Genomic DNA, 57,329 nt, shown 5'->3' with positions numbered 1-57,329 from the left:
GCGAGCCCGGCGCGATGCCCGGATAGTCGCCGGACTCGAAGGCCTTGAGGCGCAGGCCCTGGCCGGCCAGGAAGTCGCGCAGCGCCTCGCGCTCGAGGTCGCTGGCGTCATCGATCAGCGCGCAGACATCGCGCTCGGAGAGCTGCCCTTCGCGGGCGGCACGCCGCTTGCGTCCGCTGCCCGGGGCGCGTTCGGCACTGCGGTAGCGCAGCAGGTAGGCGACCACTTCGCCCATTTCACTCATGTTCATTTCGGATCATCCTGATCGGAGAGGCGCAGTGACGGGGTCACCGCGCCGCGGACACATCGGCCGTCAGCGAGGGTCAGCTCGAACGGCGTGGCGTCGATGCCCACCGCCAGGCGGTCATCGAGCAGTTGGGTATCGACGAAGGTGTTGAGCAGCTGAGCCAGGCAGTCGCCCTCTTCGAAGCGGTGCCAGCCCTCGGCCAGCGCCGCCGGCAGTGACAGCGGCTCACGCTGGATGCGCTGGCGCAGCGCCGGGCCGCGGGCCTCGAGGAAGCGCGCCAGCAGCGGGTCCTCGGGGGCCGCGTCGTGCTGCTCGTCGAACACCAGGGCGGCGTGGCTGGTCTCGGCTCGGCGTGACTCCAGCAGCGGAATCAGCGGCGCCATGCGCGGCACCGCGACCTGCACGTGCAGCGGCATCAGCCGCGCCACCAGCGCCTGCTGTAGCGCCGCCGCCGGGGCGCTATTGAGCAGTCCGCGGGCCAGATCGGCGAAGTCGACCACGCCCATCGACTGGATACGCCCCTCGGCGATATCGGCGAGCAGCTCGGCGAGACGCCGCGAGAGATTCTCTATGGCGGTCAGTACCCGGCCGATGGCGCTGGACAGCATGCGCAGGTCCCACTCCTCGCCGCTGGCCGCCTGCTCGGCCTCGCGCCACTCGGCGAAGCGCTCCATCAGCCGCGGCGCGGTGAGCTGGGCGCGGGCGTCGAGCAGGGTACGCTGAATGCTCGACAGCGCGTTGTGATAGTGGCGCTGATTGTCGAGCAGTGCCGCCAGCTTGCCTTCGCGGGTGGGATTCTCGCGCACCCGGCGCAGCTCCTGGGTCAGCCCGCGGATCGCCAGCAGGATCTGGTTGGTGATATCCGGCACCCGGGCGAAATCACCGCGGGCCAGCGCCGCCAGCACCTTGGCGGCATCGTATTCGGAGTACAGCAGGTCCTCGACCTGGCTGGCCAGGGTCACCGCCTGGCGGCCGCTGGCAGTCAGCCGCACCTGGCCGGTCTGGCCCTGCTTTTCGATCAGCGCGGTGCGCTTGGTGCTGCGCGAGGCGCGCGCGGCGCTATCCTCGACGCCTAGCTGGCGAAAGTGCAGCTCGCTGGGAGTGGCCAGCAGGTTGATGACGAAGCTGAGGTCGTCGTGGGGCAGGTCCGGGTAGGTCTCGCGCAGCTGCGCCAGGCAGCGGCTCTGCGAGACGAAAGCGCTGTTGGTGGCGAAGTCGACATCGAGCAGGTAGTCGAGCAGCAGGCAGCCGAGGTCCAGCCAGTAGCCGTCGCGCAGCCCGCGGCGGCTCTCCTGGCTGACCTGCACGAACGGCGAGCCGGGCTCGTGGCCGCTGTCGTGCAGGTCGATTAGCCGCGTGGTGGCGACGAGTAGCTTGCTCCAGGCGGTCATGGGTCTTCCCTGAGGGCAAAGCCGCCATTATGCCAAGGAGTGCCCCTCCGGGTCATGGACGATTATGGAAAACCCAAACGGTAGAGGCCGACACGGGGTTCGCCCAGCGCGGGCGCTGCCGCTATTCCCATAAGCAACTACTCCCTGCGACATGAGGGGCGCCGGGGACAGCTCGAAGAGGAGGTGTCGATGCCATGGATGGCATCGGTAGCGCCCAGGGACGGTTTACAGCGCCTCCTCGCAGAGCTGTCGCCGGATCAGCCCCGGGCTGGTCACCACACCCAGTCGAGTTGTGCAAAGCCGAGCGGCGCCCAGCGGTGTAGGATAGTGGCTTTGGCCAGACAGGGAGGCTCGCCATGCCCCGCGATTCACTCGACACCACGCTCAAGCAGGTCTTCGGCTACGACGACTTTCGTCCCGGCCAGCGCCAGGTGGTCGAGGCGCTGGTGGCGGGCCGCTCGGCGGCGGCGATCTTCCCCACCGGCTCCGGCAAGTCGCTGTGCTATCAGCTGCCGGCGCTGCACCTGCCGCACCTGACACTGGTGGTGTCGCCGCTGCTGGCACTGATGCAGGACCAGCTCGACTTCCTGGCCCGCCACGGCATCGCCGCCGCCAGCATCGACTCGCGCCAGAGCCGCGAGGAGGCCAGCGCGGTGATGGAAGGCGTGCGCCGCGGCGAGATTCGCGTGCTGATGATCTCGGTAGAGCGCCTCAAGAACGAGCGCTTCCGCGGTTTCCTGCGCCAGGTGCCGGTGTCGCTGCTGGTGGTCGACGAGGCCCACTGCCTCTCGGAATGGGGCCACAACTTCCGCCCCGACTATCTCAAGCTGCCCGACTACCAGCGCGAGTTCGGCATTCCCCAGGCGCTGCTGCTCACCGCCACCGCCACGCCGCGGGTCATCGAAGACATGCGCAACAGCTTCGCCATCGACGCCGAGGACGTCACCCTGACCGGCTTCTATCGCCCCAATCTCAACCTGCTGGTCGAGCCGGTGGCCGCCGAGCAGCGCGCCCGCGCCCTGCGCGACTGGCTGCGCCCGCGCCTGGAAGGCCCCTCGCCGCAGCCGAGCATCGTCTACGTCACCCTGCAGAAACGCGCCGAGCAGCTCGCCGCCTACCTCAGCAAGGCCGGCATCGACGCCCGCGCCTATCACGCCGGCATGCAGAGCGAGGCCCGCGACGCCCTGCAGCAGGCGTTCATGGCCGGCGAGGTCAACTGCATCGTTGCCACCATCGCCTTCGGCATGGGCATCGACAAGGCCAATATCCGCAACGTGGTGCACGTCGACCTGCCCAAGTCGATCGAGAACTACAGCCAGGAGATCGGTCGCGCCGGGCGCGACGGCCAGCCCTCCGACTGCCTGATGCTGGGCGGTCGCGACGCCCTGGCGGCACTCGAGAACTTCGTCTACGGCGACACCCCGGAGCGCGACGGCATCCTGCGGGTGCTGGAGGTGATTCGCGAGGCGGCGCCCCACGGCCAGTGGGAGCTCACCCTGAATGCCCTCTCGCAGCACAGCAATATCCGCCCGCTGCCGCTCAAGACGCTGCTGGTGCAGCTCGAGCTGCGCGGGGTGATCGCGCCGCGCTACGCCTACTTCGCCGAGTACCGCTTTCAGTACCAACTCGAGCCCGAGGCGCTGATCGAGCGCTTCAACGGCGAGCGGCGCGACTTCGTCGCCGCCATCGTCGAGGCCGCGCCGCGCGCCAAGACCTGGTGCAGCCTGGACCTCGACGCGCTCAACCGGCTGGGCGCCGAGCGCGGCCTGGATGTGGCCCGGCCACGGGTGATCCGCGCGCTGGAGTACTTCAGCGACCAGGGCTGGATCGCGCTGGAGAGCAAGCAGATGACCGAGGTCTATGCGATCACCCAGCCGGATCTCGACGTGCAGGCCCTGGCCGACGCGCTGTTCGACTACTTCCGCGACAAGGAGCGCGCCGAGATCTCCAGGCTCGAGGCGATGCTGGCACTGTTCGAGTCCGAGCAGTGCCTGAGCCGGCGCCTGGCCGAGTACTTCGGCGATGCCCATGCGCCGCCGCAGTGCGGCCACTGCTCGGCCTGCCGCGGCCAGGTCGCACGGCTGCCCGGCGGCGAGGCGCCGGCACCGCTGGACGCCCGGCAGGTCGCCGCGCTTTGCCAGCCGCTGCTGGACAGGGTCGCCAGCAGCGCAGAAGCCCCGGCGCCCAGCGTCGATCTGCTGACGCGGTTTCTGACCGGCCTGACCACACCGCTGCTGACCAAACTCAAGGCGCGCCAGCTCGACGGCTTCGCCGCCCTGGAGGCGTGGCCATACGCCGAGGTACGCGAGGCGTTGAACCGGCAGTTCGAGGGCTGACCCCGATCAGTATCGCCAGCGCTGCCAGCCGATCATCAGCAGGTGTACCGGCAGGTAGACCACCAGCGGCCACAGCAGGGTGAGGAGGAACAGATAGAGCAGCGGGTCGAGGGTCTCCTGGGTCTGGCCGAAGGGGCCGTGGACCCAGTTGATATTGCGCTCGGCCTCGGTGAAGAAATAGGTCAGCGGCACCACGACCCAGGTCAGCAGGGTCTGCCACAGCAGGGCGCGACGCTTATAGCCGAGCTTGGCCACTCCGATACCCGCCACCAGCGGCAGCACCACGTGGTAGAGCGACATGGCGCGGGCCATGGGCGGGTGCTCGGGGTCAAACATGTACTCGGTGCCGCCGATGGGGTGGACGCCGGTAAGCGCCGCCACGGCGACATCGAGGGTCCACAGCCCGCCGACCAGCGACACCGCCAGCCACTGCATCGACATCAGGGTGCGATGCTCGGCCCATAGCGCCACCAGCAGCAGAAAGCTCGCCACGTTGCACAGCCAGAAGAAGTTCTGGGCGCCCAGTAGCACCACGTAGCTCGGCGCCCAGATCAGGATCCATAGCGTAAAGGCCAGCTTGAGCCAGCGCGGCACCACTGCCGGTGGGAAATCGACCATGACCGTCTCCTTGTCGGTGCACTGCCAACACTCTAGCAGCTCAAGGCGACGCGTCGCCGATAGCGTGGCGCTTGAGCTTGTTGGCGATGGTGGTGTGTGACACCCCGAGCCGCTTGCCGAGCTGGCGGCTCGAGGGGTACTGAGGATAGAGGGCGGCGAGCACGCGCTTCTCCACCTCGCCGAGAATCTCGCTCAGCCCGCCGTCGAGGTCGATACCGGCCAGGCCCGGTGCCTGGCCGACGTCGGGCAGGCGCAGGTGCTGAGGCTCGATGGTCGCCTGTTCGCACAGTGACACCGCCTGGAACAGCACGTTCTCGAGCTGACGCACGTTGCCCGGCCAGTGGTAGCTAGACAGCCGGGCCAGCGCCGCCGGCGAGAGCTGCGGCAGCGGGCAGCCGATCTGGCGCGCGGCGCGGTCGAGGAAGTGGCCCGCCAGCTCGTCGATGCCGTCGAGACAGTCACGCAGCGGTGGCACCTGCAGCGACAGCACGTTGAGCCGATGGTAGAGGTCGTGGCGGAACAGACCCGCGGCGCACAGCTCCGGCAGGTCCTGCTGGGTGGCACAGATCACCCGCACGTCGAGATAGGTCTCCTCGTCGCTGCCGACGCGGCGAAAGCCGCCGTCCTGCAGGAAACGCAGCAGCTTGACCTGCAGCCGCGGGCTCATCTCGCCCACCTCGTCGAGGAAGATGGTGCCGCCGGCGGTAAGCTCGAGCAGCCCCAGCTTGCCCTCGGGCCGGGCGCCCTCGAAGGCGCCCGGGGCATAGCCGAACAGCTCGGTCTCGGCCATCGACTCGGGCAGGCCGGCGCAGTTGAGCGCCATGAACGGCGCCTGCCCGCGCGGGCTGGCCAGGTGGCAGGCCCGCGCCAGCAGCTCCTTGCCGGTACCGGTTTCGCCCTCGATCAGCAGCGGCGCGTCCAGCGGCGCCATGCGCCGCGCCTCGCGAATCAGCTCGGCGAGCCTGGGGCTGGCCTGGAAGATCGCCTCGAAGCCGCGCAGCTCCTGGCGCTGTACCTGGTAGATGCGCTCGCCGATGCGATCGGCGCGATGCAGGGTCACCACGGCACCGGCCAGCGACGCTACGTCATCGTCGTTCTCGCTGTGCAGCGGCGCGATATCGGCCAGGTAGGTAGCCTCCTTGAGCTTGAGGCGCAGGCCGTTGACACGGGCGTTGTTGCGGCGGATCAGCTCGGGCAGGTCGAAGTCCGGCAGGTAGCGGTCCAGCGACAGCCCCGGCACTTCGTCGACACGCACCCCGAGCATCTGCCCCGCGGCGCGGTTGGCGGCGACGATGCGCCCCTCCATGTCGATCGACATCACCGGATCGGAGAGCGACGACAGCAGCGCATCGAGCTCCAGGTGGCGCCGCTCGCTGGGCATCAGGTTGACGCGCTTGACGCTGAATACCCCGGGAATGGTCTCCAGGGTCGGCCTGAGGGTGGCCAGCTGGGCATTGAGCAGCCGCGGCAGGAACAGATAGATGGTATTGCCGTGATCGCCGCCCACCTCGCCGCGCGCCACGTTGACGCCATAGTCGGCGAAGTGGGCGACGATATCGCGCAGGATACCGATGCGGTTCTGGCAGTGAATCTTGAGACGCATGCGAGCTCCTCGAAGGCTATCGCGGGATGCCGCTGACGTCAGCGTCAAGCGGCCGTGACTCTACTGTCAACCTAGCGTGACAGCCAGGCTCGCCTCAAGCCGCCAAGGGGGGCAATCCCGGCTTGCTCGCCGAGCCAATGCGCTTTCATGTAACGTTTATTTTACACGTGGCGCCACACGCCCTTTGCCCTCACCCGCGTATTCCCCTACCCGCGCCCCGCGCCGGCGTCGACACTGAAGCGGATTCCCATGCTCGACAATAACCACAAGCTTCAGGGAGAGCCTGCCCATGACCGAACACAAGACCGCCAAGGCGAGCAAGTACCAGGCCCGCATGCCCGATGAGCGCGGCCATATCCGCTACAGCGACCAGGATCATGCCACCTGGCAGACCCTGATCGAGCGCCAGACGGCGATCATCGACGGCCGCGTCTGCCAGGCCTACCTCGACGGCCTCGAGCGCCTGGCGCTGCCGCATGATCACATCCCCCAGCTGGCCGAAGTGGACCGGGTGCTGGAAGCCGCCACCGGTTGGCGCACCGCCCAGGTGCCGGCGCTGATCCCCTTCGACACCTTCTTCGAGCTGCTGGCCAGCCGCCGCTTTCCGGTGGCGACCTTCATCCGCTCGCCGGAGGAACTCGACTACCTGCAGGAGCCGGATATCTTCCACGAGATCTTCGGCCACTGCCCGATGCTCACCAATCCCGACTTCGCCGAGTTCACCGCCACCTATGGCAAGCTGGGCCTGGCCGCCACGCCCAAGCAGCGGGTCTACCTGGCGCGGCTCTACTGGCTGACCGTGGAGTTCGGCCTGGTCGATACGCCCCAGGGGCGGCGCATCTACGGCGGCGGTATCATCTCTTCGCCCAAGGAGACCTTCCACGCCCTCTCCGAGGCCCCCGAGCACCACCCCTTCGATCCAGTGGATGCGCTGCGCACGCCCTACCGCATCGATATCCTGCAGCCGCTCTACTACGTGCTTGACGATCTGCACACCCTGCACGACCTTTCACGGCAGGACATCATGGCCATGGTCGAGCAGGCCATGGCGCTCGGCCTGTTCGAGCCCAAGTTTCCGCCCAAGGCGGCCTGAGGCGCACGGCGCGCCGCGCGAGACATTTTCCGACCGTTACGGTCCCATCTATTACCGTTCCGTCAATCAGGAGACCCCATGAGCGATCTATCACAACAGCAGTGCGAAGCCTGCAGCTGGGACGCCCCCCACGTCACCGAGGCCGAGATCAGCGAGTATCGCCAGGCCATTCCCGAGTGGCAGATCGTGGAGCGCGATGGCATCATGCAGTTGGAGCGCGTGTTCACGTTCCGCAACTTCAAGCAGGCCCTGGCGTTCACCAATCGCGTGGGCGAGATCGCCGAGGAAGCCGGCCACCACCCGGCACTCCTGACCGAGTGGGGCAAGGTCACAGTGACCTGGTGGTCGCATGAGATGAAGGGCCTGCACAAGAACGATTTCATTCTTGCCGCCAGAACCGACGAGGTAGCCGAGTAAATGTTCGAGCCGATTCAGCGGGTCCCCGGGGATGCCATCCTCGGGTTGATCGAGGCCTTCAACCAGGACACCAACCCCAACAAGGTCGACCTCGGGGTGGGTGTCTACCGTGATGCCCAGGGCAACACGCCGGTGATGCGGGCCGTCAAGCAAGCCGAGGCGCTGCTGCTCGACAACCAGACCACCAAGACCTACATCGGCTCCCACGGTGATCCGCGCTACGGCCAGGTGATCCAGCCGCTGATCTTCGGCGCCGACTCCCCGGTGCTCGAGGCGCGCCGCGCCAGCGTCACCCAGTCGCCGGGCGGCACCGGCGCACTGCGCCTGGCCGCCGACTTCATCCATACCCAACTGCCCGGCAAGGGCATCTGGGTGAGCGACCCGACCTGGCCCAACCACCTGGGCATCTTCCAGGCCGCCGGCCTCAAGCTCAGCAAGTATCCCTATGTGGATGCTGAAAACCGCCTCGATTTCGACGGCATGCTGGCGGCGATCAAGCAGATCCCGGTGGGCGACGTAGTGGTGCTGCACGCCTGCTGCCACAACCCGTCCGGCTTCGATCTCTCCCAGGCCCAGTGGCGCGAGGTCCTCGAGGTGGTCAAGGAGCGCGAGCTGCTGCCGCTGATCGACTTCGCCTACCAGGGCTTTGGCGACGGCCTCGACGAGGACGCCTTCGGCGTGCGGCTGTTTGCCGAGAACCTCGACGAGCTGCTGATCACCAGTTCCTGCTCGAAGAACTTCGGCATCTACAGCGAGCGTACCGGGGCGCTGATCGCGGTGGCCAAGAACACCGAGCAGATGGAGAACGTGCGCTCGCAGATGGCCATCGTGGCCCGCGAGAACTACTCCAATCCGCCCTCCCACGGCGGTGCGGTTGTCACCGAGATTCTCGAGTCTGCGGAGCTCGCCGCCGTCTGGCGCGAGGAGCTCACCGAGATGCGCAACCGTATCAACGGCCTGCGTCAGGACTTCGTCGCCGCGCTCAAGCCTTACGGCCTCGACGCCAAGTACGCCTGCATCGCCGAGCAGCGCGGCATGTTCTCCTACACCGGCCTGACCCCCACCCAGGTCGACCGCCTGCGCGACGAGTTCGGCATCTACATGGTGCGCTCCGGGCGTGCCAACGTGGCCGGCTTCTCCACCGAGAACCTCGACTACCTGGCCAAGGCGATCGCCGCGGTCAACTGAGTCAGCCCCTCGCCACCGCTCCATCCAGCGCCCGGGTTCTCCCCGGGCGCTTTGCCGTGTGGCCCCTGCGTTGACGGCACCACTTGACCATTCAGTCAGGCAGAGCGACACTGCCGTCAGCCTTGTATACAAATTGAACAACCCGTGAGGCACCATCATGGCCACCACCGCTGTGCACTACCCCTGGTACAAGAAGGAGGACACCGACGCCTTCTTCGCACTGTTCCAGAACAACATCGCCAACTTCGTGATCATCGCCCTGACCATGCTCGGCATGGGCTTTCCTGCCAGCATCGTGTTCGGCCAGGTCCTGCCCGGCGCCGCGGTGGCGGTGATGGTGGGCAACTTCTATTACGCCTGGAGCGCGGCACGCCTAGCGCGCAAGGAGAACCGCGCCGATGTCACCGCGCTCTCCTACGGCATCTCCACGCCGGTGATGTTCGTATTCCTGTTCGGCGTGCTGCTGCCCGCCATACAGCTCACCGGCGACGCCGACTTGGCCTGGAAGATCGCCGTGGCGGCCTGCTTCATCAGCGGCGCCATCGAGGCGCTGGTCAGCCTGATCGGCCGCTGGGTGCAGCATCATCTGCCGCGGGCGGCCATGCTCGGCGCAGTGGCCGGCGTGGCGCTGACCTTCATCGCCGGCGAGATGCTGTTCAAGACCCTGGAGATCCCGGTGATAGGCCTGCTGGTGATGGCGATCATCATCGTCGGCCTGATCGGCCGGATCAGCATGCCGTTTCGGATTCCCACCTCGCTGTTCGCCATCGTCATCGGCACCGCGCTTGCCTACCTGATCGGCGCCACCGAAGACGGCCAGTTCAGCGACGCCTTCACGCATCTCGGCTTCTACCCGCTGCTGCCGACCCTGGCCTGGTTCGAGGGCCTGGGGCTGCTGTTCACCAGCATGCTGGCGGTACTCACCGTGGTACTGCCGATCACCCTCTACAACGCCATCGAGACCATGAACAACGTCGAGGCCATGGAAGCCGCCGGCGACAAGTACGACGTCCGCGAGTGCCAGGCGGTGGACGGCGCCGGCACCATGATCGGCGCGCTGTTCGGCGGGGTCTTCCCGACCACGGTGTATATCGCCACCGTCGGCGCCAAGTGGATGGGCGCCGGCCGCGGCTACAGCATCCTCAATGGTGCGGTCTACGCCGTGGCCACCATGTTCGGCCTGATCGCCATGCTGGCGGCGATCATTCCGGTCTCGGTGGTGGCACCGATCCTGGTATTCGTCGGCATGTCGATGATTGCCACCGCCTTCCAGACCAACGACACCCGCTACTACCCGGCGGTGGCGCTGGCGATGCTGCCCTACTTCGCCAACTATGTGATGACCCGCTTCAACAACGCCGCTGGCGAAGTGGTCACCGATATCTCCACCGCCATCGTGGCACTGGGCCAGGGGGCGATGTTCACCGCCATCCTGCTCGGCGCCATGACCGTATCGGTGATCGACCAGCAGTTCCGGCGCGCCGCCGTGTTCGCGCTGTTCGCCGCCGGTTTCTCCTATATCGGCCTGATGCACGCCCCGCGCCTGGCCTTCAACGCCGCCCCGGACTTCGCCCTCGGCTACCTGGTCATGGCGCTGTTCTTCGGCTTCTACGCCCTACAGGGCGCACGGCGAGAACGCCCGCTACCGGCCGGCGACTGATACCTTGAAAGCAACGGGCCCCGTCCACTGGACGGGGCCCGTTGGCATTCAGACTGGGCGAGTGATCCGATAGAGCTGCCAGGCCAGCGCACCCGCCAGCAGGTTACCCAGCGCTGCCCCCATCGCCAGTCCCGTCAGGCCACCGGCCAGCATGCCCAGCCACAGGCAGGGCAGATAGCATATGAATAGCCGCGCGGCGGACATCAGCATGGCACGCAGCGGCCAACCCAGGGCATTGCCCGCCGACACCACGATCATGCACAGCCCGAGCAGCGCATAGCTGGGCAGCAGGAAGCGGATCAGCAGGGCCAGGTCGTCGCGAATTTCGGGATTGCCCGACAGCCCCTGTGCCACCCACGGCGCAGCCGCGGCCATGACGAGCCCCAGCAGCAGCTGCCAGGCCACTACTGCCTTGGCGGCAAGCCGCATCAGGCGACGTATCTGTGCCCAGTCGCCGGCGCCGTAGCAGCGCCCCAGCCAGGGCGGCAGCGACATGGTCAGCGCCAGCACCAGCATCAGCGACAGGGTCTCGAGGCGACTCGCGAGCCCCCAGGCCGCCACCGCGGTTTCCCCCAGCTGCGAGACCACCGAGATCGCCAGCATCGCCGCCAGCGGCGGCATCAGTTGACTGACCATGGCGGGGCCGGCGATACCGGCGAACGGCAGCGCCGAACGGCGTGCCTCGAGCAGCAGACCGCTGCGCCCCAGCCAGTCGGCGCGGCGCAGTCGCGGCCATAGAATCAGCCCGCCACTGCCAAAGGCGATCACCGTGGCCCAGGCCGCACCGGGTAGCCCCAGGCCCGCCCAAGGGCCGAGGCCAAAGATCAGCAGGGGGTCGAGCAGCAGGTTGATCAGGCTGGTGATGACCATCAGCTTGCCCGGCAGTCGAGTATCCCCGTGGGCGCGACACAGGCTATAGCCGAAATAGAGCACCGCGCCGAGCCAGGCGGCCAGCAGCTGCGGGCCCCAGTAGTCGCGGATCAGCGCCAGGCTCTCGGGGCCGGCCCCGAGACGGCTGAAGATGGCCTGCTGAGCCAGCCAGAGGGCGATCGCCAGCAGGCCGATCACCAACCCGCCCAGGCCCAGCACCAGGCTACCCAGGCGCCTGGCGCGGCGCGCTTCCCCGGCACCTAGCGCGCGGGAGATCAGCGCGGCGATGGCGATGCCCAGGCCGACCTGGATGCCGATGATCAGGAACGTCAGCGGAAAGGTATAGGACTGGGCGGCCAGCGGCGCGGTGCCCAGGCGGGCGATAAAGGCGCTGTCGACCAGCTGAAAACCCAGCAGCGCCAGCACGCCGATGGCCATCGGCCAGGTCTGGCGCCAGAGTTGAACGGCGAGCGATGGTGAAGAAGAGGTGGCGGCGGACACGGGCACTCCAGTCGATCGGGGCGCCTAGTCTACTCGATCTCGCCAGCGGCTTGGCAGCCGACTTAGCTAACGATGCGCGGCTGGCCGCCGACCAGACCGGTCAGCAGCCGGGTAGTATCGGCGGCACTCATCGGCTTGAAGAAGTAGTAGCCCTGTACCAGGTCACACTTCATCTCGCGTACCAGCTCGAGCTGCTCCTCATTCTCTACGCCCTCGGCGATCACCTCGAGCCCCAGCCGATGACCGATGAACACCGCCGCGGCCATTATCGCGCGGTCGCTGGGATCCTTGGGCGCGTCGCGCACGAAACTGCGGTCGATCTTCAGCGAGGTGACCGGAAACAGCTTCAGGTAGCTGAGCGATGAGTAGCCGGTGCCAAAGTCGTCGATGGCGATCTTCATGCCGCGGTGATAGAGGCCGCGCAGGGTGTTGAGAATGTGCTCCTCGGCCTCGATCAGCACATTCTCGGTCAGCTCGATGCCGATATCCTGGGGCGTCAGGTCGAATTCGGCCATGCAGGCTTCGAGATGCTTGAAGGTGTTGGCCATGGCCAACTGCTTGCCGGAGAGATTGATATCGACCCGCGCACCGCCCAAGCCTCGTCGTTTCCATTCGGCCTGCTGACGGCAGGCCTCGCGGATCACCCACTCGCCGATGCGGTGAATCAGCTGCGAGCGCTCGGCAACCGGAATGAACTCCGCGGGTGAAATGGCCCCGCCCTCCTTGGGGAACCAGCGCAGCAGCGCTTCGAGGTTCTCGATCCGCCCACTCATGGCGCTGACCTGGGGTTGGTAGTGAAGCGCCAGCTCGTTGTCGGCCAACGCCAGCTGCAGCCGCTCCGCAAGGCGATGCTGGTGCAGCAGCTCATCGTGGATTTTCTGGTTGAAGAACCAGCAGCGGTTGGGCGCCGACAGCTTGGCGCGGTTCTTGGCGGCATCCGCGTTGTGAATCAGCTCGCGGGCATTGGCACCGTTATCCGGGAACAGGCTGACCCCCAGGCTGGCGGTGACATGCACTTCACGGCCATCGAGCAGGAAGGGCCGCGTGAAGCTGTCGAGCACCTTCTCCACCAGCTGTAGCACGTCGTTGCCTTCGCGCAGGTGCGGAAAGGCCAGCACGAACTCGTCGCTGCCGAATCGCGACAGCAGATCCGAGCCACGCTGACAGTAGCGCAGGCGCTTGGCCACCATCGACAGCAGCAGGTCGCCCTGCTCATAGCCCTTGGCATCGTTGATCTCGGCGAAGCGGTCAAGATCGACGAACAGCACTGCCAGATATTCGCCGTGGCGCTCTGCCGTGACGATGAACTCTTCCAGCTCGCGCTCGAAGGTATGTCGGTTGGGAAGCTGGGTCAGGGCATCGTAGCGGGTCACGTACTCGAGCTCGCGACGCGCTTCCTTCTGCTCGGAGAGATCGACATCGACGCAGAACATCAGTGGATCATCGCTGTGCTCGGCCAGCATCAGATGCTGGGAGAAGACGGCCACCGGCATGCCCGTCTTGCTCTTGAGCTCGATCTCGGCGGCCGGAATCTCGATGCCCTTTTCGATCCAGGCATGATGCGCAGCGACCATGTCGTCACGCATGAAGTCGGGGATGATCAGGTCTTCCAGCAGCTGCCCTTGCGCCTCTTCTGCGAGATAGCCGTAGAGCTTGGTACTCGCCGCGTTCCAGTAGATCACCCGTCGACGGCTGTCATAGCCCTGTACGGCCACCTTGGGTAGGCTCTCGAGCAGTGCACGAAAGCGCAGTTCGCTTTCATTGTGGCGCTGCTCGGCCAGCGCCAGAGCACTCAGCTCGCCATCGGATACCGCTTGGCCCAGGCCCGCGTGCGCTGTCGCGGCCTCAGCCACCATGGCTCTCGCCTCATGGTGATCGGCCAGGTATTGGCGACGCCACCCGAGCCACCAGCCACCGGCCATCGCCGCGGCCAGCCAAAGGCTCAGCGGCATCAGCAGCCAGACGCCGGATGCCGGACCGATCAGCAACAACACTGCCCCCAGCAACGCCAGTAGCAGCACCAGGCTCAGTAATAGGCTGCTGCGCGATCGTTGTCGCTTGTACAAGATGTGCTCCCCTGCAGCGCCACCCGAATCTCCCACGGGCGAGCGCACCAATTTCATGAGCCAATCTTACATGGATTCGCCTCCTGGCGCAGCGGGCAGCAACCCTGCAGACCCGTCCTCCATCAATGAGTTAGCCCATTACACACCGACTGACTGCCCTAATAGTAGCCACCTATGCGAGATATGACGAAATTTCTACATAGACCACGTTTTGTTGACATTATTTTTCATTTGTTTTCATTCTGTTTCGTGTAGTACCCAGTCCACGCCGAGTCATCCGGATTCGGCCTCGATTCAAAAAGGAAACGACCATGAAACAGGAAAGCCTTAAGCACGGTTACGACGTCACCAGCATGCCTTTCGACTTCGCGCGCAGCTACTGGCAGCCCGAAGTGCACAGCGAGCTGGCCGAGCAGCACTGGAGTGTTACCGACGTTCGCGCGCAGATCGACCTGCCGGCCTGGCAGGGCTATCTCGCCGACTTACCCCGCGACCCCTATGTCAACCAGCGCTGGAAGCGCATGGATTGGCTGATGCTCAACGATCGCGATGAAGTCGAAGTCATGGGCGACTGCCCGATGGCACAGGGCGGGATGTTCAATGATGCGGATAGCATGGCCGACGTGCTGCGCTACTACCCCAACCTGGAAAAGTCCTTCGTCGAACGCAGCGACGTCAAGGCGTTCGTCAAGGCGTGGGCCAAGCTGTGGGGGATCGGCGCCCGTGAACCGATCCTGATGCAGATCACCGGCATGCGCGGCAGCGAACCGCTGGATCCGCTGCAGGGTCAGGGCATCCACTCCGATGGCTGCAAGTACCTGAGCATCATGGTATTGAGCCGCGACAACGTCAGCGGGGCCAACAGCCTGCTGTTCGCCGACAAGGCCGGTACCCAGCCGCTCACCAAGCAGGTCCTGACACCGGGTGACGTGCTGCATATCCGCGACGACAAGCTGTTCCACGGCGCCGACGGCATGACCCAGGATGATCGTGACAAGCCCTATGAGCGCTTCATCATCATCATCAACAGCCGCTTCGTCGATGCCTTCCAGAACAAGATGCTGCGTCGTCACTTCCCGGATGCGGTGCTCAACGAAGGTCACTGACCGCTAACCCGTTAGCCACAAAGTCTCCCCGCGCTTAACCATCCCAAAGCCGGTGCACGCCTCGCGCGTGCACCGGCTTCTTGGTTGGCATCCCGGCGCAAGGCGCCGGGAGCGAAGGTGAATTACCGCGACTAACGGGGAGGAAATTACTGGCGGATGCCTTCGAAGGTGACGTAGAGCTCGAGCTCATGCATCGACTCGGGGAAGTCACTCATATCGATACCGTAGTCTTCCAGGGTCAGCATGGTCGAACCTTCGAAGCCGGCACGATAGGAGCCCCACGGGTCCTCGCCCTCACCCATCAGCGTCACCGGCATCTCGATCTCGCGGGTTTCGCCCTTGAGCGTGAGCTCGCCGGTCAACACGCCTTCACCGTCGTCACCCGGTTCGAAGCCGGTGGTAACGAAGCTCGCCTCGGGGTACTGGTCGGCGTCGAGGAAGTCGTCGCTGAGAATATGCCGATCGCGCTCTGCGTGGTTGGTATCAAGGCTGGTCACATCGACGTCGAGGGAAACGCTCGAGGCCTCGAGATCGTCCGGGTCATAGCTGAACTCACCGCTGAAATCGCGGAACGTGCCGAGGATGTAGGAGTAGCCGAGGTGGTTGATCTTGAACTGCACGAAGGCGTGCTGGCCTTCGATGTCGATCACATAGTCGTCGGCCTGGGCCTGGCTCAGCGGCACCAGGGCGGCGGCGCCGATGGCGGTCAGCAGTGCGGTCTTCTTCAACATTCCAATGTCTCCGTTGCGTCGTTGCCCGCTCACTTGGCGGGAAGCTTGGGTTGACCGGCCCGTGGGCGCAGCATGCGCACCAGGGTATCGCGCCGGTCGATGAAGTGATGCTTGAAGGCAGCCAGAACGTGCCCCGCGGCGAGGATCATCAGTGCCAGCGCGCTGTACCAGTGCACGTTGCCCGCCACGCTTGCCTGGTTGGGCAGGCCGTGCACGATCGCCGGTGCCTCGAACCAACCGAACACGCTGATGCCGCGGCCGTTGGCGGTAGAGATCATGTAGCCACTGATCAGCACCACCAGCAGCAGCACATAGAGCAGGATGTGCCCGGCGTGGGCCGCCATGCGCTCGAGGCGATGGCCCTGGGCATGCGGCGTAGGCTGGGTGAAACGCCAGGCGACTCGCAGCAGCGTTGCCAGCAGCAGCAGCACGCCTAGCGAGCGATGCCACCAAGGGCCCAGGTTATACCAGTCATCAAAATAGCTGAGCCCAGTCATCCACCAGCCCAGGGCGAACAGGCCAATGATGACTGCGGCACTTAGCCAGTGCAGCAGGATGGCCACCAGGCCCCAGCCTTGCGTGGTGTTGCGCCACATAGTTACGTTCCCATGTAATAAACCGGATATTCCTCACGCTAGCCTAGTGGCTTTCCCGCAGTGGCGCAGCGCCAGCGCGGGAAATGCATCGTTCACGTTATAGAAACGGTCGCCTCAGCGGGCTTGCAGCTGCTCCAGCAGCAGCGTCGCGGTGGGGGCGCTCGAGGCGGGATTCTGACCGGTGACCAGCAGGCCGTCATTGACCTGATAGGGGGCAAAATCATCCTCGCTGCGCTGGTAGTCGCCGCCCAACCGCTTGAGCTCGTCCTCGAGCAGGTGCGGCACCACCTCGCTCAGGCCGACGGCATCCTCCTCGCTGTTGGCAAATCCCGTGACCCGCTTGCCCTTGACCAGCGGCTCGCCATTGGCGGCCTTGGCCTTGAGCAGCGCCGTGGGCGCGTGGCATACCGCGCCTACCGGCTTGTCGGCGGCGACGAACGCCTCGATCAACTTCAGCGAATCGGCGTTGTCGGTCAGATCCCACAGCGGGCCATGGCCGCCGGGGTAGAAGATGGCGTCGTAGTCGGTGGCGCTGACCGCATCCAGGCGCAGGGTGCTGGCCAGCTGGGCCTTGGCGTCGTGGTCCGACTCGAAGCGGCGGGTCTCCGCGGTCAGGGCGTCCTCCTGGGTGGAGTTGGGATCTACCGGCGGCTGGCCGCCCTTGGGCGAGGCCAGGGTGACCTCGGCACCGGCGTCCTTGAAGACATAGTAGGGAGCGGCAAACTCCTCGAGCCAGAAGCCGGTCTTGTGACCGGTGTCACCCATGGCATCGTGCGAGGTCAGAACCATCAGAATCTTCATCGTTTCCCTCCTGGAACGGATGTGAACGTGCAAGGTAGATGGCGCCGCACCCACAAGGTTCAACCCCCGGGCCGCTAATCACTCCGCGTATCATGCCGCCTACCATCAGCTTGCTTGCAGCAGCGCCTGGGTCTGCCAGGCGATCATCCGCGCCTCGTCGGTGGCGATTACCCACAGCCCGATACCGCTCCCCGCGCCGGCGATCGAGGTGGCATGTACTCGGTTAGCCGAGGCATCGAGACGCGCTCCAAGCCAGCGGCAGTCGTCGACGATGGCGGCACGCACCGGACTAGCGCGTTCACCGATCCCGGCGGTGAACACCAGGTGGTCGAGCCCACCAAGCGCCGCCGCCAGGCTGCCGATCTCACGTACGATGCGATACACGAACAGCTCGACGGCGAGCTGTGCGGCAGGCTCGCTACTGGCCAGCAGCTGGCGCATATCGGCGCTGATGCCGGAGACACCCAGCAGCCCGGCTTCGCGGTAGAGCAGTCGCTCCACCTCGCCGGCGCTCATGCCGCACTGCTGAATCAAGTGCAGCACCAGGCCTGGGTCGAGACTGCCGCTACGGGTGCCCATCATCAGCCCATCCAGCGCGGTAAACCCCATGCTCGAGGCCACGCTTCGCCCTCGGGCGACAGCACATAGGCTCGCCCCGCTGCCGAGGTGAGCGATGACCACCCGATCCCCGGGCTGTCCGCCGAGCTCCTCGCTGAGCCGGCGGCTGACATAGTCATAGCTGAGTCCGTGGAAGCCGTAGCGGCGCATACCCTCGTCGTGGAACCGCTGCGGCAGCGCAAAGCGCTGGGCCAGCGCCGGCTGCCCGGCGTGAAAAGCGGTATCGAAGCAGGCGACTTGCACCAGGTCGGGACAGCGCTCGGCCAGCGCGCTCACCGGCGCCAGGCAGTAGGGTTGATGCAGCGGCGCCAGTGGCGACAGCGCCTCGAGTGCCGCCAGGGTCCGTGCATCGATGCGGGTCGCCTCACGGTAGTCCACGCCACCGTGCACGATACGGTGCCCCACCGCGGCAAGGCGCTGCCAGCCCACCTCCGCCTCCAGCCAGTCGAGCAGATAGGCCAGGGCCGCTTGCTGCTGGCCGTCATCATCGCCGCCGTCTAGTCTCAGCGCATGCTCCTGGCGCGACCGCCCGGGTCCGGCATCGAGCTGCCAGCGCGGCGCGGCGCCAAGCCCGCTGATCTGCCCGCTCAGCGCGCAGGGCATTGACTCAGGCGCGCTCGCGGCGGCCGCATCGAAGAGCGCGAACTTGAGGCTCGACGAGCCGCTGTTGAGTACCAGCACCAGACTCATGTCGGCTCCGCCTGGCGCTGATGGCGCGCCACCAGCAGTGCCAGGGCACAGGAAGCGAGCCGGGTGATGGCATCGTCGGCGCGGCTGGTCAGCACGATGGGCACCTGGGCGCCCATCACCAGGCCGGCACCGCTGGCATCGGCCAGGTGGGTCAGCTGCTTCATCAGCATGTTGGCGGCCTCCAGGTCGGGGGCTACCAGGATATCGGCACGCCCGGCCACCGCCGAGTCGATGCCCTTGGTCCTGGCGGCGTCTTCCGAGATGGCGTTGTCGAAGGCCAGCGGCCCGTCGAGCTGCCCGCCGCTGATCTGCCCACGCTCGGCCATCTTGCACAGCGCCGCGGCATCCAGGGTCGAAGCCAGGCGTGGATTGATCGTCTCCACCGCCGACAGCAACGCGACCTTGGGCAGCTCGATACCCACCGCGCGGGCCAGCTCGATGGCGTTCTGCACGATGTCGCGCTTGACCTCGAGCCCCGGGGCGATATTGATCGCCGCGTCGGTGATGAACAGCGGCCGCGGATAGGTGGGCACGTCGAAGGCCATCACATGGCTCAGCCGCCGCCCTGTGCGCAGGCCCGAATGGCGCGAGACCACCGCCTGCAGCAGTTCATCGGTGTGCAGGGCGCCCTTCATCAGCGCATTGGCACGCCCATCTCGGACCAGCGCCACGCCCTGCTCGGCGGCGGCGTGGCTGTGCGGGGTGGCAATCAGCTCGAAGCCATCGATATCGACCTCTGCCGCCTCGGCGGCGGCGCGGATGCGCGCTTCCGGGCCAACCAGCAGCGGGATGATGAAGCCCTTGCTGGCGGCCTCCCAGGCCCCCGTGATCGAGACCTCGTCGACCGGATGCACCACCGCCATGGTCAGCGGCTCGGTACGCTCGGCGGCATTCAATAGCTCGTGCAGATGGCCCCGCTCCGCCAGCCGCAGCTGCGGCATCATGGTGCGCCGCCTGCGTACCTTCTCGCGCGGCGCCACCACCTCGGCCTCGCCTTCGATGACACTCTCGCCCTTCTGGTTGGCGCAGCGGCAGTCGAAGGTGATACGCGACCGTCGCGCCTCCTTTTCGCGCACCTTGACGCTGACGGTGAGCACGTCACCCAGCCGCACCGGCGCCAGAAAGCGCAGCGACTGGCCGACATAAATAGTGCCAGGCCCCGGCAGCTCGGTACCCAGTACGGTGGAGATCAGCGCCCCGCCCCACATGCCGTGGGCGATCACCTCCTGGAAACGCGAGCTCTTGGCATAGTCTTCATCGACGTGGGCAGGATTGATGTCGCCGGACATGATGGCGAACAGCTTGATGTCCTCGAGGGTCAGGCGCTTGTGGATGGAGGCGCTATCGCCGACCTGAATCTCGTCGAAGGTGCGATTCTCGATATCGTCGTCGCGGGGTGTTTGCGCGTCGCTCATGGTCATGCCCTGATGTGGTGGCCGGCGTCGACGTAAAGGGTAGTGCCGGTCTGCGCGGCGCCGGCCGCAGACGCAAGGTAGACCACCGACTGACCGACGTCATCGACGCTGGCCAGGCGCCGCAGCGGTGAGCGTGTCTCGCCGTCGTGGACGAGGGCATCGAAATCCTTGAGGCCGGACGCGGCACGGGTACGGATCGCCCCCGGCGACACCGCGTTCACACGAATCCCGGCCGGCCCCAGCTCGGCGGCCAGGTAGCGGGTCGCCGACTCCAGCGCGGCCTTCACCGGCCCCATCAGGTTGTAGTTGTCGACCACCTTGTCGGCGCCGTAGTAGGACATGCAGATCAGGCTGCCGCCGTCGCGCATCAGCGGCTCTGCCAACCGCGCCATGCGGATGAAGGAGTGGCATGAGAGGTCCATGGCCAGCGCAAAGCCGTCGCGGGAGCAGTCCACCACGCGGCCGTGCAGATCTTCCAGCGGCGCATAGGCGATCGAGTGCACCACGAAATCGAGCCGCCCCCAGCGCTCGGCGGCGCGCCTGAACAGCGCCTCCAGTTGGGCATCGTCCTGAACGTCGCAGCAGCGGAGCTCGGGCTCGCCCAGTTCCGCGGCCAGGGGAGCGACGAAGCGCTCCGCCTTGGGCGAGGCGTAGCTGACGATCTGCTCGGCACCCGCCGCATGGCAGGCCAGCGCACAGCCATAGGCAATACTGTCGCGGTTGGCCAGGCCGGTGACGATACCGACCTTGCCCTTCAGGGAAAACGCGTGGCCCATCTCGACCCTCTCCTTGTCAGTGGCAATCCAGTAGCAGCAGGCGAAGTACATTAGCCGCCGCACTGCAGCATAGCCTAGCGTAAGGCATCCCGCTCTGCCCGTTGATGGCCACGGGTGCCAGCGCTTGCCGACTGCCCTATGCTGCACTCAGCTCGTTTCCATGCACCGACCAGGATTCCCATGCCGACTCTCCCCCCCTTCCCCGCCGTTGAGGTTGCGCGACTGCCCGAGATCCACCTGCACGCCCAGGCCATCCAGCGCCTCCCGGCGCTGGTCGAGGGCTTGGGCCGCCGCATACTGCTGATCACCGGCCGCCGTGCGTTCACCGACTCACCGCAGTGGCCGGCACTGCTCGAGGCGCTAGAGGCGCGGGGCATCGAGTGGCAGCATGCGCGCATCGACGGCGAGCCCTCCCCGCAGCGCGTCGATACGCTGGTCGCCGAGTATCACCAGCGCGATATCGAGGTGGTGGTGGCCATCGGTGGCGGCAGCGCCCTCGACGCCGGCAAGGCCATCGCCGGGCTACTGCGTCGCGGCAACTCGGTCATGGATCACCTCGAGGGCGTGGGCCGTGGCCTGGCGTACCCGGGGCCGGCGGTGCCGATGATCGCGGTGCCGACCACCGCCGGTACCGGCAGCGAGGCGACCAAGAATGCCGTGCTCAGCGTGCAGGGCCGCGACGGCTTCAAGAAGTCGTTTCGCGACGCCCAGCTGGTGCCGCGCATCGCCCTGGTCGACCCCGCACTGCTGGTCGGCTGCCCCAAGCCGCAGCTGGCCGCCAATGCCATGGACGCCCTGACCCAGCTGCTGGAGTCCTATGTCTCGCTGAAGGCCAGCGCCTTCACCGATGCCCTGGCCTGGGCCGGCATGGAGGCCTTCCAACAGGGATTCTGGGACGCCTGGCAGGCCGAACCTGGACAGTTCAACGACGGCTATTCGCGGCTCGCCTACGCCTCGCTGAGTTCCGGCATTACCCTGGCCCAGGCCGGGCTGGGTGCGGTACACGGGCTCGCCTCGCCGCTTGGCGCCTTCTTCCCGATGCCCCACGGCGCGGTATGCGGCACCCTGCTGGCCGAGGCCACCGCGGCCAATCTCGCCGCCCTCGAGCAGCACGCCCCCACCTCCCCGGCACTCAGCAAGTACGCCCGCGTCGGACGCCTGCTGAGCGCTGACCCCGAGCTGGATGATGACGCGTCCCGCCTGGCGCTGGTCGCCACGCTACGCGACTGGAGCGAGCGCTTGAACATGCCGCGGCTCGGCGATTTTGGCATGCACGCCGAGGATATTCCGCGGGTGGTGGCCAATGCCCGCGGCGGCAGCATGCAGACCAACCCGCTGGTGCTCAGCGATGCCGCGCTGACAGCACTGCTCAACGAACGGCTGTAGCGCTCAGAGGGTACCGCCTATCTCGATATGGAAGCCCAGGTCGATCACCCGCTGGGTGATCGGCGTACCCTGGATGCGCGCCAGCAGCTCGCGGGCGGCGGTCTCGCCGATCGCTTCGCGGGGGGTGAGCACGCTGGCCAGGCGCGGCGCCATGACCTGGCCGACGTCGTGGCCGTGAAACCCGGCGATGGCGACTCGCTCGGGCACCGCCACGCCGCGCCGCAGACACTCGAAGTAGGCCCCCACCGCGACGTCGTCGTTGGTACAGAACAGTGCGTCGGTATCAGGGTGCTCGGCCAGTAGCTCGGCCATCTGCGCCGCCCCGACGCTGTAGGAGGAGCGCATCGAGGTATACAGCGTCAGCGGCGTCAGGCCGTGCTCATTCATCGCCTGGCTATAGCCCTGCTCGCGCTGGCGGGTACGCTCGTCGAGGCGCACCGCCAGGTAGACGATATGCCGGCGACCGCGACGAATCATCTCGCTGACCATGACATGGGCAGCGGCCACGTTGTCGTAGCCCACCGCCTGGTGAAACGGCGCCAGGTGGGTGTCCATGATCTCGACGCTGGGGATCCCGGCGGTCTCGAGCATGCGGCAGGTGCGTGGCGTGTGCAGGCTATCGGAGAGGATCACCCCGTCGACATTGTAGGAGAGCAGCGAGGCCAGGCTGCGCTCCTCGAGCTCCGGGCTGTAACCGTAGTGGGAGAGCATCAGGTGATAACCGGCCGGCTCGGTGGCCACCTCGATGCCCTTGATCACGTCGGCGAAGACCTGGTTGGTCAGCGACGGTACCATCACGCCGATGGCGCGGCTGGTCGCCTTGGAGAGGATGTCCGGCGCGCGGTTGGGAATGTAGCCAAGCTCCTCGGCGACCGAGAAGATGCGCTCGCGAAGCCCCTCGGAGACCGTCTGCGGGTCACGCAAACAGCGGCTGACGGTCATCTTGGTCGCCCCGACGCGGTCGGCAATATCCTGGAGTGTTGGTCGTTTTTTCTTCACGGAGCCCTGAGCGTCAGCGGTGAGTGGCAAAAATAGTCACTCACCTTAGCCAATGTGCAGGCAGAAATCATGCCCTGCGCGGCGTGCTCACCAGCCACGCCGCGGCGCGTTCGATGATCGACTCAGGCGGCTCGCTAGCCGCCACGCTGAGAGCTTCTTCCGGTACCGGCGGCTCGAGGTCGGCCAACTGGCTGTCAAGCATGCCATCCCCCTTGAAGAAGTGTCCTTCACGCCCGGTGAGACGTTTGCGCAGCAGCGCCCGGCTCCCTTGCAGGTATACAATCGCCAACTTAGGGTCACCGCTGCGCAGGATATCCCGATAGCGTTGCTTTAACGCCGAACACCCCACGACCACCGAGCGATCGGCGCGGCGATAATCGGCAAACACATCCGCAAGAGTCATCAACCAACCGCGACGATCATCGTCATCAAGTGGCATGCCGCGCGCCATCTTGGCAATATTGGCCGCCGAGTGATGATCATCACCGTCGATGAAATCAGCATCCAGACGCTCGGCCAGCAAGCGTCCGATGTGGGACTTTCCCGAACCCGAAACCCCCATGACCAGAATGCGGTACGACGTCATTACAGTACGTTCCTGTTTCAGTTACCGCCCACGGCGGTGAGGTTGGGCAGCCAGGTCACCAGGCCGGGGAAGGCGATCAGGATCACCGCCATGATCAGCAGGGTGGCGTAGTAAGGCAGCATCGCCTTCACCAGCTGCTCCATGGTCACCTTGCCCACCCCGCAGCCGACGTACAGGCAGGTGCCCACCGGCGGGGTCAGCAGGCCGATGCCGAGAATGAACGCCATCAAGACGCCGAAGTAGACCGGGTCGATGCCCACCGAGGTGACGATCGGCGTCAGCATCGGCGCCATGATCACCATCGCCGGGGTCAGGTCCATCACGAAGCCCACCAGCAGCAGCAGGCCGGCGACGATCAGCAGCAGCAGGAACGGGTCCTGAGTGATCGACTGCACCTGCATGACCAGCGTCTGCGGCACCATGTTGATGGTCAGGAACCAGGCAATCACCGTGGCGAAGGCCAGCAGCAGCAGCACCATGCCGGTCAGCCGCGCGGTGCGGATCAGCATGCCCCACAGCTCGCGGACGTGGAACTCGCGGTAGACCACCAGCGAGATGACCAGCGAGTAGAGCAGCGCCACCACGGCCGCCTCGGTGGCGGTAAAGATGCCGCCGATGATGCCGCCGATCACGATCACCGGCAGCACCAGGGCCAGCCAGGCGGCCTTGAACGCCTGCCACAGCGGTCCGAGGCGGAACTTGCGGGTCTGCCCAGCGCCGCCGAAGCTGGCCATGATGAAGGTGGTGACCATCAGCCCGAAGCCGATCATCACCCCGGGCACGATGCCGGCAATGAACAGCCGGCTGATCGAGGTCTCGGTGACGATGCCGTAGAGGATCAGCGGGATCGACGGCGGGATGATGATGCCGATCACCGAGGAGACGGTGTTGATCGCGGTGGCCTGGGGCGCCGAGTAGCCCTGCTGCTTCATCGACGGGATCATCATCGAGCCGGTGGCGGCGGTGTCGGCCACCGCCGAGCCGCTGATGCCGCCGAAGAACATCGAGCCGGTGATCGCCACCTGGCCAAGCCCGCCGCGCACGAAGCCGACCAGGGTGCCGGCCAGCTCCATCAGTCGCCGGGCGATGCCGCCGGCGCTCATCACCTCGCCGACCAGAATGAAGAACGGGATCGCCAGCAGCGGGAAGTTGTTGACCCCGCGCACCGACTGTTCGATGAGGATCGACAGTGGGATATCCGAGATCACCGCCATGACCACCGCGGCGATCCCCAGGCCGAAGGCGATCGGCAGCCCCAGCGCCAGGGAGGCAAACAGGATGCCGAGAAAGATCCAGAGCATGACAGAGGCCTCCTAGCGGGCGCCGAGCATCAGTTGGCCGGCGCGCCAGGCGCGCCAGATCGCCACAGCGGCGATGAAGGCGGCGCACAGCACCAGCGAGATATTGATCAGGTTCCAGGGCACGCCGAGGATCGCGGTGCGCCCGGTGGAGCGGGACAGCACGAAGTAACCGCCGGCCATGATCACGAACATCAGGGCGGTGATCAGCAGGTGCTGGAGCAGGTAGAGACCGTAGGCGGCGCGCTGCGGGAGCTTGCGCAGCAGCAGGTCGACGGCGATATGCTCGAAGCGTGAGAAGGCCGCGGCGGCGCCGACGAAGATCAGCCAGATGAACAGCATGCGCGCCAGTTCATCGGCCCACGGCAGCGAATGGTTGAGCAGCGAACGGCCGATGACGTTGGCCGATACCGAGACGATCAGCGCCACCAACAGGGCGGCAATCAGGTGCTCCATGCCGACGGTCAGCCAGCGGAAGACTGCCGGGCCGCGGCGCTGCTGGGTGTCGATCTCCAGCGGCTTGCGGCGCGGATCGTCGAGGAACTCGGACGGGTCCGGGGGCGGTGAGTGGGGGGTATCCATAGGCGCTCCAAAAGAGGGTGTCTACAAAAGGGCTGCACTCGACAATACGTCGTTAAAACTTGACTCAATATGCTCATTTACACCCCGTAAACTCCGCAATTTCGTCAATTTTTGCCTCGTCTTGCCTTCGTTCGCCTGTTTTGTAAACACCCTCAAAGGCAGACAGACGCAACGCGGGCCAATCAGCGGCCCGCGTCTCTCTTGGTCCTGCGTTATCAGTCGTTCATGGTGTCTGCGACGATCTGCTGGATCTCGGCGACCAGGTCTTCACCGATGCGCGGCGCCCACTCCTCGTAGACCGGCTGCACGGCGTCCTGGAAGGCGGCGATCTGGTCGTCGTCGAGGCGGGTGATCTGCATACCGCGCTCCTCGAGCTGATCGCGGGACCAGTCGTCATACTCGGTGGCCAGTTGGATCTCGTACTCGGCGGCCTGCAGAGCAGCCTCCTGGATCAACTCCTGGTACTCGGCATCGAGGCGATCCCAGGTACGTTCGGAGATCATCTTGATGAACGGCGTATAGACGTGGCGGGTCTCGGAGCCGTAGTCCTGCACTTCGTGGAAGTTGGAGGTGAGGATGGTGCTCCAGGGGTTCTCCTGGCCGTCGACCACGCCCTGCTCCATGGCCGAGAACAGCTCGCCGAAGGCCATCGGCGTGGGGTTGGCGCCGAGCGCTTCCCAGATCGCCAGGTGCACCGGGTTCTCCATGGTGCGCACCGACAGGCCGCGCACGTCGAGACCGGCCACGTCTTCCGGAGAGGCCACTTCGCGGGCGCTGTTGGAGAGCTGACGGAAGCCGTTTTCCGAGAACGCCAGGGCCTTGATCCCGGTGCCCTCGAAGCCATCCAGCATCGACTGGGCGACCTCGCTGTTGAGTACCGCGATGGCCGCCTCGCGGGTCGGCAGCAGGAACGGCAGGTCGAATACCGCCAGCTCCTCGACGTAAGTGGTGGCCGGCGAGCTGGACGGGTAGGTCATGTCCAGCGAGCCGGTCTGCAGCATCTCCATCATCTGCACGTCGTCGCCGAGCTGACTGTTGGGGAAGATATTGACGCTGATGCGCCCTTCGCTGCGCTGATCGAGAATATCGGCGAAGTATTGGCTCGAGAGGTATTGTGGCGAGGTTTCGGCCAGGCCAATACCCATGCGCAGGGTAACGCTGCCGTGATCACCGACCGTATCACCGTCGATGGCGGGCGGATCGGAAAGCTCGGGCGACTGAGCATGGGCGATACTGATCGACAGCGTGGCCGCGCCGGCCAGCGTGAGCGTAGTACGCAAGATAGGGGTCATGGCGTGAGTCTCCACTGTGTGATGCTTTGTTGTAATGGTCGGTTGATGGCATACCGCAGTACTACCAACAAATGACCAGGAATCGGCGTTACGTCAAACCTGAAACAAGCGAATTCGACCGTTAGCAGCATTGGGCAGAATGGCGATTCAGCAGCTCCAGGAAAGCTACTCGGCAGCTGGTGCTCAGCAATAATGTTACCGGTAACTCGCCCCAATCAAGCTAGCTCTCTGGCTCACTGGCTGTCAATCAGCAATGCGTCGCCACCGCATAGACCTTAGTTGCATTACCATCTTGCGTGGAGCATCGTCGCCCGATGGACAGTATGCAGATCGGCTACGCTAACCTGAGCGACGCAATGCCCATTCATGAGGAACTCACATGACCGACCGCTACGCCTACCCACATCGACTGCTCCATTGGGGCGTTGCCGCGGTACTGCTATTTTCGCTGGCCAGTGGCCTGACGCTGGGGTTCCTCGGCTTCGAGGGTGCCATGGAACGCCTCGGGCGCGCCGGCACCGACACCCTCTATACCCTGCACAAGACCGCCGGGGTGATGATGCTGGGCCTGATGACGGCAAGATTGATCACCCGGCTGATCTTCGTGGTGCCGCTGCATGACCCGCCGCTGCCGCCGTTCCAGCACCTGCTCAGCACTGCCGTGCATCATCTGCTGTATCTGGCACTGCTGGCGATGCCGGTGCTGGGCTGGCTGGCCACCGCGACCGGCGGCTTCCCGGTGCAGTTCTTCCAGTTCAACCTGCCCGGCCTGGTCGGCGAGAACGAGGCGCTGTCGCAGCGCCTGTTCGTCTGGCACGGCTGGCTCGGCTGGGTCATTCTCGGTCTGGTGATCCTCCACGTCAGCGGCGCGCTCTACCACTGGCTGATCCGCCAGGACGGCGTGATGAAACGCATGAGCCTGTTCTGAGGGCACAGCGGGAACTGTCTCGGTATTGACGCGGTCTTTAGCGGGCCGCTGCCGCCAGGAGTCTTCGATGCCGTCTCGACGTACCACTTTTTGCGTAGCCCTCCTCGCGGCGGCCCTGCTGATGCCACTGGCGGCGCTGGCCGAGACCTGCCCCGCGCCGGGCGAGTGGCGGCTCGACGATGGCCGCCACGCCTCCAATGCCACCATGATGCGCGAACTGGCCAGCCACGAGGTGGTGCTGCTCGGCGAACAGCATGATCGCCTCGCCCACCATCGCTGGCAGCTGCATACCCTGTCGGGGCTGCATGGCCACCGCGACGACCTGCTGATCGGGCTGGAGATGCTGCCGCGAGAGGCTCAGCCAGCGCTCGATGCCTGGGTCGCCGGCGAACTCGATGAGGCCCAGTTCCTCGCACAGAGCGGCTGGCATGAGCACTGGGGCCATGACCCGGCACTCTACCTGCCGATCCTGCACTTCGCGCGCATGCAGCAGATTCCGCTGGTGGCCTTGAACATTCTCCCGGCACTACGCCAGCGCCTGGCCAGCGACGGCTGGGACAGCGTCCCCGCCGAGCAGCGCCATGACCTCACGCCACCCGCCGCACCGGCCGAGGCGTATCGCGAGCGGCTCGAAGCGGTATTCGCCCACCACCCGGGGGGCGACGAATCGGGCCATGGCGTCGAGCGCTTCATCGCCGCGCAACTGGCCTGGGACCGAGCCATGGCCGAGGGCATTCACGAGGCTCTCGCCGATCACGCCAGCGCGGCCAGCGGTACTCCCCTGCTGGTGGCGCTGATCGGCCAGGGGCACCTGACCTACGGCCACGGCGTGCCCCATCAGCTGGCCGATCTCGGCGTAGCCGCGCAGCAGACCCTGCTGCCCTGGCAGCCAGACGGTCAGTGCCAGCCCCCGGCGGGCCTGGCCGACGCCCTGTATGCACTGGCTGACGAAGAGGGCTTCGAACCGGCGGCCCCGGCGCGCCTCGGGGTGATGATCGACAGCCACGCCGACGGCGTATTGATCCAGGCCGTGGGCGACGACTCGATCGCCGAGCGCGCCGGGCTTGTCAGCGGCGACGTGATCGTCGAGGCCGCCGGCCGCCCCGTTGCCAGTCCCGGCGAGCTGATCGCGGTGGTCCGCGATCAGCCGCCGGGCACCCTGCTGCCGCTGGGCATCTCGCGCCAGGGCGACCGCGAGGAAGTGCTGGCGCGCTTCCCGCCGCGGCACTGAGCCCATGCCGCACCACCGGTTCCAAGCCCACTGGTGTGTCGCCCTGCTGGGAGGCCTGGGCGTGCTAGGCAGTCTCGGCGCTAACGCTGAAGAACTGCCACACAAGAGCATGCGGCTGTGGCTCGACCCTGCCAGCGCGAGCCTGCGCGGCGAACTCGAGCTCAGCCCGGCCCCCGCGTCCGGGGAGATCGCGCTGCTTGCCGGGCTCGAACTCACCCTCGATGAGCATGACGGCCAGCGCCGCATCATTCATTGGCAGGGCCAACTTCCCCCCGCAGTACAGCAGCGCGGGCTGCGCCTGGAGGAGGCCGGCAGTTTTCTCCCCGCCAATGCTGGCTGGTATCCGTCACTGCTCGACGCGCCCTTCTCGCTGTCGCTGACGCTTGAACTGCCGCCGGAGCAGCGCGGCGTGGCCAGCGGCTCGCTGGTGAGCGACGACAGCGACGCCGATGCCACTCGCGAGCACTACCAGCATCCACGCAGCGACGGCATCGAGGTCGCTGCCGGCCCCTGGCAGCTGCGTGAGCAGAGCGTCGGCGACGTACGCCTGCGCACCCTGTTTCCCAGCGCCCTGGACGACGCCTTCGCCGATACCTACCTGCATCACGCTGCCAACCACCTGTCGCTGTTCGAGGCGCGCCTGGGCGACTACCCCTTCGCCAGCTTTACCATTGCCGCCACCCCGGCGCCGGTGGGCCTGGCCTTCCCGGGCTTTACGCTGCTCGGCGAGCGGGTCATCCCGCTCCCCTTCATCCCGCATACCTCGCTGGCCCATGAGCTGATGCACGCCTGGTGGGGCACCGGGGTGCGCCTCGAGCGTGGTGCCGGCAACTGGTCGGAAGCGCTGACCACCTACCTGGCCGACTATCACCTGGATGAGCTGCGCGGCGACGCCTACGACACCCGCAGCCGCTGGCTGACCGACCTCGCCGCCCTGCCCGCCGCAGGCGAACGTCCGCTGATCGCATTTCGCGGCGGTCGCGACCCCGCCGCACGGCTGATCGGCTATCAGCACGGCGCCATGGTGCTGCATATGCTGCGCCAGCGAATTGGCGACGACGCCTTCGACCGTGCCTTGCGCGAGCTGGCCGACACGCACATGTTCCACAGCGCCGGCTGGGACGATCTGCAGGCCGCCTTCGAGGCGGCCGCCGACACCTCACTGGATGACTTTTTCTCTGCCTGGCTGCATCAGCCGGGTCGCCCGCGCATCGTCCTCGAGGATGTTCAGCGCACACCGCAGGATGATCGCTGGCGCCTCGAGGTCACGCTGCGCCAAGAGGCCAACGGCGCCACCTGGCCGCTGAAGTTGCCACTTGTCATCGCCACCCGAGACGCCGAGGTACACCACAGCATCCGCCTGGAGGCGCCCCGCAAGCGGGTACGAATCGACCTCGACGAGCGCCCGCTGGCGCTGCAGATCGATCCGCACCTGGACGTGTTGCGTGAGCTCGATGCGCCGCCTGCCACCCTGCGCGCACTGCTGCTGGCAGGCGATGTCGAGGTGCTGGCGGCAAGCCCGGGCAGCGAGTCATTGGCCCTGCAGTTGCTGGGCCAGCGGCCGGAGGCGGCACACCAGCACGACGCGGCGGCGTTAACGCTGCTGGTGGGACTGAGTGACGATGTCGACGACTGGCTCGGCGACCGGGCCGTCAGCGTGCCGCCCGAGGTCGAGCAGCGCGGCGCAGCGCGCATGTGGCACCACCCCGAACGGCCGCTGGTGATACTCAGTGCCGATGCTCCCCGCGGCCTGGGCCAACTGGCCGCAGCGCTGCGCCACCAGGGGCAGCATAGCTACGTGATCCAGGACGCCGACGGCGCCACCCTCGACAGCGGACGCTGGCCCCGCGAGCGACACCTAGTCTGGCGGTTCGACGACTGAGTCCGAGGCGCAGGCCGCCAGCAGCTCATCGGCCAGCGCCAGGGCCGTGGCGTGCTCGATATACGGCAAGGCTACCCGCCCGTGGGCGAGGTGCAGATGCAGTGTGGCAAGCCCGCGACGGCGCTGGAACCAGCTCTGGCGCACGTCCACCGCGATCGCCTTGTGCAGCGCGAACACGTGAGTGCGCAGGCCGAACAGGCCGTGACGTACCCACAGGTAGTCGCCGCTGCGCGCCCAGCCCTGGCAGTACCAGCGTCGCCAGGCCCCCAGCACCACCAGCGCCAGCAGCGCGGCAGCTAGCAGCAGCCACTGCCAGCCGGGCAGCGTCACGTCCAGCAGCGCGCCACTGCCGGCCAGCAGCAGCCCGCCCAGCAAGACCCCTCGCAGCAGCAGCACTCGTCGATAGTGGCGTGAAACGCGGACCAGCTCGGCGGGCCAGCTCAGCCCCGGCCACAGGGTGGCCAGCAGGCGCCGCTGTTCGCCCCCGGTAATCCCCGGCACCAGGAAACGGCGCCCCTCATCGCCGGCACCACCGAACTGGTGACAAACCAGATAGCCGCAGCCAAGCAGGCGCCCGGGACCGGTTTCGACCCATTCGACCACCTGCAGGCGCGACAGGGTGAGACTCTGACGCTGGCGCTGCAGCAGGCCGCTGGTCTGGATCTGGCGTCCGCCGTGCTCGACCAGGCGATAGCCGAAGAAGCGCCACGCAGCGGCTATCACCGACAGCAGCAGCACAACGGCCAGCACCACCAGCAGGGCCAGGGCGGCGAGCAGCAGCGGCGCAGTCGGCAGCCAGTCACGCCATGCCAGAGACGGCGCGATATCGTGCAGCCAGCGCTCCAGGGGGCGGATCAGCGGCGACAGCATGGCCGCGGCGACCATCACCGAACGGCTGGTCAGGCCGTGCAGCAGCAGGCCCTTGGCGGTGAGTACATAGTGGGCAGGTGCTGCGGCTTGCGGGGTCAAGGCGTAGGGCGACAGGCGCTCGCTGAGCGCCTCGGCGATGGCCTGGCGAATCCCTGGCAGGGTTATCCGCGAGGCATCGCCGGCCAGCGGCACCACCTGCCACTCGACCACGCCGAACGGCCGCATATGCAGCGGCTGACGCGTGGCGATCTGCTGCACGTGGTGCGCCGCCAGCTTGTACTCGCGCTGCTCGAAGAGGCCGCTGTGGATCACCAGCACATCGTCCTCGAGCCGAAACCGGAAACGCCGGTAATAGCGCCAGGCAAGCAACAGCGCCAGGCACAGCACCCCGCCGCCGGCCAGCAGCAGCTCGCGCCAGCCGATGGCATCGAGCAGCGTCAGACCAGCACCGGCGCCAAGTAGCAGCGGCAGGTGCTGACGCCCCTGCTCGGCCGCCTGGGTCAGCAGTAGCGAGACCATCGCCCACGGCGATAGCCGCTGCCACTCGGCGAGCGGGTCGCTCACGCCGACGACTCGCCTGAAGCGCCGCTCAGGCGATCCAGCAGCTGCTGCTTGAGCAGCTCGGCCTGGGCCGCAGGCAGCCCCTCGATCAGCAGGTCGGCACCGCGCCCGCCGGCAGTGAAGCAGGCCAGTCGCACCAAGCCGAAACAGCGCTCCAGCGGATTACTGCGCGTCTCGATATGCTGCAGCCGCACCAGCGGCAGCGCCTGCAGGCGCCGCACCAACAGCCCGCGGCGCTGAACGATGTCATGCTCACGCAGCGCATAGCCGCGACGCCGCGCCTCGCACCACGCCAAGCCCACGCCCAGGGCAGCGCAGCCCGCAACGCCGGCCACCAGCCAGGCACGCCAGGCCAGCAGCGGCGAGTCGCCCAGCGGCATCCACGCCACCGCCAGCACCACCACCAGCCAGCCGGCCGCCTTGTGCAGTGCCAGGCAGGGTGCCAGATGCGGCGACAGCGGCTGCAGCGGCGACTCACCGAGCCCGCGCCACGACTCAGCGCCAGCTGGCGGATCAGAGTGAGTCATGTAACACCTCGGATGGGGAGGCGTGCCGCGCGTCGCGGGCCGCCTGAATGAGCAGATTACGCGGTGTCAATTGCCGCGCGCAGAAGGTGGCCAGCGTGACCGTATAGCCCGCCTCCTCGAGCATCAGCACGCGGTCGAGCACCAGCCACAGTTCCAGCGGTCGACGAAACAGCTGGCGTACCACCTCGAGTCGCTCGACCTCGGCCAGACGCTGCCAGCCGCGCGCTTCGAGATCGCCCCAGTCGACCCGCCCGGGCAGCACCAGGCCCTTGCGCTCGGCAGCCCAGGCGCAGAACTCGGCCAGGCTCGGCGGCATACGCCCGTAGGCCAGGCTGGGCACCGGCAGGTAGCTGTCAGTGCCGCGCAGTTCGCGCTGCAGCAGGTCGAAGGCCAGGCGCCAGGCGCCATTGCGGCGGCGCTGGCGGCGCACCTGCTGCGGGGCGGTCACGGTTTCCTGTACCGCCAGGGCCAGGGTGTCGCGCTCGAGGGCCAGCCCATGCCGTGCGGCCAGGGCTCGCCCGGTCGCCGACAGCGGTCGATAGCGCGCGGCGGCGGTGCGCTGGTAGCAGCATGGTGCCAGGGTTACCCCGGCCCCGCAGTCGGCAGCCAGCTCGAGCAGCCGCTCGTGCAGGTCGCCACAGGCGTGCAGTGCCACCACCTGGTTCGAGGCCGTCAGCCTGTCGCGCGCCGTGGCTGCCATCACGTCCTGTTCGAGCATGGTGACCGCGACTCCCTGGCGCGCGGCTAGCTGCTGCCCCTCTCGACACAGCGTCGGCTGCCACTCGAGGGCCGTCACCGGCTGCTGATGCAGACGACTCAAGGCGCGCGCCAGGTGCCCTTTGCCGGCACACCACTCCACCAGGCTGGCCTCAGGCTCGAGCGGCACATGGGGTGCAAAGGCCTCGATCTGCTGCCACTTGCGGCCCCCAACATGGGTAGCCCAGGCCGCCGGCAGCGTTGCGGTCGGTAATGCGGGCACCTTGCACAGCGCAGCAAGCTGAGCCAATGGCAGATACTCCGCCAACGGATGCCGCACCACGCCGTCAACCGAGGCATAGGGGTCGTCATCGCGTAGGCCTGCCAGGGTGCTGTCGTCGAGACTCATGGCGGCGTCGAACAGCGCGGCGTGTGACGTTGCCCATTCGGGCATGCGCTGATGAAACGGCGCCGGCCGCCATAGCGACTGCCACTCACCCAGCAACAGGCTCAGCCCGTCGAAGCGTTCACCATGGCTAATGCATGGATCCGATATCGACAATGATCTCTTGTCAGGCACTAGCATTACACCTCTTTCACCACCACCTCGCACCAATTCAGTAGGCGATCACTCACATGGAATGTCGCCAACATAGGACATTGGGCGACATCGTCTGGCGGCCTGCGTAATAGCTGCCATGCTTGCTATTGCGCACTGCAGCGCAAGACGCCGCGTTGTGCCCGCGCCGATCACATAACACTAACAACAGCAAGGGAGCGGGAGGGCCAGCCTACGGCGGGCCGCCCAAGGATGTGGTAATGCCAGTCAGCCTATCCACGCTACCGTCGGTGGCGAAGTTCACGCCTTGGGCCGAGTTCGATGACCCTACGCTGGAGTCGCGCTATCGCCGCTCCACGCTAGCCCGTGATGCCTGTCAGATGCAGCATGCCGCCCTGCTGGCAGCGGCACTGTTCCTGCTGTTCGGCTTCGCCGATCATGCTCAGGTAGGCACCGGCCGTGCCTTCGCCTGGCTGCTGCTGATGCGATTCACGGTGGCCGCGAGCTGCATCCTACTGGCGATTGCGCTGCGTCGCCAGCCACGCCTGGCGCATCGACGCCTGCCCATCAATCTGATCTGCCTGATCACCATCAGCGGGCTCTTGTTGACCATTCCGCTACGCTCGAATGCCTTCAGCACCCACCTGACATCGGTGCTCGTGGTCAGCATGGCACTCTATCTGCTGGTCCCCAACCGCTTGCCGTGGACGCTGGCGTGGAACGCCTACCTGATCGCTGGCTTTACCGCTGCGGTACTACTGTGGATGCCGGCACCGGTAGGCGTGCTGACCAGCAACCTGCTGCTGTTAGGCGTCGTCAACCTGGTCGGTGGCATCACCCAGCTGCGCCTCAATCGGCTGCAGCGTCTACAGTATCTGTCGCTGCAGGAGGAGCGCGACACCAATCGCCGGCTGCAGGCAGAAATCGAAGAGCGCTGCCAGCTCGAGCGTCAGCTGCGCCATAGCGCCAGTACCGATCACCTCACCGGGCTGTACAATCGTCGCCGCTTCTTCGAGCTGGCCGAACGCGAGCTGTGCCGTGCCTGTCGCAACGGCACACCGCTGGCACTGTTCATGATCGATATCGACCACTTCAAGAAGCTCAACGACAGCTACGGCCACCGTATCGGCGACCAGGCGCTGATCGCGGTGGCCAGTGGCTGCCAGGCAGCGCTGCGCGATACCGATATCATCGGCCGCTACGGCGGCGAGGAGTTTATCGTCGCGCTGCCCGATGCGACGCTGAACACTGCCATTACCATCGCCGAACGGTTGCGCCAGCAGGTCAACGACATCGCGCTGAGCATCGAACCGGCGCCGCCGACGCTATCGGTTACGCTGGGCATCAGCCTGCTGTACGCCGACGAAACGACGCTGGACGGTGCCCTGCAGCGCGCCGACCAGGCGCTCTACGCCGGCAAGGCCCGCGGCCGCAACCAGGTGGTAGTCGCCCCGCCGGGCACGCTGACTGCCGTAGAGGCCTGACCCCTGCAGCCAATTTCGCAACTCAGCGCCGCAATGGTATCGTCGCGGGTCACATCGACTTACCCGGAGGCGCCATGAGCGCGAAGATCTACTGCACCGCCAGCTTCAAGCCCAAGCCTGGCAAGGAAGAGGCACTTTTCAAGGCGCTTCAGGCACTCGAGCCGAACGCCCACCGTGAAGATGCCTGTCTGCTGTATACGGTTACCCGCCATATCGATAATCCGTTCGCGCAGGGTGCCAGCTACCCTATCGTCTTCCATGAAATCTGGGCCAACCGCGCCGCCTTCGAGGCACACTGCCAGCGCCGCGAGATTCGTGACTTCTTCGCCACTCACCTCGACGCCGAGGACGGCGATATCGAAGACGCCAATGTCTGCGTTTACAGCGATGAGCCGCTAGCCTACGACGCGCCCAAGCTTTGAAACCGGGTGCTTCCCGGCCAGCGACGTCATGACGCCTGCCCCCGACCCGCGCACTCTGCTGCGGCTGCTTGCCCTGCTGCGCCCCTATCGAGGCCGCCTGGCGCTGGCCGCGCTGACGCTGCTGATGGCTTCGGGCAGCGTACTGATGCTGGGGCAAGGGCTGCGGCTGGTGATCGACCAGGGCTTCATGGCGTCCGACGCCGCCAGCCTGAATCGTGTCCTGATGCTGCTGTTGGCGGTGGTCACGGTGCTGGCCGCCGCCTCGGCGCTGCGCTATTACCTGGTGACCTGGATCGGCGAGAGACTCGCTGCCGACCTTCGACGGCAAGTCTTTGACCATCTACTGACCCTGGAGCCCGGCTTCTTCGAGAGCGCCGAGCGCGGCGATCATGGCGCCGGCGAAATCACCTCGCGCTTGACCGCCGATACCAGCGTACTGCAGAGCCTGTTTGGGTCGTCGGTCTCGATGGCGCTGCGCAACGCGGTGATGCTGGTCGGTGCCGTGGTGCTGATGCTGATCACGCAACCCTGGCTGTCCGCGCTGGCGCTGCTCGGCATCCCTGCCACGCTGTTGCCGATCCTCTGGTTCGGTCGGCGGGTACGCCGCCTGTCGCGGTCGAGCCAGGACCGTGTCGCCGAACTGGGCCGCTACGCCGGCGAGGCGCTGGGCGGCATTCGTACCCTGCAGGCCTTCAATCACCAGGACGTGGACCGACACGCCTACGCGCAACGCGTCGAGGACGCCTTCGACACGGCGCTGGTGCGCACCCGTCAGCGGGCCTGGCTCACCGCCATCGCCATGCTGACGGTGTTTGCCGCCGTGGGGATCATGCTGTGGCAGGGCGGCCAGGCGGTACTGGCCGGCACCCTGAGTCCCGGTGAGCTCTCGGCGTTCCTGTTCTACGCCGTGCTGGCCGCCGGTGCCGTGGCAACGCTTGCGGAAGTCGCCGGTGACGTCCAGCGCGCGGCCGGCGCGGCCGAACGGCTGCTCGAGTTGCTGGATACCCAGCCCGCCATTCATTCGCCAGCTACCCCCACGCCGCTGCCCGATCCGCTGCGTGGCGATATCGGCTTGCATGGCGTGAGCTTCTGCTACCCGGGACGCGATATTCCCGCCCTGGATAACGTCACGCTGCAGATTGCCGCCGGCGAGCGAGTGGCACTGGTCGGCCCCTCGGGCGCCGGCAAGAGCACCCTGCTGGCCATGCTGCTGCGCTTCCACGACCCCGACAGCGGCTACCTGACGCTGGACGGGATCGACCTCGGCAGGCTGGACCTACAGGCCCTGCGCAGCCAGTTGGGCCTGGTTTCCCAGGAACCCGTGCTGTTCAGTGGCAGCGTGGCCGACAACCTGCGCTATGGACAGGCTAGTGCCTCCTATACGGCGCTACGCGAGGCTGCTCGCGATGCGAACGCACTGGCCTTCATCGAGGCGCTGCCGCAGGGGTTCGATACGCCGCTGGGGCCCGGCGGCGTACAGCTGTCCGGCGGCCAACGCCAGCGCCTGGCGATTGCCCGCGCGCTGCTCAAGAATCCCCGCGTGCTGTTATTGGACGAGGCCACCAGCGCCCTGGATGCCGAGAGCGAACGGCTGGTCCAACAGGCGCTGGACGCACTGATGGTGGGTCGCACCAGCCTGGTCATCGCCCATCGGCTGGCCACGGTGGTCTCCGCCGACCGCCTGCTGGTGATGAACGACGGACGGCTGCTGGCCGCCGGGCGTCATCACGAACTGCTCGCCAGCAGTCCGCTTTACCGCCAGCTGGCCGAGCTGCAGTTCGGCCGGTCGACGCCGGACGCGGACCAGCCAACGAGCGCCGATCGGCGGCGTTGAACCAAGGTCGCATTGTTTCCTTGGGCCGCGGCTACGACACTTCACGGGTCGACACAGGGCGCACAACCACAACAAGGCGTCTGGTCGAATCTGCGACTCAACAAGACAACAAGGTCCCTCCAGGGATCGGGGGTGCACGCCAGCTCACCCCAGGGGAGTACGCCAGCTTTTTTCTCCCCACATCATGCCACCCAGCATATCCCTCTTTCATGGTACCTGCGCCATAGCGGCACGGGTGCCTGTGCCTGTTTCTATCCCCCCAGACTGCGCATTGTGACTCGCTTGCTGTCGCTCCGGCAAGGCACAAACGGCTGAACGCCCGGCCGCTTTTTGGTGCACGACGAGCCCCATGGCGGCCTATGCTACTACCGATAGCACGCAGGAAAATCAGCATAGACATAAAAAATCGATTTTATGGCACATCCATTGCATCGCTCAGGGTGGCAACCGCTACACCATCCCATTCGCTGCCCAAGGGTGAACGCAATGTCGCTATCTCGTCGCAAGTTCCTGACTACCGCCGCCGTCTCCTCCACCGCCGGCATGATCATGGGTGCTCCAGCCATCGCCCGCGCCCAATCCTCCGAGACCGTCAACTGGCGAATGACCAACGCCTACGGCCCCGGCGCGCCCTTCTACACCGAGGGTCCCGGCAGTCCCACCGACATCATCAACAAGATCAATACCATGTCCGGCGGACGCTTCAATATCCAGCACTTCGCCGCCGGTGAGTTGATACCCGCCTTCGAGGGATTCGAAGCCGTGCAGGCCGGCACCATCGAGATGAATGCCGCCAACAGCTATTTCTGGTCGGGCACCACCTTCGCCGCCCAGTACTTCACTACCGTGCCCTTCGGCATGAGCTATATGGGCCACATGGCCTGGCTCTACCACGGCGGCGGCCTGGAGCTGTGGCAGGAGGTCTACGAGCCCTACGGCATGGTTGCCCTGCCGATGAACAACACCGGGGTACAGATGACCGGCTGGTTCCGCGAGCCGATCGAAGACGTCAGCCAGCTCAACGGGCTGCGCATGCGCATACCCGGACTCGCCGGCCAGGTCTATGCGGCGCTGGGGGTGGATGCCAGGGTGCTGCCGGGCGGTGAGATATTCCCCGCCCTGGAACGCGGCGTGATCGATGCCGCGGAGTTTGTCGGCCCCTATCAGGATCGCCGCCTGGGACTGCAGAACGCCGCCAAGTACTACCACACCACCGGCTGGCATGAACCCGCCACCACCGGCGAACTGCTGATCTCCAAGTCGCACTGGGACAGCCTGCCCGACGATCTGAAGATGATGGTGCGTACCGCCTGCCAGGCCGCCTGCATGGAGAGCCTGGCCTGGTCGGAAGCCGTCAACGGCGAGGCGCTGACCGACCTGGTGGAAAATCACGGCGTAACCGCCCAGGTCCTGCCGGAGCCGGTGGTCGCGGCGCTGCGCGAGGCGACCCTCGACACCCTGGAAACCGAGGCCAACGCCGACCCCATGGTGCGCAAGGTCCACGACAGCTACATGGCCTTCAAGGCCAACCATGATCGCTGGGCCAGCATCAGCGAAGGGCCTTGGCTCAAAGACATTCTGGGGGTGTAGCGTGCGCGCCGTGGAACGCTTGGTCCACGGGCTCGAGGCGGCGGTCCGGCTGTTCGGCTGGATCGCCGCCTGGACCTGCGTGGTACTGGTACTGCTGGTCGCCGGCGATGTCCTGATGCGCTACCTGTTCCGGATTGGCGCGATCTGGATTCAGGAGCTGCAGTGGCACTTGATCTCACCGATCGCGCTGTTCGGCATGTCCTATGCGCTTTACGCCGGTGAACAGGTGCGCGTGGATGTCTTCTATGAACGCTTTCCGGAAGGGCTGCAGCGTGTCATCGAAGTCATTGGCGGCCTGCTGCTGCTGGCGATAGGGCTCTACGCGGCCTGGCTGACGCTGCCCTGGATCAGCCAGTCGTGGGTGCGCAACGAGGCCTCCCCCAATCCCGGTGGACTGCCCTGGCGCTGGGCCCTCAAGTCCTTCATACCAATGGGTTTCCTTCTGCTTGCCATGCAGAGCCTGGCACATGTCCTGCGCCACGCCTTTGCCCTTCCGCCAAGAGGTGAATGACTGATGTCTCCTAACGAGTGGCTCGCGATCGGCATGATCGGGGCGTTCTTCGTGCTGCTGCTGATCGGCCTGCCGGTCGGCATCGCCATTGCCAGCACTGCGTTCTTCTTCGGTTTCATCGGCTTCGGGCCGGCACTCTTCAACCTACTGCCGTCGCGCATCTACGGCGTCGTCACCAACTACACCTTCATGGCCATACCGCTGTTCGTGTTCATGGGCGTGATGCTGGAGAAGTCCAAGCTCGCCGAGGAGCTGATCGACGTGGTGGGCCATCTGTTCGGCAGTATCTCGGGCGGCATGGGCGTGGCCATCATCGCAGTGGGAGTGCTGCTGGGTGCCGCCACCGGCATCGTCGGCGCCACCATCGTCACGCTGGGCCTGCTGACCCTGCCGACGCTGCTGAGGCGCGGCTACCCCAAGTCGCTGGCCACCGGCATGATCTGCGCCTCGGGCACCCTCGGCCAGATCATTCCACCGAGCCTGGTGCTGATCCTGCTGGCCGAGATCCTCGGTGAATCGGTGGGCACCATGTTTGCCGCCGCCATGGTGCCTGGACTGACCCTGGCGGCGGTCTACATCGTCGCCATTCTGGTCCTGGCCGCGCTGCGACCGGGCTTGATGCCGCCAATCTCCGCCGCTGAGCGTGCCGCCCTCTCACGCGGGCAGCTGCTCCGCAAGGTAGTGCTGGTGGTCGGCCCGCCGGTGGGCCTGGTGGTGGCGGTGCTCGGCTCGATCATCGGCGGCGTCGCCGCCCCCACCGAGGCAGCCGCCATGGGAGCACTGGGCGCACTGCTGTTCGTCGCTCTCTCCGGACGCCTCACCCTGGGCCTGCTCAAGGAGGTGGCCACCGCCACCCTGCTGATCTCGGCGATGGTATTCTTCATCCTGATCTGTGCCCAGGTATTTGGCTTGGCGTTCCGCGGCCTGGGCGGCGAGCACCTGGTCGCCCGCATGTTCGACTGGGTGCCAGGCGGCGAGACCGGTGCGCTGCTGTTCATGCTGCTGCTGATGTTCGTGCTGGGCTTTTTCCTGGAGTGGATCGAAATCACCTATATCGCCCTGCCGCTGTTCTTGCCATTCTTCGTGCAGCTGGGGGTCGACATGGTGTGGCTAGGCATTCTGGTCGGGCTGATCCTGCAGACCTCGTTCCTGACCCCGCCCTTCGGCTGGTCGCTGTTCTTCCTCAAGGGCGTGGCGCCCAAGGAGGTCTCCACCCTGGATATCTACAAGGGCGCGTTGCCCTTTATCGCTCTGCAGTTCCTGGCCGTGGCGCTGGTGTTCATGTTCCCCGCCATTGCCACCTGGCTGCCCCGGGCCATCGGCTGGTAACCCGGGACGCCCCGATCGACAACACCCGACCGATAACAAGAGACACGCCCGATGATCCATACCCGACGCAGTTACGGCGGCATGTGTGTCGCCCCTCACCACCTCGCCGCCGACGCCGGTCGCGACGTACTCAGGGCCGGCGGCAACGCGGTCGAGGCGATGGTCGCCGCTGCCGCGGCCGTTGCCGTCGCCTACCCGCATATGAACGCCCTGGGCGGCGACGGTTTCTGGTTGATTCACGAACCTGGCAAGCCCCCCGTGGCCATCGATGCCTGTGGTCCCGCCGCCGGCCTGGCAACCCCCGACTTCTATGCCGGTCACGCCAGCATCCCCGAGCGCGGCCCTTTGGCGGCGCTGACCATGGCCGGCACGGTCGGCGGCTGGCACGAGGCGCTGGCTATCGCCGCCGACTGGGGGCAGGCGCTGCCGCTGGAGCGGCTGCTGGCCGATGCCATCCGCCATGCCGAGCAGGGCGTAGCGGTCACCAGGAGCCAGCAGCAGCTGACCGCCAAGCATCGCGAGCGGCTCTCTGCGAGCCCGGGATTCAGCGACGCCTTCCTCAACGCCGGCGAGGTCCCGCTGGAAGGCAACCGGCTGCGCCAGCCGCGCCTGGCCAGTACCCTGAGACGCCTGGCCGAGGCCGGCCTCGACGACTTCTATCGCGGCGAGCTGGCCACCAGCATGGCCCGCGACCTGGAAGCGCTGGGCAGCCCGCTGCGCCGCGACGACTTCGACCGCTATCGCCCCCGCCGCGTCACGCCGCTGGAGGTGAGTCTCGACGAGGCCACGCTGTACAACCTGCCGGCTCCCACCCAAGGCGTGGCCTCACTGATGATCCTCGCCCTCTATGCGCGCCTCGAGGTGGCCGAGGGCGAGAGCGTGGCCCACCTGCATGGACTGATCGAGGCCACCAAGCGCGCCTTCATCCTGCGTGACCGCCTGGTCACCGACCCCGAGAGGCTGCCCACCCCGCTGCAACCACTGCTCGAGGAAGCGGCACTCCAACGCGAGGTGGCGCAGATCGATATGCAGCGCGCCCTGCCCTGGCCACACCAGGCGCTGCCGGGAGACACGGTATGGCTGGGCTGCGTGGATAGCCAGGGCCGTGCGGTGAGCTTCATCCAGAGCATCTTCTGGGAATTCGGCAGCGGCGTGGTGCTGCCCGAGAGCGGCGTGCTGTGGCAGAACCGCGGTATCAGCTTCAGCCTCGATGCCGATTCGCTGCGCGGGCTGGGACCGGGCCGCAAGCCCTTCCACACTCTCAACCCGGCACTGGCCCGCTTCCGAGATGGACGCACGCTGGTCTACGGCACCATGGGCGGCGAGGGCCAGCCGCAAACTCAGGCCGCGGTCTTTTCGCGCTATGCCTTCCACCACCAGACACTGCAGCAGGCGGTGAGTGCGCCGCGCTGGCTGCTGGGCCGCACCTGGGGCGAGTCCAGCACCAACCTCAAGCTCGAGTCACGCATCCCCGGCGACACGGTGACAGCACTCCGCGCCCTGGGCCATGACGTGGAAGTTTTGCCCGAGGCGTTCAGCGACAGCATGGGCCACGCCGGCGGCATCGTGCACCACCCCGACGGATTGATCGAAGGCGCCCATGACCCTCGCAGCAACGGTGGAGCCGCGGGCTGCTGACGCGCGCCTCCACGAATGACCGCCGACCTGAGGCGGTCGCCCCCTCAGCGCGCCGCCTGGGTACGCAGGGCGTCGAGGTCCCACGCTGCCAGCATGTCGACCAGGACATCCTGTGAACTCAGGTGGCGGCCTTCCAGCTGCATCAGGATACGGCCGTCAAGCATCATCGAGATCTTGCCGCTATCACGCTCCGGATTCCATTCGAGCATGGCGGTCTCGCGCCCAATACGCACCCGGTCCGTATTCGGCTGGGCCGCCATCAGGGCCGGATTATTGAACATCGCCGCCATGCTTTGGATCATCGGATTGTCGATCATCAGCGTGGCATTGACGCTGCCGTCGCCGTCTTCTTGCTGGTAGCCACGCTCCAGCAGAGTGCCGCCGCCGCCAAACATCGCAGCCGCCGCCATGGCGCCTCCGTCCGAACTGGTTTCGCCTGCCGTCCAACCGTCGAGGGGCTCCGGGAAGGTCTCGCCAATGCGAGCGGCCATCAGCTTGCGAAGATCATTGATGGCAAACTCCAGCTCAGTGATGGCACCCGGGTAATCCTGCTCCTGGTAACGCTCCAAGCCGATCTCGATCTGCTCGACGATATCGTCGGCACTGGCCATGGTGGCCAACGGCAGCGTGAGCAGCACACAGCATAGGGACATCGATTTAGGGCGGCACAGGCGTGGCATGGTGTATCTCCTCGACGCCACATGGGCGTTAGCGGGCGGGGGGCGTTTGCGTTGAGCTCGTTCGACGGCGCTGGCTGGTCTGACAGCCTGCGCCAATCAACTATAGCCAGCGCCGCCGGAGTTTTCCTGTTGCCAGCGTGCAGGGCACTTTCAGCGCCAGTAGGGCGCTGCGCTTCATGACTGGCGCAGCATAAAAAAGGTCCCCCGAAGGGGACCAGGGGAGCACGCCAGCTCACTCGGTGTATCACCTCGATGGAGGTGATGTGGGCGTTCCACCTATCGCAGCGTAATCCTTGTTGTTGGCTGCGACTCAAGCGATGAAGGTGAAACGCCGATGTCTGTGTTTGTCTTGCCCTATACATTGCACAGCCTGAGCCAACTTTTACAGACACCATTAAAAATCAGCACCTTACATAAAGATTGCGTGCCAGGCAGGGCGCGCTGTCTACGCCACCCATGCTGCTCTGCACCAAATAGGGGCTTTTTTTGACCGCTGTGCATTACTTCGGCGCATCTACTGCTTTATCGGGGCTGACCAGTGTATCTTGCCGCCCTCTTCGCTCATTGCATTATCGAGTGTTGGCTTTACAGCAATCGGCGGAGGCCCTCGCGTTGTCGCTTTTGATCCCTTCGCGCATGCTATGGCTTTGTCTGTGAGGAGCATGTCATGTCTGATACTCGTCTCGGCTTCATTGGCATCGGCCTGATGGGCGACCCCATGACGCGGCGCCTGCTGTCTGCAGGCTTCGACGTCAGCGTCTGGAACCGCACCCCGGCCAAGACCCGCCCGCTGCTCGACGCCGGAGCCCGGCCGGCGACCTCGGTCGCCGGCCTGGTCACGCAGGTGGATACGCTACTGCTGTGTCTGGCCAATACCGCAGCGGTAGAAGAGGTGGTGTTCGGCGCCGACGGCGTGGCTGCACACGGCCGCCCCGGCCAGTTGCTGATCGATCTCTCCAGCAGCGACCCGGCGGCTACCCGGGACTTCGCTGCGCGTCTCGAGCAGCAGTGCGGCATGCGCTGGGTGGATGCGCCAGTCTCCGGCGGAGTGGCCGGCGCCGAGGCCGGCAGCCTGGCGATCATGTGTGGCGGCAGCGAGGCGGATGTCGCCTCGGCACGCCCGCTGCTGGCGCCGCTGGCGGCACGCATCACCCACATGGGCGCGGTGGGCAGCGGCCAGGTCACCAAGGTCTGCAATCAGATGATCGTCGGCTGCCAGGCGGCGGTCATCGCCGAAATGGTGGCCCTTGCCGAGGCCAGCGGCGTCGACGCCAGCCAGCTGCCCGAGGCGCTGGCCGGCGGCTTCGCCGACTCCAAGCCGTTCCAGATCCTCACCCCGCGCATGGCGGCGAGCGACTTCGACAACCCCGCGTGGCACCTGCGTACCCTGCTCAAGGACCTCGACATGGCGACGGCCCAGAGCCAGCGTGCCGGCAGCGCCACCCCGATGAGCGGCCTGGCCGCCCAGTTGCTGCGCGCCCACGCCAGTCGTGGCCACGCCGAGCACGATCCGGCCACCCTGGTGGAGGCCTACCGGCCTGCCGCCAGCCATGGCTCGCCGTAATTGACTAAAGTTTGTCGTGTAACGCGCGATAACATAGGGGATAGCCATACAAGAACGTATGCCGCTGCAGATCAAGGGATCGCTCCAATCGTGCCAAACTTGCTCCCGGTGACGCTGTTCGCCGCCGCATTGCTGCTGTCCGGCGCGGCTCTGGTGCATTTGTGCTATCGGCGGCCGCTACTGGCCCTGCTCAAAGCCCTCGACGCTGAGCAGCCGCTGGCAGGTAACGTGCCATGCCGTCTCCCCACGGCGCCATCGATGGCGCGTTTGACACGCCAGATCGCAACCCTGCAGAACAGCAACGTTCAGCTTCACGAACAGGCCGTCATGGACCCTCTCACGGGGCTCGGGAACCGCCGCATGCTCGAGCAGCGACTGGAGGTCGCGCTGCCGATCAGTCGTCGCTGGATGAAGGCGGTCTCGGCGCTGATGATCGATGTCGACCATTTCAAGGACTATAACGACCTGTACGGCCATCAAGCCGGCGATGAATGCTTGATCGAGATCGCCAATGTGTTGCGCGACACCTTTCGTCGCGAAACGGATATCGTGGTGCGCCTAGGCGGAGAGGAGTTTCTGGTGGTTCTGCTCGATGCCAATGCCATGGAAGCCACTCGCCTGGCAGAAGCCATGCGCGGCATGCTGCAGGCGGTGGGCATCCCCCACCGCGGCTCCAATGTGGCCGATGTCGTCACGGTCAGTATTGGCGTCTCCACGACGCATTCGGGCTCGGCATTCTACCTCGAGGACATGATCGCCTCCGCCGACACCGCGCTCTACGCCTGCAAGGCCAAAGGCCGCAACTGCGTGACCAGCCATACCATCGGCTGACCTGCCAGTCCCAGGTCGACAAGGCTTTGTCGAAACCCCCAGCCTTCCGTACACTTGTTTGAAAATTGCCTTTAATGCTGAGGAGTGCCAATGGCGTTTACTTCCACCACCACCTACGTGGCCACCGAGGCGCTCAAGCAGGCGGTCAACGCTGCGGTGACCCTGCAGCGCCCGCTGCTGATCAAGGGCGAACCGGGCACCGGCAAGACGCTGCTGGCCGAGGAGCTGGCGGCATCGCTGGACACCCGCCTGATCACCTGGCACATCAAGTCCAGCACCAAGGCGGCCCAGGGCCTGTACGAGTACGACGCGGTGAGCCGCCTGCGCGACTCCCAGCTCGGCATAGAGGGCGTCGAAAACGTCGCCAACTACATCAAGCCCGGCAAGCTGTGGGAGGCCTTCACCGCCGACGAGCGGGTGGTGCTGCTGATCGACGAGATCGACAAGGCCGACATCGAATTCCCCAACGACCTGCTCCAGGAGCTGGATCGCATGGAATTCCATGTCTACGAGACCGGTGAGACCATCGCCGCACGCCACCGGCCGATCATCGTCATCACCTCCAACAACGAGAAGGAGTTGCCCGACGCCTTCCTGCGCCGCTGCTTCTTCCACTACATCGAATTCCCCGACCGCGAGACCATGCAGCAGATCGTCGACGTGCACTTCCCCGACATTGCACCCAAGCTGGTCGGCGAGGCGCTGGAGGTGTTCTTCGAGCTGCGCCAGGCCCCGGGGCTGAAGAAGAAACCCTCCACCTCGGAGCTGGTCGACTGGCTGAAACTGCTGATGAGCGACGAGCTGGCCCGGGAGGCGCTCTATCAGCGTGATCCCGCCAAGGCGATCCCGCCGCTGGCAGGCGCCCTGGTCAAGAACGAGCAGGATACCCAGCTGCTCGAGCGGCTGGCCTTCATGCTGCGTCGCAAGGGTCGCTGAGCGATGTTCATCGGCCTGTTCGAGACCCTCAAGCGCGCCGGCGTGCCGGTGTCGCTGCGCGAGCTGCTCGACCTGCATGCCGTGGTCGAACACGGCGTGGTGTTCGCCGACATGCAGGCGTTCTATCAGGTGGCGCGCACCGTGATGGTCAAGGACGAGCGGCATTTCGACCGCTACGATCGCGCCTTCGCCGCCTGGTTCGAGGGGCTCGAGAATCTCGATGCCGCCATCGAGGCGCTGATTCCCGACGACTGGCTGCGCCGCGAGTTCGAAAAGCAGCTCTCCGAGGAGGAGAAGGCGCAGATTGAGTCCCTGGGCGGGCTCGAGGAGCTGATCGAGACCTTCAAGAAGCGCCTCGAGGAGCAGAAGGAGCGCCACGCCGGGGGCAACAAGTGGATCGGTACCGGCGGCACCAGCCCCTTCGGCGCCTACGGCTATAACCCCGAGGGCATGCGCATCGGCCAGGAGGGGTCGCGCCATCGCCGGGCGATCAAGGTGTGGGACGAGCGCCGCTTCCGCGACTACGACGATTCACTCGAGCTGGGCACACGCAATATCAAGATGGCACTGCGCCGGCTCAGGAAGTTCGCCCGTCAGGGCGCCGCGGCGGAGTTCGACGTCGATGCCACCATTCGCGAAACGGCTCGCGATGGCGGCCTGCTCAACGTGCAGATGCGCCCGGAGCGCCATAACGCCGTCAAGGTGCTGCTGCTGCTCGATGTCGGCGGCTCCATGGACGACCATATTCGCACCTGCGAGGAGCTGTTCTCGGCGGCGCGTTCGGAGTTCAAGCACCTCGAGCCCTACTACTTCCACAACTGCGTCTACGAAGGGCTGTGGCGCAACAACTTGCGCCGCAACAGCGAGCGCATCCCGACCATGGACGTGCTGCATACCTACGGCGCGGATTACCAGGTAGTGATTGTCGGCGACGCCGCCATGTCGCCCTATGAGATCACCCACCCCGGCGGCAGCGTCGAGCATTTCAACCAGGAGTCCGGCGCGGCGTGGCTCAAGCGCCTTGTCGAACGCTTCCCGCGCCTGGCCTGGCTCAACCCCATGCCGCCGCGAGCCTGGGAATACACCCACTCCACTCAGTTGATTCGCCAACTGATCGACGCGCGCATGTACCCCATGACACTGGAAGGGCTGGAAGAGGCCATGCGTGAACTGGCGCGCTGAGCCACAATAGCCCCATGGATCAATAACCCTTGCATATAGCCCTTGAGGGTTATTTTATTGCCAAATAGCCTTTTTGGGCTATGATAACAGCGACTCTATCTCTGGAGCGCCTGCCATGACCCAGCGAATCGCCGTGCTGACCGGCGATGTGATCGACTCACGCAAGGTCGCCGATCGCCAGCGCCTCTATGCGCTGCTGGACGCCACCCTGGGCGAACTGGCCACGCGCCACGGCGGTCGTGGCGAACGCTTCCGCGGCGACGGCTTCCAGCTGGCGCTGCCCAGGGCCACAGCCGCCATGGAGGCCGCTATCGCCCTACGCGCGGCACTGATCGAGCACTCCGAGGCCGACCAGCGCTGGGACGCACGCATCGCCGTGGCGGTGGGGCCGGCAGGCCACAGCGGGCTCGACACCGCGGACAGCGAGCCGTTCGTGCGTTCCGGCCACGACCTGGATGGATTGAGCGAGGGCAGCGCACAGCTATCGCTGACGCTGCTAGACGAAGCGGACGACGGCAGCCTGGGCCTGCTGACGCGCTACCTGGACGACTTGGTGGCAAGCTGGTCGCGCTACTCGGCCGAAGTGGTCAGGCTCAGCCTGGAGAGCAACGCCTCCCAGCAGGCCATGGCCGACCATCTGGGAATACGCCAACCCAGCGTACACAAGCGACTGCGTGCCGCCCGCTGGCCACTGCTGGCCGATACGCTGGCCTACCTGCGCCAGCGGCTGGCGGAAAGGGACACGCCCTCATGACGCCCAATGATCTCTCCCTGCTGATGGGGCTGGTGCTGGCCCACCTGGTCGGCGACTTCCTGCTGCAGCCGCGCCGCTGGGTCGACGAGCGGATGCGCCGCCGGCACCGCTCGCGCCACCTGCTCTACCATGCGCTGGTCCACGCCGGGCTCACGGCACTGGTGCTGCTGATCGCCGCCTGGCTGCTGCCGGGCTCCCCCGGCCCGCAGGGAGTGCTCGCCGGTGCCGCGGCGGTGGCCGCCAGCCACTGGCTGATCGACCTGGGCAAGGCGACGCTGCCCGCCGAGCGGTTACGCTGGTTCCTGCTCGACCAGTTGCTGCACCTGCTGGTGCTGTGCGGAGTGTGGCTGGCCTGGCTCGGCAGCCTCGACCCACTGGCAGCGCTCGGCACCTGGCTGCTCACGCCCACGGTGCTGGGCGTGGCCACCGCCTACCTGATCGTGACGCGGCCCCTGTCATTCGCCATTGCCATGCTGATGAAGCGCTGGAGCAATCAGTTGCAGGATACCGGCACCCTGGCCCAGGCCGGTGCCCGCATCGGCATGCTGGAACGGCTGCTGGTGCTCTCCCTGGTGCTGCTCGACCAGCTGACCGCGGTGGGCTTCCTGCTGGCCGCCAAGTCGGTGCTACGCTACGGCGACCTGCGCGAATCGAAGGACCGCAAGCTGACCGAATATGTGCTGCTGGGCACCCTGGTAAGCGTGGCCTCGACCCTGGTGCTGGGCCTGACGCTCAGACTGCTGCTGGAGAGTTGAAGCATGTGGCATAAGGGAGTCGTCATCACCTGCCTGGCCCTGCTGCTCGCGGCCTGTGCGGGGCCTGGGTTGGAACCGGCAACCGCGCCGCTGGAGCCACGCCCCGGCTATGTGGTGGACCACACCCATGTGGCGCCGTCCCACAACAGCCGGGTGCGGCATCTGGTGCTGCACTACACCGATGTGGACGAGGCCCAATCCCTGGCGACCCTGACCGGCCCCCACGTCAGCAGCCACTACGTGCTGCCACTACCGGTCCGGGCTCATCGCGGCCAGCCGCTGGTCTACCAGCTCGTCGACGAGGAGCGCCGCGCCTGGCACGCCGGGGCCAGCGCCTGGAAGCGCCGCACCAACATCAACGACACCTCGATCGGCATCGAGATCGTCAATACCGGCCCCGACCGCCCCTACGCCGAAGTGGAGCGAGCGCTGGAGGAGCACCCGGAAAGCGAACCCGTGATCCACTGGGCGCCCTACCCCGAGGCGCAGATCGAGGCACTGATCGCCCTGTCACGGGATATCATCGAGCGCCACGGCATTCACCCCACCGACGTGGTGGCCCACTCGGATATCTCGCCGACGCGCAAGATCGACCCGGGCCCGGTGTTTCCGTGGCACGCCCTCTACCAAGCGGGCATCGGGGTATGGCCCGAAGCAGCCGCCGTGGCGCGCTATCGCGACCGCTTCGACCAGGCGCTGCCCGAGCTCGCCAGCCTGCAGGCGGCACTCCAGGCCTGGGGCTACCCGCTTGAGGTCAACGACCAGCTGGATACCCAGACTCGTGCGGTACTGCGCGCCTTCCAGATGCGCTTTCGTCCCGCCGACTACCGTGGCCGGCCCGATGCCGAGAGCGCCGCGATCCTCTGGGCACTGCTGGAACGCTATCACCCGGCAACGCTGGATAGCCTCGATCAGCCGTTACGGAACAGGTAGCTGTAAGCGCTCAACGCTGCCGAGTGCGGGGCAAGTGCAGACAGCTGAAGCCGGCCACAGGCTACATGGTCGACAGCCGTTCGGCGTCGTCGACCCCCGACATGCGAACCAGCGCCAGCGCCTCATCGAGGCTCTCGACCCGCTCGGTCAGCAGCAGCTCGTGGTCGAGGTCGACCGACTTGCCGAGATGTTCGGCCAGCATCAGCTCCAGCGTCTCCAGGTCGAGTTCGTCCTCGAACGGCATGCTGTCGACCTGCGCCTGGGCATGGCCACTAGGGAGATAGATGGTGCCGTTGGAGAAGTCCACGGCATAGGCCACCACGCCGGGGATGATGAAGAACAACAGGCCTACGCCATTGGCCAAGGCGATCCGTGGATCGATGTCGCCGCTGGTTTGGCCCTTGCGCTCCGGGTGCAGCAGCGTGCCGCAGCCCACCAGCGCCAGCACGCCGGTGGCCACTACCAGCCGCGCCAGCCAGCGGCGCACGGCCGCATGTGTCGTTGTTGTCATTGCACTATATTCCCTGCCTTATCGCTGCAAAGCCTATCACAGTCCCACTGTCTGCGCCTGGCGACGCCCGTGGCCCAGTCCAGGTCGCCCCCAGGATTGGCGGTGAGCGACCGGACTGCTAGCGTGGAGGAGAAATACGCAAGCCATGAGGAAGCGCATGTCGGCCACCACCCTGAGCACCTGCCAAGGGCATGCCATCGCCCCCTATCTCGACGCCCTGGCACGCCTGAGAATCCGCGTGTTTCGCGATTTCCCCTACCTCTACGACGGCGATCTCGCCTACGAGTCCGACTACCTGGCCCGCTATGCGGACTGTCCGCGCAGCCTGTTCGTGCTGGCCTTCGACGCCGACACCTTGGTGGGCGCTGCCACCGGCATGCCGCTGGCCGACGACCTGGACGAGTTCCGTGCACCCTTCGAACAGGCCGGCTTCGATATCGGCAGCGTTTTCTACTACGGCGAGTCGGTGCTGCTACCCAGCTACCGCGGCCGCGGCATCGGCAAGGCGTTCATGGCCGAGCGGGAAGCGCATGCCCGCGGCGAAGGCTTTGCCAGCGCCGCCTTCTGCGCCGTGGAGCGCCCCGACGACCACCCGTTGAAGCCACACGACTACGTGCCACTGCACGGCTTCTGGCGCTCGCGGGGCTATGAACGCCACCCCGAACTGGCAACAACCTTTCACTGGAAGGATATCGGTGACGCCGAGGAGACCCACAAGCCGATGGTGTTCTGGCTCAAGTCGCTGAGGTGAGCCTATATGCTGACGAGTAGCGCCGAGCACAGGTTGAGAAGGAGCATACGGACGAGGGGCGCCGGGGACAGGTCGAAGAGGAGGTTTGCGCCATGGGTGAGGAGCATGCTCCGAACGGGCTGGCCATGGATGGCCAGCACCGGTCCTGCAAGCGAAGCAGGATGCGAGAGCGCAGCAGGGCGCAAGGTAGCGCCCAGGGATGGGTTTACAGCGCCTCCTCGCAGGCCTGTCGCCGGGTCACCCCCGAGGGTCAAGCAATGCCGTCCCTTTTGCCGCCACACACGCTTGACCGTACAATGCCCCAAACGCCGCCGCCGCGGCACGCCGACTCATGTCACGCCCCATGCTGGAAGGAAACGCCGGACCCATGCGCGCCACCCAACTGCTGCTCTCGACCCTCAAGGAAACCCCCGCCGACGCCGAAGTGATCAGCCATCAGCTGATGCTGCGTGCCGGCATGATCCGCCGCCTTACCTCCGGCCTCTACACCTGGCTGCCGCTGGGCCTGCGCACCCTGCGCAAGGTCGAACGCATCGTGCGTGAGGAGATGGACCGCGCCGGCGCTCAGGAAGTGCTGATGCCGGCGGTGCAGCCCGCAGAGCTGTGGCAGGAGTCGGGGCGCTGGGAGCAGTACGGCCCCGAATTGCTGCGCCTCAAGGATCGTCACCAGCGCGACTACTGCGTCGGGCCGACCCACGAGGAGGTGATCACCGACCTGGTGCGCAAGGAGATCAATAGCTACAAGCAGCTGCCGACCAACTTCTACCAGATCCAGACCAAGTTCCGCGACGAGATTCGGCCGCGCTTCGGCGTGATGCGCTCCCGCGAGTTCATCATGAAAGACGCCTACTCCTTCCACGTCGATGAAGCCTCGCTGCTCGACACCTACCAGGCGATGTACGACGCCTATATGCGGATCTTCACCCGCCTGGGCCTCGATTTCCGCCCGGTACTGGCCGACAACGGCTCGATCGGCGGCACCGGCTCCCACGAGTTCCACGTGCTGGCCGACTCCGGCGAGGACGCTATCGTGTTCTCCACCGAGTCCGACTACGCCGCCAATATCGAGAAGGCCGAGGCGCTGCCGGCAGCGCTCGGCGCCACCCCCGAGCGCGCCGCGCCCAGCGAGGAGCTGCGCCTGGTCGATACCCCCAACGCGCGCACCATCGCCACCCTGGTGGAACAGCACGGCCTGCCCATCGAGAAGACCATCAAGACGCTGATGGTGCGCGCTGCCGAGGGTGGCCTGATCGCCCTGCTGGTGCGCGGCGATCATGAACTCAACGAGATCAAGGCCGAGAACCTGCCCGAGGTGGCCGCACCGCTGACGATGGCAACGGAAGAGCAGATCCGCGCCGCGGTGGGCGCGGGCCCCGGCTCGCTGGGGCCAGTCAATCTCGACATGCCGATCATCATCGACCACTCGGTGGCGCTGATGAGCGACTTCGGTGCCGGCGCCAACGTCGACGGCAAGCACTACTTCGGCATCAACTGGGAGCGCGACGTGGCACTGCCCCAGGTTGCCGACCTGCGCAACGTGGTGGAAGGCGACCCCTCACCGGACGGCAAGGGCCGGCTGGCCATCAAGCGCGGCATCGAAGTGGGCCACGTCTTCCAGCTGGGCAGGAAGTACTCCGAAGCGATGAACGCCACCGTGCTCGACGCCAACGGCAAGGCCACCCATCCGTGGATGGGCTGCTACGGCATCGGTATCACCCGCGTGGTGGCCTCGGCCATCGAGCAGAACCACGACGCCGGCGGGATCATCTGGCCCGACGCCATCGCTCCCTTCGAGGTGATGCTGGTGCCGATGAACGCCCACAAGTCGGAGCGCGTGCGCGAAACCAGCGAGCAGCTCTACGCCGAGCTCAGCGCCGCCGGCCTCGACGTGCTGCTCGACGACCGCGATACCCGCCCCGGGGTCAAGTTCGCCGATCAGGAGCTGATCGGCATCCCCCATCGGCTGGTGATCGGCGACCGCAGCCTCGATAACGGCGAACTCGAGTACAAGGGTCGCCGCGACGACGCCCCGACCATGGTGCCCGCCGACCAGATCGTCGACTTCCTGCGTGGGAAGGTCGCGAGTTAACCTCCCGGCGGCCGCCCTGCTGGCGGCTGCACTGGGCTGCTCGGCGTCGGCGGCGCTAGCCGAGCCACGCCATGCCGTGACCCCGGGACTGCGCGCCACCCTCGACGGGGTGCTGGACGAGGCGCCGAGTGCGGCTCAGATCTGGGCATCGCGCCAGTGGCTGAGCGCCATGGAGCCGCGCCTGGCGCGCTTTGTCTCCGACCCCGAGACGCGCATGCGGCTGCTGGAGCGCGTCTACCAGGAGGCGCAGCTGGCTGGTCTGGCCCCCGAGATCGTGCTGGCGGTGGTTCAGGTCGAGAGCGCCTTCCAGAGGGAGGCGATCTCCTCCGCCGGCGCCCTGGGGCTGATGCAGATCATGCCGTTCTGGGTCGCCGAACTGGGGCGCCCCGCCGATGACCTGTTCGACCCGCTGCTCAACCTGCGCTATGGCTGCACGATCCTCGCCCACTACCTGGCGGTGGAGCGTGGCGACCTGACCCGCGCCCTGGCGCGCTACAACGGCAGCCGCGGTGAGACCTGGTACCCCGAGCGGGTGATGCAGGCCTGGAAACGCAATTGGTGGATACAGCGTTAAGCCGGCCGGATGACACTACTCGGCTAATCCCCCACCATTATCGCGACTCCTATAATAAGCTGACCAGGCACTCCCTATGCGCACTGCGTTGTTACCCCAGCGGTTAGCGGTGATAGTCTCGACGCTGCTGCTATCAAGCCCCGCCGCCGCCACGCTTCTCACCGTCAGGGACGCCGCCAGCGGCGAGTCGTTGTCCAATGCAGTGATCGAAGTCCACGTCAGCGGCGCGCCGGGCAGGCCCGGGGTCCAGGACGATATCATCCAGCGCGATGCGGCCTTCCATCCGCATGTCTCGGCGGTCCCGGTCGACAGCCGTATTCGCTTTCCCAATCAGGACAGCACCCGCCACCACGTCTACTCCTTTTCACCGGCCAAGGTCTTCGATCTCAACCTCTTCCTGCGCGATACCCCACCGCCCATTACCTTCGACCAGACCGGCGTCGTGGTGCTTGGCTGCAACATCCATGATCACATGCAGGCCTTCATCGTGGTCAGCGATGCAACGCACGTCGGCGTTACCGAGGAGGACGGCCGCTGGCAGATACCCGACCTGCCCGCTGGTGAGCATCGCGTGAGGATCTGGCACCCTCGCCTCGACGACAGCCACCAGCAGTGGCACGACGTCTCCCTCGACGAACAGCCCCAGCAGGAGGTGCTGCTGACCCTGACGGCCTCGGCGCCGCCCCCCGCTGAGCCATCGGCGCTGCAGCAGCGTTTCCGCGATGCCACCCAGTGACCGGCGGCAGGCCCCCTAGTGAGCTTTCGTAGCCGCCTTCTCATCGTGCTGCTGGCCGTGGTGGTGTTTGCACTTACGGTGACCGGTGGCGCCTTCCTGCGCGTGGTGTATCAGGATGCCCTGGCCAAGGGGGAACACGACCTGGAGGTGGGCGTCAACGTACTCCAGCAAATCCTCGACGAGCGCGGCCATCAGCTGCGTAACAACGTGGCGATACTCGCCGACGACTTCGGTTTCAAGAGCGCAGTCGCCACCCAGGATACCGATACGCTGCGTACGGTACTGGCCAACCACGGCGACCGTGCAGGGGCCGACATGGTGCTGCTCAGCGACCTCGAGGGCAGCCTGCTGGCCAGCAGCCATCACCCTGCCGGGAGCACGCTGCCGTTCTTCGATCTGCTGGAGCAGGCCCAGCAACAGGGCGCCGGCGTCGATCTCATCGTCGAAGCGGGGCAGCCCTATGAGTTCGTGCTGCTGCCGGTGCGCGCGCCCAACCTGATCGGCTGGGTGGGCATGGGCTTCTTGATCGATGAGGCGTTGGTTAACGAGATTCACGCCCTGACCCGCCTGGACATCAGCGTCATCGCGCAACCCAGCGGAGATAGCCCCTCCTACTTGGTTAGCTCTCGACCCGGGCTGGCCGACCAGGCCGAGCCGATAGACGCCCAGGCGATCATCGACGACCCGGACTACCTGACCCGCGAGCTGGTCCTTAACGTAGCCGGTCCGCAGCAGACCCTCGCCCTGGCTCAGGTATCCCGCGCCAGCCTGCTGGCCGCCTATCGCGACTTGCAGTGGCAACTGCTGGCCATCGTCGGCTTGATTCTGCTGCTGACGACCGCTGCAGCGGCCTGGAGCGCCCGCAGCATGAGCCTGCCGCTGACCCGGCTCAGCGATGCTGCGCGGCGCATTGGCCTCGGCCAGCGACTCGAGGCGATCGGCGTCTCACCGCGCGGCGAGATCGGCCTGCTGGCCGACACCTTGCTATCGATGCAGGCCGATATCGACGAACGCGAACGGACGCTGCTGCACCGCTCCCGCCACGACCCCTTGACCGACCTGCCCAACCGCAGCAGCGCCCAGGAGTGCATAACGCAGCTGATCGAGCAGGGTCGGCCGTTCTCTCTGCTGCGTCTGGCCGTCGAAAGATTTCGCGATATCAACGACACCTTCGGCTATGCCCTCGGGGACAGGGTGTTGATCACCCTGGCCCAGCGGCTGGCACAGCTGCCCTCCCCGGGCTTCCAGGCGTTTCGGCTCGGCGACGACGAATTCCTGCTGCTGGTAGACAACCCGGTGCCGCCCGTCGGCTGGCAGGAGAGGCTGCTGCACGAGCTGAGCGAGCCCATCGAGCTGGACGCCTCACCATTTCGCCCGTCGCTGTGTGCGGGAGAGTCGCATAGTCCCACCCACGGCGAAGACCCGCACCTGCTGCTGCGGCGGGCCGATATTGCGCTGGCATCCGCACGCCGCCAGCGCAGCGCCTGGTGCTGCTACCAGCCCGGGCAGGACGAACAGCACTTTCGCCAGTTGACCCTGATTCGCGACTTGCAGGCGGCGGCCAGAGACTCCCAGCTATGGATGGCCTATCAACCCAAGATCGAGGCCAGCAGCGGAAAGGTGAGCCAGTTCGAAGCCCTGATGCGCTGGCAGCATCCCAGCCTGGGGTTCATTCCTCCAGACGAGTTCATTACCCTCGCCGAGCGCTCGGGCAACATTCGTCTGCTCACCCGCTGGATGATCGATAGCGTGTGTCGCCAGCTCGCCGAATGGCGGCGCGCCGGACGGATCCACTCGGTGGCCATCAACCTCTCCGCCGAGGACGTCATCGATCCGCAGCTCTCCGAGCATCTGCTCAGCGTACTGGCTCACTACGCCCTCGACGTCGAGCAGCTGAGCCTGGAAGTGACCGAGAGCGCCGTGATGCAGGATCCCGCGCTGGCCAATCGCTGCCTGAGCGAGCTCAGGCAAGCGGGCCTGACGGTGGCGATCGATGACTTCGGCACCGGCTACTCGTCGCTGGCACAGCTCAAGCAGCTGCCCGTGGCCGCCTTGAAGATCGACAAGTCGTTCGTGATGTCGCTGGATACCCAGCCCGACGACGT

At 66.2% G+C, this 57,329-nt stretch carries 51 protein-coding genes (2 of these 51 cut by a window edge); 29 read left to right on the top strand and 22 right to left on the bottom strand.

What is annotated here, in order from left to right:
- Together QC821_RS15615 and QC821_RS15610 are read right to left on the bottom strand one after the other, a co-directional pair.
- On the bottom strand, nt 1-250 hold the 5' end (the start) of the coding sequence (locus QC821_RS15615; RefSeq protein WP_309723483.1) for a hypothetical protein. The gene continues 575 nt to the left of window position 1, outside the view; only the first 250 of its 825 coding nucleotides appear in the window; its start codon is at nt 248-250; its stop codon lies beyond the left edge, outside the window.
- Nucleotides 247-1,638 (bottom strand): hypothetical protein, encoded by a 1,392-nt coding sequence (locus QC821_RS15610; protein WP_309723481.1) that lies wholly within the window; start codon nt 1,636-1,638, stop codon nt 247-249. The genes QC821_RS15615 and QC821_RS15610 overlap by 4 nt, the downstream gene beginning before the upstream one ends.
- 356 nt (nt 1,639-1,994) lie before the next feature.
- Here QC821_RS15610 and QC821_RS15605 point away from each other — a divergent pair, with 356 nt between their 5' ends.
- The gene (locus QC821_RS15605; RefSeq protein ID WP_309723478.1) at nt 1,995-3,974 is read left to right on the top strand and encodes a RecQ family ATP-dependent DNA helicase; all 1,980 of its coding nucleotides are present in this window, start codon (nt 1,995-1,997) and stop codon (nt 3,972-3,974) included.
- Between the two features lie 6 nt (nt 3,975-3,980).
- Here the strand turns inward: QC821_RS15605 and QC821_RS15600 are convergent, their stop codons facing one another.
- Nucleotides 3,981-4,592, bottom strand: a complete 612-nt coding sequence (locus QC821_RS15600; protein ID WP_309723475.1) for a hypothetical protein — start codon at nt 4,590-4,592, stop codon at nt 3,981-3,983.
- Nucleotides 4,593-4,632: 40 nt separating this feature from the next.
- Nucleotides 4,633-6,195, bottom strand: a complete 1,563-nt coding sequence (locus tag QC821_RS15595) for a sigma-54-dependent transcriptional regulator (protein ID WP_309723471.1) — start codon at nt 6,193-6,195, stop codon at nt 4,633-4,635.
- A 289-nt stretch (nt 6,196-6,484) separates the two neighbouring features.
- Between QC821_RS15595 and phhA the strand changes: the two genes are divergently transcribed.
- The 4 genes from phhA to QC821_RS15575 all read left to right on the top strand — a co-directional run bounded on the left by phhA (nt 6,485) and on the right by QC821_RS15575 (nt 10,553).
- On the top strand, nt 6,485-7,288 hold the full coding sequence (gene phhA, locus QC821_RS15590; RefSeq protein WP_309723468.1) for a phenylalanine 4-monooxygenase: 804 nt from the start codon (nt 6,485-6,487) through the stop codon (nt 7,286-7,288).
- 78 nt (nt 7,289-7,366) lie between these two features.
- Nucleotides 7,367-7,705, top strand: coding sequence for a 4a-hydroxytetrahydrobiopterin dehydratase (locus QC821_RS15585; protein ID WP_309723465.1), 339 nt, complete (start codon nt 7,367-7,369; stop codon nt 7,703-7,705).
- Nucleotides 7,706-8,893, top strand: coding sequence for an amino acid aminotransferase (locus tag QC821_RS15580; protein ID WP_309723462.1), 1,188 nt, complete (start codon nt 7,706-7,708; stop codon nt 8,891-8,893).
- Nucleotides 8,894-9,050: 157 nt separating this feature from the next.
- Entirely contained in the window at nt 9,051-10,553 is a 1,503-nt protein-coding gene (locus QC821_RS15575; protein ID WP_309723460.1) for an NCS2 family permease, read from the top strand.
- Nucleotides 10,554-10,601: 48 nt separating this feature from the next.
- Here the strand turns inward: QC821_RS15575 and QC821_RS15570 are convergent, their stop codons facing one another.
- Nucleotides 10,602-11,861 carry an MATE family efflux transporter gene (locus tag QC821_RS15570; protein ID WP_422720121.1) on the bottom strand — a complete coding sequence of 420 codons (1,260 nt, stop codon included), beginning with the start codon at nt 11,859-11,861 and terminating at the stop codon, nt 10,602-10,604.
- 125 nt (nt 11,862-11,986) lie between these two features.
- On the bottom strand, nt 11,987-13,990 hold the full coding sequence (locus QC821_RS15565) for a putative bifunctional diguanylate cyclase/phosphodiesterase (RefSeq protein WP_309723454.1): 2,004 nt from the start codon (nt 13,988-13,990) through the stop codon (nt 11,987-11,989).
- Nucleotides 13,991-14,301: 311 nt separating this feature from the next.
- Here QC821_RS15565 and QC821_RS15560 point away from each other — a divergent pair, with 311 nt between their 5' ends.
- Nucleotides 14,302-15,096 carry a 2OG-Fe dioxygenase family protein gene (locus QC821_RS15560; RefSeq protein WP_309723451.1) on the top strand — a complete coding sequence of 265 codons (795 nt, stop codon included), beginning with the start codon at nt 14,302-14,304 and terminating at the stop codon, nt 15,094-15,096.
- Between the two features lie 146 nt (nt 15,097-15,242).
- Here the strand turns inward: QC821_RS15560 and QC821_RS15555 are convergent, their stop codons facing one another.
- The 6 genes from QC821_RS15555 to fabI form a co-directional block, all read right to left on the bottom strand.
- Complete coding sequence (locus tag QC821_RS15555; protein WP_095623290.1) at nt 15,243-15,827, bottom strand: YceI family protein; 585 nt, start codon at nt 15,825-15,827, stop codon at nt 15,243-15,245.
- 29 nt (nt 15,828-15,856) lie between these two features.
- The gene (locus QC821_RS15550; protein ID WP_309723445.1) at nt 15,857-16,423 is read right to left on the bottom strand and encodes a cytochrome b; all 567 of its coding nucleotides are present in this window, start codon (nt 16,421-16,423) and stop codon (nt 15,857-15,859) included.
- A 114-nt stretch (nt 16,424-16,537) separates the two neighbouring features.
- Nucleotides 16,538-17,224 carry a type 1 glutamine amidotransferase domain-containing protein gene (locus QC821_RS15545; RefSeq protein ID WP_309723441.1) on the bottom strand — a complete coding sequence of 229 codons (687 nt, stop codon included), beginning with the start codon at nt 17,222-17,224 and terminating at the stop codon, nt 16,538-16,540.
- 105 nt (nt 17,225-17,329) lie between these two features.
- The gene (locus QC821_RS15540; protein WP_309723438.1) at nt 17,330-18,532 is read right to left on the bottom strand and encodes an acetate/propionate family kinase; all 1,203 of its coding nucleotides are present in this window, start codon (nt 18,530-18,532) and stop codon (nt 17,330-17,332) included.
- Nucleotides 18,529-19,947 carry a bifunctional enoyl-CoA hydratase/phosphate acetyltransferase gene (locus QC821_RS15535; RefSeq protein ID WP_309723435.1) on the bottom strand — a complete coding sequence of 473 codons (1,419 nt, stop codon included), beginning with the start codon at nt 19,945-19,947 and terminating at the stop codon, nt 18,529-18,531. Before QC821_RS15535 ends, QC821_RS15540 begins: the two co-directional genes overlap by 4 nt.
- Before the next feature lie 2 nt (nt 19,948-19,949).
- The gene (gene fabI, locus QC821_RS15530) at nt 19,950-20,723 is read right to left on the bottom strand and encodes an enoyl-ACP reductase FabI (protein ID WP_309723432.1); all 774 of its coding nucleotides are present in this window, start codon (nt 20,721-20,723) and stop codon (nt 19,950-19,952) included.
- Nucleotides 20,724-20,903: 180 nt separating this feature from the next.
- On the opposite strand from fabI, the gene QC821_RS15525 reads away from it, so the two are divergent.
- Nucleotides 20,904-22,109, top strand: coding sequence for an iron-containing alcohol dehydrogenase (locus tag QC821_RS15525; protein WP_309723429.1), 1,206 nt, complete (start codon nt 20,904-20,906; stop codon nt 22,107-22,109).
- Between the two features lie 3 nt (nt 22,110-22,112).
- On the opposite strand, the gene gntR is transcribed toward QC821_RS15525, so the two are convergent.
- From gntR to QC821_RS15500, 5 genes are all read right to left on the bottom strand, one after another.
- The gene (gene gntR / locus QC821_RS15520) at nt 22,113-23,108 is read right to left on the bottom strand and encodes a gluconate operon transcriptional repressor GntR (RefSeq protein ID WP_309723609.1); all 996 of its coding nucleotides are present in this window, start codon (nt 23,106-23,108) and stop codon (nt 22,113-22,115) included.
- Nucleotides 23,109-23,175: 67 nt separating this feature from the next.
- Nucleotides 23,176-23,694, bottom strand: a complete 519-nt coding sequence (locus QC821_RS15515) for a gluconokinase (protein WP_309723426.1) — start codon at nt 23,692-23,694, stop codon at nt 23,176-23,178.
- Between the two features lie 17 nt (nt 23,695-23,711).
- Complete coding sequence (locus QC821_RS15510; protein WP_309723423.1) at nt 23,712-24,995, bottom strand: TRAP transporter large permease; 1,284 nt, start codon at nt 24,993-24,995, stop codon at nt 23,712-23,714.
- Between the two features lie 12 nt (nt 24,996-25,007).
- Nucleotides 25,008-25,574, bottom strand: coding sequence for a TRAP transporter small permease (locus QC821_RS15505; protein ID WP_309723420.1), 567 nt, complete (start codon nt 25,572-25,574; stop codon nt 25,008-25,010).
- Nucleotides 25,575-25,789: 215 nt separating this feature from the next.
- Complete coding sequence (locus QC821_RS15500; protein WP_309723417.1) at nt 25,790-26,866, bottom strand: TRAP transporter substrate-binding protein; 1,077 nt, start codon at nt 26,864-26,866, stop codon at nt 25,790-25,792.
- A gap of 379 nt (nt 26,867-27,245) precedes the next feature.
- On the opposite strand from QC821_RS15500, the gene QC821_RS15495 reads away from it, so the two are divergent.
- The 3 genes from QC821_RS15495 to QC821_RS15485 all read left to right on the top strand — a co-directional run bounded on the left by QC821_RS15495 (nt 27,246) and on the right by QC821_RS15485 (nt 30,907).
- A complete protein-coding gene (locus tag QC821_RS15495; protein WP_309723415.1) occupies nt 27,246-27,794 on the top strand; it encodes a cytochrome b in 549 nt (182 codons plus the stop codon).
- A 67-nt stretch (nt 27,795-27,861) separates the two neighbouring features.
- Complete coding sequence (locus QC821_RS15490) at nt 27,862-29,025, top strand: ChaN family lipoprotein (protein ID WP_309723413.1); 1,164 nt, start codon at nt 27,862-27,864, stop codon at nt 29,023-29,025.
- A 61-nt stretch (nt 29,026-29,086) separates the two neighbouring features.
- The gene (locus QC821_RS15485) at nt 29,087-30,907 is read left to right on the top strand and encodes a M1 family metallopeptidase (RefSeq protein WP_309723411.1); all 1,821 of its coding nucleotides are present in this window, start codon (nt 29,087-29,089) and stop codon (nt 30,905-30,907) included.
- Here the strand turns inward: QC821_RS15485 and QC821_RS15480 are convergent.
- From QC821_RS15480 to QC821_RS15470, 3 genes are read right to left on the bottom strand one after another with little or no spacing between them, the layout of a single operon-like run.
- Complete coding sequence (locus QC821_RS15480; protein WP_309723409.1) at nt 30,884-32,341, bottom strand: PH domain-containing protein; 1,458 nt, start codon at nt 32,339-32,341, stop codon at nt 30,884-30,886. The genes QC821_RS15485 and QC821_RS15480 overlap by 24 nt on opposite strands.
- Nucleotides 32,338-32,865, bottom strand: a complete 528-nt coding sequence (locus tag QC821_RS15475) for a PH domain-containing protein (protein ID WP_309723407.1) — start codon at nt 32,863-32,865, stop codon at nt 32,338-32,340. The genes QC821_RS15480 and QC821_RS15475 overlap by 4 nt, the downstream gene beginning before the upstream one ends.
- On the bottom strand, nt 32,852-34,123 hold the full coding sequence (locus QC821_RS15470; protein WP_309723405.1) for a methyltransferase: 1,272 nt from the start codon (nt 34,121-34,123) through the stop codon (nt 32,852-32,854). The genes QC821_RS15475 and QC821_RS15470 overlap by 14 nt, the downstream gene beginning before the upstream one ends.
- Before the next feature lie 257 nt (nt 34,124-34,380).
- Here QC821_RS15470 and QC821_RS15465 point away from each other — a divergent pair, with 257 nt between their 5' ends.
- From QC821_RS15465 to QC821_RS15435, 7 genes are all read left to right on the top strand, one after another.
- Entirely contained in the window at nt 34,381-35,604 is a 1,224-nt protein-coding gene (locus tag QC821_RS15465; RefSeq protein WP_309723403.1) for a GGDEF domain-containing protein, read from the top strand.
- A 74-nt stretch (nt 35,605-35,678) separates the two neighbouring features.
- Nucleotides 35,679-36,026: a putative quinol monooxygenase gene (locus QC821_RS15460; protein ID WP_309723400.1), complete on the top strand. Its 348-nt coding sequence runs from the start codon at nt 35,679-35,681 to the stop codon at nt 36,024-36,026.
- 28 nt (nt 36,027-36,054) lie between these two features.
- Nucleotides 36,055-37,860, top strand: coding sequence for an ABC transporter transmembrane domain-containing protein (locus tag QC821_RS15455; RefSeq protein WP_309723398.1), 1,806 nt, complete (start codon nt 36,055-36,057; stop codon nt 37,858-37,860).
- 486 nt (nt 37,861-38,346) lie between these two features.
- Nucleotides 38,347-39,450, top strand: a complete 1,104-nt coding sequence (locus QC821_RS15450; protein WP_309723396.1) for a TRAP transporter substrate-binding protein — start codon at nt 38,347-38,349, stop codon at nt 39,448-39,450.
- Nucleotides 39,451-39,460: 10 nt separating this feature from the next.
- Entirely contained in the window at nt 39,461-39,961 is a 501-nt protein-coding gene (locus QC821_RS15445; RefSeq protein WP_309723394.1) for a TRAP transporter small permease subunit, read from the top strand.
- Nucleotides 39,962-39,964: 3 nt separating this feature from the next.
- A complete protein-coding gene (locus QC821_RS15440; RefSeq protein ID WP_309723391.1) occupies nt 39,965-41,290 on the top strand; it encodes a TRAP transporter large permease in 1,326 nt (441 codons plus the stop codon).
- A gap of 51 nt (nt 41,291-41,341) precedes the next feature.
- On the top strand, nt 41,342-42,928 hold the full coding sequence (locus tag QC821_RS15435) for a gamma-glutamyltransferase family protein (RefSeq protein ID WP_309723388.1): 1,587 nt from the start codon (nt 41,342-41,344) through the stop codon (nt 42,926-42,928).
- A gap of 44 nt (nt 42,929-42,972) precedes the next feature.
- Here QC821_RS15435 and QC821_RS15430 read toward each other — a convergent pair whose 3' ends face one another.
- Nucleotides 42,973-43,608, bottom strand: a complete 636-nt coding sequence (locus tag QC821_RS15430) for a hypothetical protein (protein WP_309723385.1) — start codon at nt 43,606-43,608, stop codon at nt 42,973-42,975.
- 667 nt (nt 43,609-44,275) lie between these two features.
- On the opposite strand from QC821_RS15430, the gene QC821_RS15425 reads away from it, so the two are divergent.
- The 7 genes from QC821_RS15425 (at nt 44,276) to QC821_RS15395 (ending at nt 50,563) form a co-directional block, all read left to right on the top strand.
- A complete protein-coding gene (locus QC821_RS15425; RefSeq protein WP_309723382.1) occupies nt 44,276-45,172 on the top strand; it encodes an NAD(P)-dependent oxidoreductase in 897 nt (298 codons plus the stop codon).
- A 90-nt stretch (nt 45,173-45,262) separates the two neighbouring features.
- The gene (locus QC821_RS15420) at nt 45,263-46,003 is read left to right on the top strand and encodes a GGDEF domain-containing protein (RefSeq protein ID WP_309723379.1); all 741 of its coding nucleotides are present in this window, start codon (nt 45,263-45,265) and stop codon (nt 46,001-46,003) included.
- A gap of 90 nt (nt 46,004-46,093) precedes the next feature.
- Nucleotides 46,094-46,939, top strand: a complete 846-nt coding sequence (locus tag QC821_RS15415; RefSeq protein WP_309723376.1) for an AAA family ATPase — start codon at nt 46,094-46,096, stop codon at nt 46,937-46,939.
- Between the two features lie 3 nt (nt 46,940-46,942).
- A complete protein-coding gene (locus QC821_RS15410; RefSeq protein WP_309723373.1) occupies nt 46,943-48,121 on the top strand; it encodes a vWA domain-containing protein in 1,179 nt (392 codons plus the stop codon).
- 115 nt (nt 48,122-48,236) lie between these two features.
- Entirely contained in the window at nt 48,237-48,875 is a 639-nt protein-coding gene (locus tag QC821_RS15405) for a hypothetical protein (protein WP_309723370.1), read from the top strand.
- Complete coding sequence (locus QC821_RS15400) at nt 48,872-49,630, top strand: DUF3307 domain-containing protein (protein ID WP_309723367.1); 759 nt, start codon at nt 48,872-48,874, stop codon at nt 49,628-49,630. Before QC821_RS15405 ends, QC821_RS15400 begins: the two co-directional genes overlap by 4 nt.
- 3 nt (nt 49,631-49,633) lie before the next feature.
- Nucleotides 49,634-50,563, top strand: a complete 930-nt coding sequence (locus tag QC821_RS15395; RefSeq protein ID WP_309723363.1) for an N-acetylmuramoyl-L-alanine amidase — start codon at nt 49,634-49,636, stop codon at nt 50,561-50,563.
- 61 nt (nt 50,564-50,624) lie between these two features.
- Here QC821_RS15395 and QC821_RS15390 read toward each other — a convergent pair whose 3' ends face one another.
- Nucleotides 50,625-51,074 (bottom strand): hypothetical protein, encoded by a 450-nt coding sequence (locus QC821_RS15390; RefSeq protein WP_309723361.1) that lies wholly within the window; start codon nt 51,072-51,074, stop codon nt 50,625-50,627.
- A gap of 157 nt (nt 51,075-51,231) precedes the next feature.
- On the opposite strand from QC821_RS15390, the gene QC821_RS15385 reads away from it, so the two are divergent.
- From QC821_RS15385 to QC821_RS15365, 5 genes are all read left to right on the top strand, one after another.
- Complete coding sequence (locus QC821_RS15385; protein ID WP_309723360.1) at nt 51,232-51,825, top strand: GNAT family N-acetyltransferase; 594 nt, start codon at nt 51,232-51,234, stop codon at nt 51,823-51,825.
- 367 nt (nt 51,826-52,192) lie between these two features.
- Nucleotides 52,193-53,914: a proline--tRNA ligase gene (locus QC821_RS15380; RefSeq protein WP_309723357.1), complete on the top strand. Its 1,722-nt coding sequence runs from the start codon at nt 52,193-52,195 to the stop codon at nt 53,912-53,914.
- Complete coding sequence (locus QC821_RS15375; protein ID WP_422720120.1) at nt 53,895-54,488, top strand: transglycosylase SLT domain-containing protein; 594 nt, start codon at nt 53,895-53,897, stop codon at nt 54,486-54,488. Before QC821_RS15380 ends, QC821_RS15375 begins: the two co-directional genes overlap by 20 nt.
- A 76-nt stretch (nt 54,489-54,564) precedes the next feature.
- A complete protein-coding gene (locus tag QC821_RS15370; RefSeq protein WP_309723354.1) occupies nt 54,565-55,224 on the top strand; it encodes a carboxypeptidase regulatory-like domain-containing protein in 660 nt (219 codons plus the stop codon).
- 18 nt (nt 55,225-55,242) lie between these two features.
- Nucleotides 55,243-57,329, top strand: partial view of a putative bifunctional diguanylate cyclase/phosphodiesterase gene (locus tag QC821_RS15365; RefSeq protein WP_309723351.1) — the 5' portion only. 211 nt of this gene lie beyond the right edge of the window; the window shows 2,087 of its 2,298 coding nt (coding positions 1-2,087); it begins with the start codon at nt 55,243-55,245; its stop codon lies off the right edge, out of view.

The organism is Franzmannia qiaohouensis (assembly GCF_031451695.1).
Lineage (GTDB): Bacteria > Pseudomonadota > Gammaproteobacteria > Pseudomonadales > Halomonadaceae > Franzmannia > Franzmannia qiaohouensis.
This window is presented reverse-complemented; position numbering and strand designations above follow the sequence as displayed.

What these genes read in the sequence shown, in the direction of transcription:
- QC821_RS15430 (WP_309723385.1), bottom strand. Translation starts at nt 43,608, where the DNA reads ATGCCACGCCTGTGCCGCCCTAAATCGATGTCCCTATGCTGTGTGCTG.
- QC821_RS15610 (WP_309723481.1), bottom strand. Translation starts at nt 1,638, where the DNA reads ATGACCGCCTGGAGCAAGCTACTCGTCGCCACCACGCGGCTAATCGAC.
- QC821_RS15490 (WP_309723413.1), top strand. Translation starts at nt 27,862, where the DNA reads ATGCCGTCTCGACGTACCACTTTTTGCGTAGCCCTCCTCGCGGCGGCC.
- QC821_RS15460 (WP_309723400.1), top strand. Translation starts at nt 35,679, where the DNA reads ATGAGCGCGAAGATCTACTGCACCGCCAGCTTCAAGCCCAAGCCTGGC.
- QC821_RS15505 (WP_309723420.1), bottom strand. Translation starts at nt 25,574, where the DNA reads ATGGATACCCCCCACTCACCGCCCCCGGACCCGTCCGAGTTCCTCGAC.
- QC821_RS15510 (WP_309723423.1), bottom strand. Translation starts at nt 24,995, where the DNA reads ATGCTCTGGATCTTTCTCGGCATCCTGTTTGCCTCCCTGGCGCTGGGG.
- QC821_RS15455 (WP_309723398.1), top strand. Translation starts at nt 36,055, where the DNA reads ATGACGCCTGCCCCCGACCCGCGCACTCTGCTGCGGCTGCTTGCCCTG.
- phhA (WP_309723468.1), top strand. Translation starts at nt 6,485, where the DNA reads ATGACCGAACACAAGACCGCCAAGGCGAGCAAGTACCAGGCCCGCATG.
- QC821_RS15440 (WP_309723391.1), top strand. Translation starts at nt 39,965, where the DNA reads ATGTCTCCTAACGAGTGGCTCGCGATCGGCATGATCGGGGCGTTCTTC.
- QC821_RS15410 (WP_309723373.1), top strand. Translation starts at nt 46,943, where the DNA reads ATGTTCATCGGCCTGTTCGAGACCCTCAAGCGCGCCGGCGTGCCGGTG.
- QC821_RS15390 (WP_309723361.1), bottom strand. Translation starts at nt 51,074, where the DNA reads ATGACAACAACGACACATGCGGCCGTGCGCCGCTGGCTGGCGCGGCTG.
- QC821_RS15370 (WP_309723354.1), top strand. Translation starts at nt 54,565, where the DNA reads ATGCGCACTGCGTTGTTACCCCAGCGGTTAGCGGTGATAGTCTCGACG.
- QC821_RS15580 (WP_309723462.1), top strand. Translation starts at nt 7,706, where the DNA reads ATGTTCGAGCCGATTCAGCGGGTCCCCGGGGATGCCATCCTCGGGTTG.
- QC821_RS15560 (WP_309723451.1), top strand. Translation starts at nt 14,302, where the DNA reads ATGAAACAGGAAAGCCTTAAGCACGGTTACGACGTCACCAGCATGCCT.
- QC821_RS15385 (WP_309723360.1), top strand. Translation starts at nt 51,232, where the DNA reads ATGTCGGCCACCACCCTGAGCACCTGCCAAGGGCATGCCATCGCCCCC.
- QC821_RS15435 (WP_309723388.1), top strand. Translation starts at nt 41,342, where the DNA reads ATGATCCATACCCGACGCAGTTACGGCGGCATGTGTGTCGCCCCTCAC.
- QC821_RS15585 (WP_309723465.1), top strand. Translation starts at nt 7,367, where the DNA reads ATGAGCGATCTATCACAACAGCAGTGCGAAGCCTGCAGCTGGGACGCC.
- QC821_RS15535 (WP_309723435.1), bottom strand. Translation starts at nt 19,947, where the DNA reads ATGAGCGACGCGCAAACACCCCGCGACGACGATATCGAGAATCGCACC.
- QC821_RS15380 (WP_309723357.1), top strand. Translation starts at nt 52,193, where the DNA reads ATGCGCGCCACCCAACTGCTGCTCTCGACCCTCAAGGAAACCCCCGCC.
- QC821_RS15605 (WP_309723478.1), top strand. Translation starts at nt 1,995, where the DNA reads ATGCCCCGCGATTCACTCGACACCACGCTCAAGCAGGTCTTCGGCTAC.
- QC821_RS15500 (WP_309723417.1), bottom strand. Translation starts at nt 26,866, where the DNA reads ATGACCCCTATCTTGCGTACTACGCTCACGCTGGCCGGCGCGGCCACG.
- QC821_RS15515 (WP_309723426.1), bottom strand. Translation starts at nt 23,694, where the DNA reads ATGACGTCGTACCGCATTCTGGTCATGGGGGTTTCGGGTTCGGGAAAG.
- QC821_RS15450 (WP_309723396.1), top strand. Translation starts at nt 38,347, where the DNA reads ATGTCGCTATCTCGTCGCAAGTTCCTGACTACCGCCGCCGTCTCCTCC.
- QC821_RS15415 (WP_309723376.1), top strand. Translation starts at nt 46,094, where the DNA reads ATGGCGTTTACTTCCACCACCACCTACGTGGCCACCGAGGCGCTCAAG.
- QC821_RS15555 (WP_095623290.1), bottom strand. Translation starts at nt 15,827, where the DNA reads ATGTTGAAGAAGACCGCACTGCTGACCGCCATCGGCGCCGCCGCCCTG.
- QC821_RS15595 (WP_309723471.1), bottom strand. Translation starts at nt 6,195, where the DNA reads ATGCGTCTCAAGATTCACTGCCAGAACCGCATCGGTATCCTGCGCGAT.
- QC821_RS15405 (WP_309723370.1), top strand. Translation starts at nt 48,237, where the DNA reads ATGACCCAGCGAATCGCCGTGCTGACCGGCGATGTGATCGACTCACGC.
- QC821_RS15465 (WP_309723403.1), top strand. Translation starts at nt 34,381, where the DNA reads ATGCCAGTCAGCCTATCCACGCTACCGTCGGTGGCGAAGTTCACGCCT.
- QC821_RS15540 (WP_309723438.1), bottom strand. Translation starts at nt 18,532, where the DNA reads ATGAGTCTGGTGCTGGTACTCAACAGCGGCTCGTCGAGCCTCAAGTTC.
- QC821_RS15525 (WP_309723429.1), top strand. Translation starts at nt 20,904, where the DNA reads ATGCCGACTCTCCCCCCCTTCCCCGCCGTTGAGGTTGCGCGACTGCCC.
- QC821_RS15545 (WP_309723441.1), bottom strand. Translation starts at nt 17,224, where the DNA reads ATGAAGATTCTGATGGTTCTGACCTCGCACGATGCCATGGGTGACACC.
- QC821_RS15395 (WP_309723363.1), top strand. Translation starts at nt 49,634, where the DNA reads ATGTGGCATAAGGGAGTCGTCATCACCTGCCTGGCCCTGCTGCTCGCG.
- QC821_RS15600 (WP_309723475.1), bottom strand. Translation starts at nt 4,592, where the DNA reads ATGGTCGATTTCCCACCGGCAGTGGTGCCGCGCTGGCTCAAGCTGGCC.
- QC821_RS15425 (WP_309723382.1), top strand. Translation starts at nt 44,276, where the DNA reads ATGTCTGATACTCGTCTCGGCTTCATTGGCATCGGCCTGATGGGCGAC.
- QC821_RS15475 (WP_309723407.1), bottom strand. Translation starts at nt 32,865, where the DNA reads ATGACTCACTCTGATCCGCCAGCTGGCGCTGAGTCGTGGCGCGGGCTC.
- QC821_RS15550 (WP_309723445.1), bottom strand. Translation starts at nt 16,423, where the DNA reads ATGTGGCGCAACACCACGCAAGGCTGGGGCCTGGTGGCCATCCTGCTG.
- fabI (WP_309723432.1), bottom strand. Translation starts at nt 20,723, where the DNA reads ATGGGCCACGCGTTTTCCCTGAAGGGCAAGGTCGGTATCGTCACCGGC.
- QC821_RS15400 (WP_309723367.1), top strand. Translation starts at nt 48,872, where the DNA reads ATGACGCCCAATGATCTCTCCCTGCTGATGGGGCTGGTGCTGGCCCAC.
- QC821_RS15575 (WP_309723460.1), top strand. Translation starts at nt 9,051, where the DNA reads ATGGCCACCACCGCTGTGCACTACCCCTGGTACAAGAAGGAGGACACC.
- QC821_RS15570 (WP_422720121.1), bottom strand. Translation starts at nt 11,861, where the DNA reads ATGGCCATCGGCGTGCTGGCGCTGCTGGGTTTTCAGCTGGTCGACAGC.
- QC821_RS15495 (WP_309723415.1), top strand. Translation starts at nt 27,246, where the DNA reads ATGACCGACCGCTACGCCTACCCACATCGACTGCTCCATTGGGGCGTT.